Origin of the sequence: Acidithiobacillus ferriphilus (assembly GCF_028215975.1) — a bacterium.
Lineage (GTDB): Bacteria > Pseudomonadota > Gammaproteobacteria > Acidithiobacillales > Acidithiobacillaceae > Acidithiobacillus > Acidithiobacillus ferriphilus.
The window spans coordinates 1650330-1706989 of record NZ_CP116458.1 but is presented as its reverse complement, the minus strand read 5'-3'; the positions used below and the strand labels follow the sequence as shown (position 1 = coordinate 1706989).

The following is a 56660-nucleotide window of genomic DNA, read 5'->3' as shown; positions in this document are numbered from 1 at the left end:
TGCCGCCGAGAAACCAGCGCAGGGCGATGACCCCGGAAACCCGGTCGGCTAACATCCCGCCCAAGGGCCGCAACATGGCACCGGTGAAGGCAAATAGCGCCATCAACATACCCGCCTCGATTTTTGGCAAATGATACAAAGATACCAGCAACAGACTGATGTAGGAGGACATGCCCACGAAACCGCCGAACGTGATGCTGTAGATGAGGATGATGACCCAGGTGTCGCGCTCTCGGAGGGCTAGGCGGTAACGCTGCGGTAGCACCGAACCCGCGAGCAGCACTCCGAAGACTGGCAGCATCAGCAGCGCAGCCTTGCCGTGTAGTCCGAGCCAACCCAGCGGTGTCGCCACCGCCAGAAAGGCCAGTCCGGCCAGTGTTGCTGCAAAACTGGCCAGCGCCTGTCCGACGTGCCCGCTTTTCGGCGCGTTGTCCTTACCCCAGAAGAACATCATTACTCCGGCCAGTGCCAACAGGGGCAAAGCGGCGGCCGTAGCGTGCGCCCAGCCGAACTGGGCGGCCAGCGGCGGAAACAGAAAGCCATCCAGTACCGCGCCAATGTTACCGGCCGCCGCGATCCCCAGGACCGTCCCCTGTACCTTGGCGGGATAATTGCTCCCCGCCATCGGCAGCGCCACCGCAAAACTGGCACCTCCCACACCGAGCAGAATGCCGAGGACAATCAGCAGGGAAAAGCTTGGTGCCAACGGATAAAAAAGCAGGAAAAGCGGCGGAATGGCCGATAGGGCAATGCCGCCCAGTGCTAGCCAGCGCCCGTCCATGGTCTGATAGAGATTACCCATGGCGACGCGTAGAATCGCTGCCGCCAGTACCGGGACGGCGACTAGAAAACCCTGTTCCGCAGGGGTGAGTCCCAAGGTCTTGATCATGTACGGCGCGAGGGGACCGTAGAGCAGCCAAACCGTAAAACCAGTATCGAAATAGAGAAAGCTGGCAACCAGCGCCCGCCAGTTGCCGGTGCGCAGCAGCGTCAAAAGTTCTTTCATCATGACCTCCTTGAAGGCAGAGTGCTGGACATGAAAAAAGGCGCTCCTGGCTGGTGGGCCAGGAACGCCTTCGTTCCAAAACGCTGTCCGTCGGTGAACAGTGCTTGTGGGTCTTTAAGCAGTTATCATGCCATTATTTGTATAGTGCCGCCGAACGTGCCGGCGCCGTGCCGTCGTGCGGCATATTCATAGGCTTTTCTGTCAAAGGACCACAAGAATGCGGGGGGTGCGAAGCTCTCCGGGAGGCGCGTGCGATGGGCAATACCAGTGCGGATGCACCAAAATTTCGCGTTATCATGGTGCAAGCGGCTTTACGGCAACACGCCGCTCCCATCAAAAATGCGGCTGGCACCCATGCGGATCGTGCCCCCCTGATCATCCGCCAGCAACCAGGGCTGCGCTTCGCCGCCCCAGGCGACGAAATCCTCTTTCGGCACGGGAATCCGCAGGGCATGCGCCGCCTGCCGGTATTCGACGCTGCGATACACCCGCGGAATGAGTATCGCGGCATCCGCGCCCGCCGGCCATTGACCCACTGCCTGCATCTGCCGCACCAGCCAGTGCGCATGGGAATGCCAGGGAAAATTCGCTGAATAGCGCGTAAACACATGGAAATCCTCCCGTTGCGGTAAGCCCGGCACCGAGCCGGTCAGTGCCAGTGCGACGACTTCAGCAGGCACATCAATGGCCGCCGCCACCCAAGGTGCTGCCTCCAGCCGATGCTGTGGATCATCCAGCCAGTGCCCTGCCGCCAGAACTGCGCGAATCAGGGCCTGATGTACCCCAGGCTGCGCCAAGGCCCAGTCCTCGCGCACGGCGAGCACCTTTTCCATCATGTTGTTCCAGAGAGCGTAACTGCTGACGATGGGCATTCCCACTCCCTCCACCGCGGCCAGAGTTCCCCAGGGCTCACCAACACAGTAGCCATCGATCTCGCCGGCGCGCAGCGCCTCCACCATGTAGCGCGGTGGCACCACGCTGATCTGCACCTGCGTCGCCGGATCAATGCCCGCCGCCTGTAGCCAGTGGCGCAGTTGATAATGATGGTTGGATACCGGCGATACCACCGCGAAGCATAGTTTGGTGGCAGGATATGCCTGAATGACCTGGTGCAAAGCGGTGGCCGCCAACAGGGGCTGGTCTCCGCCTGTCAGACCTACATCCGTCAAACGTTGGTGCAGCGCGCTGCTCACAGTGATCGCGTTGCCGTTCAAGGACAGTGTCAACGCCGTTATCACCGGTATTCGCGGTGAGGCGATGCCCAGTGTCGCCGCCAGCGGCAGCGGTGCCAGGGCATGCGCTGCCACCAGATCACCGAAAAGTAGATGGTCACGCAAACTCGCCCAGGACGGTTCCCGCTGTAAGTCCACCTGCAGACCCTGTTCGGCAAAGAAGCCGCCCTCGCGGGCTACAATCAGCGGTGCGCTATCGACCAGAGCTACATAGCCAATGCTGAGAGAGTGTTCATGCGCCATGATAGATTCTCCAAAATAAGCGACGCCTATAAAAAATCCTCGCGGCCTAGAATCAGGTAGCGAGGACGTCGTTGTCCAGAACGTTTTAGTCAAGGCAATAAATACGCCAACCGTTTCACTCGCGCCGCCAGCTGGAATTTCATCTGCGTAGTTCCTGACATCGGTCATGGTGGTTGACGTCGAACAAGTGGCAAGAGATGCTGATCTTTCTGCCCGTCCCATATTCTGGAGAAAGTGCTGCCCATGGAGAACAACAAGGAGGCGTTGCTCCCCCGCCTACGGCAAACCCCGCTCTTTGCCGCCTGGCCAGAGGATGTCATCGCGCCGCTGCTGGCGCAGTCCCGACCGCTGACTCTGGAGTCAGGGGATATCCTCTTTGCCGAGGGGTCGTCAGCCCGATCCTTCTATTTCCTGGCATCGGGGCGAATTGATCTGATTGCGGCGGCGGCGACCGGGCAGGAGAAAATTGTCGAAATCATCCAGCCCGATGACCTTTTCGCCGAGGCGGTGGCCTTTCTCGGTGGCCGTTATCCGGTGACGGCGCAGGCCGATGTTGCGACCACGGTGCTGGAGATTCCACTGGACCTCTTCGTCGAGAGCCTGGAGCAACGGCCATTGTTGATGCGCCAGATGCTGGCACGCCTCAGTATGCGCCTACATTTTCTGGTCAAGGAACTGCGTCATCTGAGTGTGGAATCGGCGGAGCAGCGGCTAGTGAGTTATCTGCTGGATCTGTGCCCGATGCTAAATGGTCCCGCGGCCTTCGAACTCCCTGCCAGGAAAGCGGCGGTGGCGGCGCGTTTGGGTCTGGCGCCGGAAACCCTGTCGCGGGTGTTGACCCGCATACGTAAGGCCGGACTCATAGAAGTGGAACGCCGGATGATTATTATCCCCGACCCGCCTGCTCTACGGCGCTGGGCCGAAGGGCATTGATCCGCGCGATCCGCGTCAAGGACTGGGCTGCTGCACGCTTTTACAATAATCGTGCGACTTGGTTAGGGTCGTTTGCAGCAAACAGCCGAAAAGTGTGGGTGCGCAGCCTTTGGGCGAGCTGGCCGCTTAGGCACTGCCGGAATCTGACCCCGCGAATGCCCGTAAAAAATCGCGGAGCACCAACGCACCGTTGTGCTCTTGGTCGTGGGCAGCGTAAAGCAGGATAACAGGTGCCCCGGCGGCTTCGGCCAGCAGCGTCAGAGCGGCTTCTTTCCGTGTGGCCAGTTCCGCCAGGTAGCGGCTGCGGAATTCGTTCCAGCGCTCGGGATCGTGGGCGAACCACTGGCGCAGGGCGGTGCTGGGGGTGAGGTCTTTGGGCCAGGCGTCCAGCGAGAGGTCGGCCTTGCGCACGCCACGAGGCCAGAGGCGCTCAGCCAGTACGTGGTAGCCCATGGGAAGGGGACGTACATATACGCGCCACGTCGTGATTTCAATGTGCTGAGCGCGGTCCGAAGTCATTTTATGTCCTTGCTCGCTTATTTAGGTTATCGTCCTTTTGCAGGCGGAGCGCAGAAGATGAAAATAATCCAGCCCCGTATACTTTAATGCCCTCACTCAGAGCAGCGCATACACTGCACATCGTAACGCTTTATCCAGGCTTCCAGTGCTTCAATAGCTTCGGGTCCGGTTTTAACATTATCCAATGCATGTTGCGGATCATCGGGTTTTATCCGGGCGATCCAGGCGTCGCTATAGGGGGCAACATTAATCAAGTGCGAATCTTCTAGCAGCGCTTCATTGCGGGCTATGACTTCACCGGCAAATGGTACTGGTACGCCGCCAGCCCATTTACCACTTTCCAGTGTGGCTACATGCCGTCCGGCATCCAGATGGGTGCCGATTTTTTTAATTCTGGCCTTTTGTAAACGCCCCGACATGGTTTGGGCGGGATCCGTGATCCCAATAGTCAGGGTGCCATCATCTTCTGGGCGCAGCCATACATAGTCGAGATCGTAAAACAGATCCTCAGGCAATTCACAGCCGTGATATTCACTCATGATGGCGTCTCCGCTTCACAGGCCAGAATGTGTTTACCCGCTGCTTCACCACGATCCGGTAAGGCGGCTGCGAGATAGGGATAGAGTTCCGTCTCTTCCTTGGCATCGTGTTGTTTGAGGATGGTTTGCACAGTGCTCAGCAGATCGTCGAAGCTTTCCGCGTCCTGATCCTGGATGGCTTCAGCCATTTCCTCAAAAAATATCCGCAAATCCTGATGGCCCTTACGTAGCAACGCGGTCAGTGGGTGATCGTCACCACCCTCCTTACGCTCGAAGGCTGGGAAAAGCGTGCTTTCTTCCACCATCATATGGCCATCGACAAGCCCGTGGCGGAATACCTCCAGTAAATGGACCGCCTCCTGCCATGCTCCAGTCGAAACAGCGTGCGCGCTCTGTTCCAATAGCTGATCCAGGCGTTCATGGTCGTGTTGCATGATTTGGTCTATATCGGCCATAACGTTCTCCATGGTGTGGGAAATGATGTTGGGCGGCGTGAGCCGTGCTAATATTTGAACGTGTACCCACAATGCTAGACTAGTATCCTTAGATAAGGCGAAATATGAAAGTACAAATACTGGTTTCAAAATGGTGTCCTGTTTGCCCCCAAGCAGAAAAGGTTTGGAAAGAAGCATCCCAGAAAATGCCTATGGAGCTGGAGGTGCTGGATGTCGCTGATCGTGAAGGGCGCGAAATAGTCAGCAACCTGCGTATTAAGACCGTTCCGGCCATCGTGGTGGATGGCGCCCTAAAGACGGTAGGTGCGCAGCCTTTGGGCGAAGTGCTGAAGATGCTCGGCGCATCATAAACGCGGTATCGTAGAACACTATCCATTAGGCGCAAAAGCATCGAAGTGAATATGGTCATGCTGCACTTCATGAGAGAGTAGCAGATCGATGGCGGCTTCTATCATGCCAGGGCCACCGCAGAGATATACTTCATGATCCTTCCAGTGACCGCTGGCGGCAACAGTGGGCAGGAGTCGGTGGGCGCCGGTCCAGGAAGTGTCTTGCGTATCAGAAAGTGTCGGTGTGATGGTGATATGCGGATATTGTTGTGACCATTTGGCCAGTTCTTCCAGATGATAAAAATCGGTCTGTTTCCTGGCCCCGTAAAAAAGATGGATTGGCCGGGTTCGGCCTAAAGCGATGCTTTCATGAATAATGGCCTCAATGGGAGACAGACCGGTTCCGGCGGCAATGCAAAGCATACCTCGGTCATTATCGGAATGCAGGGTAAATTCGCCTTGTGCACTACCTAGCATTAATTGATCGCCGATTTTTGCCTCGTGAAAAAGCCACTGACTAAATATGCCGCCGGGTAATTCACGGATATGAAATACCAGTGTTCCGGTGGAGTCCGGCGGCGTCGCCATGGAATAAGAACGCCACTGATCCGGATGCCCCGGTATCGCGATGCGGGCATATTGCCCGGTTCGGTAGGGATAAGGCCGTTCCGGCCGCAGCCGCAACTCCAGTACATTCCAGGCCAGTGGCGTGAGCCGGGTAATCGCGGCCGTCCAGGTGTCTTTCGGAACCACCTCGGCACGCAAGCGCAGGTCACTGCGTGGATACAGTTTACAGAGAATGGCCATGCCGGCGGCGCGTTCCGTAGGTGGGAGCAGCAGTGGCATAAAAGGCCCTTGTTCGCTGTCGCCGGACAAAATGGTGCCTTTGCAATCACCACAGGAACCACTGGCGCAACCATGTTTAATGGGAATTCCGTGCTGTTTCGCCGCTTCGACAATATTTTGGCCGGCATCCGCCATAAAGCGGATGCCGGATGGTTCCAGACAGATTTCATATTTCATAACAGGCATACCTCAAAATAATGGCGTACCTGAGCAACCGGTACGCCAATGGCAAGGTGTCGATCAGACGGCGGCAGGTACGTCGTCGATGGTCACCGGGACGAAGCGGGAAGGGGCCATGGCCTCGTAGGCCGCCTCAATGCAAACGCTGGCGGCCAGGTTATAAGCCTCAATCCAGGATTCCGCCATTTCCTGTGTCCAGGCCGCACCCAGGAAATGCTTCAGGGTATTGAGCAGGCTTTTGCCGACGATGGGGTAATGTTCCGGACGGGTATCGTATTTAATGTGCCCGATACCGAGTTCTTTCAAATAAGGAACCAGCACTTCCATGGTGTCGATATTGGTGGCGATCAGAATGACAGAATTGAATAGACGTATCCGTTGCTCCGTCATGTCCCCCGGAAACATTTTCCGCACTTCCGGGTAATGGGTGAACATATAGTCATAAAAATGCGCGGCAACCGGAACGCCTAAGTCCTTAACCGCCGCGCCGCTGGATTTGATGAGTTGGATATTGATAGCCATCTGTTGTTGCTCCTTCTGGTTGAACCATGGATTTAACTTTAGTAAAACGCCGTTCGTTTTGTGAGTATGGCCGGTTGCCTGTGCGCATTCCTTGACTTCGGTCAAGTTTGGCTTGCGTCAGCGCCGACCCGCGCGTTCTATCGCGAAGGGTGGCGGTGGCGCGTTGCGGTAATGTCGTAACTCATTTTCGTATTATAGAAGCCTGGTATCCTCGATCTGGTGTGGCGGTGAGCGCTGGTATCGGGGCGGTCATATGGAGGGAAGATGTCATGGGTGCTTGCATTTGCTATTTTCCAGAAGACACTGTGATAATACGGCCCGTTAAAATATAGGTCAAATTGGAAATTTATAACTAACCTATAGGGAATATCAGATATATGGATACTGAGCTTTTGCTGACTTTTCTGACGGTGGCCCGCTCCGGGGGGATCAGCGCTGCGGCCAGGGCACTGCATCGCAGTCAGCCGACGGTGACGGAACGTTTACAGAAACTCACCCAGCACGTGGGGGAACCACTCACCATGCGCAGTGGCCGCGGTATTCGCCTCACGCCGGCCGGGGAGGCGTTGCTTGCCACCGCGCAGCGGCTACGCGATGTGGTCGACGAATTTGACGACATTGTGTTGCGCCGACAGCGCTTGCAAAACGGGGTGTTGCGCATTGCCGCGACCAATACGGTGGCCAATTATTTCCTGCCGCAACGTTTGGTGGCCTTTCAGCGCCAGTTCCCCGATGTGGAACTCCAACTGCGCGGCGGCGTCATCGACTGGTCAGACATTTCGTTGTCCGACTGGGATTTGTTTTTTCTGGAAGGCGAACCGGATCTGGAAGAGTTACCCTCCTACTATATGGTAACGCCATGGTTACACGATGAAATAATGACGATTTTCCCGGCGGGGCACCCGCTGCTGGCACAAGACGATCTCAGCCTGGAGAGCCTCATGTCCTATCCCATAATCTGGCGGGAACGTGCCTCGGGCATTCGGCGCTCCGTGGAGCAGGTGTTTCGTGAAGCGCGCTTGATGCCCAAACAATCCATCGAAGTGACCGGTGTCGAGGCGGTCGGAGCCGCCGTGGATGCAGGATTGGGTATCGGTTTTGTGACCGCCGCAGCCTTGCGCCGCCGAAAAGACTGGCGCGTCAATGCACGCCGCTTACCGGCACCACACGGCATTCAATGGACGCTGTATATGGCCAGACCGCAGCCCCTTTACCAATCCCATACCATCCAGGCATTTCTGCAATTTCTGGATGCGGATGCAGTGCATACTTCAGACACCGCAGCCGCATTGCCGCGTTAAGCGTCCTGCACTTCTTCCGTCGACGCGGTTACGGGGATCATGGACTCCGCCGCGTCTATTACCCCACGCTCGGCCTCCAGCACATCTCCCTTGGCACGTTCCCGCTCTACCAGGCTGATGATCCGGGCCACCTGTGCGGGTTTTACCGCGAGGTACTCGGCTATTGCCTTGATGTCTTCCTTCAGTTGCGTCTGTATGGAGTTGACGCCCTCCCGGCGATTGATGATGTCTTCTATGGCCGCGCGGGCCTTGTGATCCAGTTCCAAAGTAACTCCCTGATTTGCGTGTGTGGTCGATCCTAAAGCCATTTTTGTCTGACGCAGTTTATCACGGTCGCACGGTGAAAGGCTCCGTGGCGGGTCGATTTTGCGCGACGCGCTGGAAGGTGGCCGTTTGCTGCGACTGTTGAAGTACCACAGACTCCATAGCGGACGTGGGGCAGGGCTGATAACCTTTGTCCTGATGTCCTAGCCAGAGGCCAAGCAGTGTGCCAAAGACCAGAATGCCCGCCGTCTTGGGCCACAACTGCGATGCAGAACGATGGGGTGCCATGTGATGCCTCCTTCGGTGATTGCTGTATAAACATACAGTACACGCTGAAGGGGCTCATGGCAAGTGAGGCACCCTGAATCTTATGGGCATATTCGCGACATGCTGATTCACGACAATCAGTTCCCGCAGTCGTCGTCACCTACAGGGATGCAACTATTCGACTTGTTTCTGTTCGTCGATCACGAACTGAGGAGGCAGCACTATATGAAAGCTAAAACGTTCGATAAACAGTTTGATGAGGGTGTTGATATTACCGCTGCTCTGGAGCTATCCAAGGCGAAACGCGTGTTGCAGGAGCAAAAGCGCGTTAATGTCGATTTTCCTACGTGGATGATTGAATCATTAGATCGAGAACGTAGTTGATCCGGATGCCGAGGATCAACAAAACCACTTGGACAAACTCGACAGGGAGACAGGATTTCGTTGAAAGGGCTATTGCGCACCGGATGACAACCAGTTCTCGATCATGACGCCGGGATATTTGGCAAAATCCCTTGTGTTGTTGGTAACGATCGTCACGCCTAGCGCGACGGCATGGGCGGCAATGAGCTTATCCAGCGCATCTCTCTTGCTTTCGCTGGTTGCCTGCCGGATCGGGCCATAGGCAACGCCAGCCAGTGCATCGAAAGTGATCACCGGGATGTCTTCTGTCAGCGCCGCAAGGTTAGCCCGTTCGCGATCAGGATCTGCGGAAACGGCAACGCCATATTCCAGTTCTGCGTAGGTAATAGCCGACATCACTACGTCACCTACATAGCACTGAGCGAAACGTTGAGCGACTTTCTCAGGCTGATGCTTTATCAAGTAAATACACATATTGGTATCGAGCATGTAACGCGGCATCACAGCGTGTCTCTCTCGGTTTGTTCCTGGTCGCCACGACCATCCGCCATAAAGTTGGGGGAGAACCGGGCAAACTTCGACAGCACGCCGGCTAGCGGGCGGTGGGCGGGGCGAATGCGGATTTCGTCGCCTTCCCGCTCGATTTCCACTTCTATGTCGGAGCGCTCATAGGCTAGATCGGCAGGGATTCGCACTGCTTGCGAATTGCCGTTTTTGAAAACGCGAGTGGTGTGCATGGTAGTCTCCAATAAGTATGTACCATGTGTGTACTTTAATCCAGGGCAAGGCCAAAGTAAACACACGAATGTACAAACTGCCGGGCTCATTATAACTACCAGTTCAGACTGTAGACCAATCCCGTCTGTATTGGCTTGGGTTGGGCGGCCTGTTCGGTTCCCCAGGTCTTGACTGAAGCCAGCAGTACATCACCTCTTTTGAGATAGGACAATCCTCCCCTAAAGCCAACTTTGACAGGCATACCCGCCGCCGAGAGGATCCGGTTGGCATAAAAGGCATGGAAGAGCGCCCCCTGTCCGGGATCATAGGAGAATGGTGACCGCCACAACGCCCATGGCTAAGGCGGAGAGTTTGGGCAACCGCATACCAGAATCCTCATGACTGTTTCCTGCTCTGGCATAGCGGGCCGGCAGGGCGATCGGCGGGTGTAGGGGTGGTGGGCGATCGCGATGCGTGACTTCTCTACCAACCTTGCATTTGTGTAGCAAAAATGTACTTTTGGCTCATGAAGATAACTGTCCTCGATTGGGATATCTGGTTCGGCCAAAATGCGTAAATCATGACTGTTCAGCGACAAAAAGGTGTTATCCGAGCGGAAGCGGCTTCGCCCGCGTGAACCTCCGAGCGCGCTACCTGCGTGAGACTGTGTTACCCAGCATCGTCAGGTGCAAATTGTATGGCACGGGAAGCCCTGACACTTCATTCCAAGGGGGCTCTGCCTATCGGTGGCGCATCCTTGAATTCGGACCTTAGTCCCCGCTCCCCAAATCCCACCATGGTGGTCGCTCTTGTTGCGCTGTTGGCCAGAATACAAACAAACACGGACTGGAAAGAATCCCGTGGAGCTTTTCAACGAAACCTCCAATGCTTCTGGCTGTTGCGTGCCAAACAATGGAAAGGCGCGGTTTCCAACTTCCAGCATGCGGCCCACGCCAAGTGAGTTATTGTTTTTTGAGGCGCCATCATGGACGGCGGGGTAGATGGCCATATTGGGCAATGGCGACACATAGAGGAAAAATGACCATAAAACCAAAATCGTTCCACCTATCCATCGAGTCGCATGGCGACCATCGCGAAGATTGTTTTGGTGGTCTGCCGGCAGCGACATGCCAATGATGGTTGCTTCATGAATATTTTTTGCGCGAATCATGCCGGGCAGACGTGTATATCCTTGTCGTATTAGCTGGTTTCCTTTCAAGCGGTTCCCGAAATAACCCAGTAGAGCTTTTGCCATCCAGGCGGAAAAATTGACGGTCATCCATAAGGATGGCAGATGATGGATAGCGGGGAAGTTCTTGTAAGGCATCCACGCGAAAAATGAAAAGGCCGCGATATTCAGGAGAAAAAAGAATATTCCAACACCCCACAATCTTTTGGCGAAGGCCCAAACCCAGGTGAAGAAGAATCCTGGGTAGGAGAATCCGTCCTTGACAGCAACAATATCAGTGTCTTTGCGGTACATCCTATAGATTCTCATGATCTCCCTTTTCGGCACTGCTCAAAGCACCTGCGGGTTTCAGTTGGTGGAGGGCATGCAGGTGGTCGTCCCAACGATGATTCAGAAAATAGATGCTGCGTCCCCGGCAGGGTCCACCATATGTGCCAAGTCGTGAGCCAAGACCGACATAAGGCTGCTAGGCGGGAATCTGTGCCGCCAGCATATAGGCTCCACCGCTCCATGCGCACACCCACAATATGCCGCCGACCGCGCTCCAGATCGCAAAGACCGGAAATCCCATTTCCGCACTGCCGGCGATGTAGCCCTGTAACTGGCGCAGTGGCACGATAAAGCGGCCGATGGCTACGACTGGTGCACCGAAACGATGAAAAAAATGATGGACTCTGTCCACCATGGACGGTTTGATCCAGACGTGGTGACCATACCGCAAAAGCCCCTTGTGCCCGTAACGCGCACCCAAAGCGTAGGCAACGTAGCCACCCAAGACGGCGGCTAGAATGCCCAGCGGAATGACCAGCCAGATCGGAAATACGCCTTTGGCGGCCAGAAACCCGGCGGTTACGATGACGGCCTCCCCGGGTGCGAAAACAATGCCCAGGTTTTCGATGAACAGGATGCCAACCAGGGCCCACAGCCCATAAGTGTGGAGCATGGGCGTTGCCGTGGTAATCAGATAGGTGAAAGTGCTAATGAACCAATGCATCATAAGCCACTGCGTCGCGTCGAACTTCTTCAGTTATGTCGGAGGCAAGCCCGTCAACATGCGGAATGGACCCTTCCTTCATGCCGATACTTAGATTATTTTGGGTGGCGAAGCGTAGCAATTTCGCCCGGTCCGATGGTCGGAATTTCCACCTGTCTTGAAGCATTACGCCTTCAATAACAATGAGCATATCTGGTTTCCCCCTGTTGTGTGATAGTGGACGATCAGGTTTCTGTGCGTGTCTCAGCCTGTTTTATTGTGCCAATTCTTTGAGTGTATAGAGCAGATCCAGAGCCTGCCTGGGGCTGAGTTGGTCCGGTTCCAGCTGACTTAATCGATGCACCGCCGGATGTGGAGCGACCTGGAAGAGGGGCAACTGGGCGGGTACTGTATTGCTGACCGATTGCTGGGCGATGTCTTCCAGTTGAATGAGTCGTTGGCGGGCGCGCCGTACGACTGAATCTGGAACCCCGGCAAGCTTGGCAACCGCCAGTCCGTAGCTCTGGGTGGCCGGACCACCCTCCACCCGATGCAGGAATACGACCTGATCCCCTTGCGTCAAAGCGTCGAGATGGGCGTTACGCAGGCCGGGAAGATCCAATTCCGTCAGTTCAAAATAGTGGGTGGCGAAGAGCGTGCAGGCGCCCCGTTCCACCAGTGCCTCGGCCGTGGCCCAGGCGATGGAGAGGCCATCGTAAGTGGCGGTGCCTCGCCCGATTTCATCCAGAATCACCAGGCTTTGGGCCGTGGCGAGATGGAGGATGCGCGCTGTTTCGCTCATTTCCACCATGAAGGTGGAGCGACCACCAGCCAGATCGTCGGCAGCGCCGATGCGGGTGAAAATCTGGTCGATGGGGCCAATGATGGCTTCGCGGGCAGGTACCCAGCTGCCGATGTGGGCGAGCAGGACGATGAGCGCTGTTTGCCGCATATAGGTGGATTTGCCGCCCATATTGGGACCGGTGATAAGCAGCATCCGCTGCTCTTTATCAAAATCGAGATCGTTGGGCACGAAATTGCTGCCGATCTGGGCTTCTACGACGGGATGGCGGCCGTCGCGGATGTGTAAAAGCGATTCTGTGACGAAATGCGGGGCATACCAGTGCAGGGTGATGGCGCGTTCGGCCAGCGTGCTGAGACCATCCAGTTCGGCGACGGCGGTCATGGCGTCTTGCAGGGCCGGCACTTCGAGGGCTGCCGCTTCCAGGATTCGCATGAAGAGCAGGCGCTCCCGATTCAGGGCCAGGCTCTCTGCCGAGAGAGCCTGATCTTCAATGACTTTCAGGGCGTCATTGATGTAGCGTTCCGCGTTCTTGGTGGTCTGGCGGCGGCGATAGTCGTCAGGAATGGGTCCTTGGTAGCTGCGGCCGATTTCTATGTAAAAGCCATGCACCCGATTGAACTGGATTTTGAGTTGGGCGATGCCGGTGCGCTGGCGTTCCTGCTGCTCCAGATCACGCAGCACCTCCTGCAAATTCTGGCTGAGTTGCTGCAGTCGATCTAACTCGGCATCGTAACCGGCACGAATGTAGCCGCCATCCCGCTGGGTCATGGGCGGGGCATCCACTAAGGACTCTTCCAGCAGCGTGCGGAGAGCGGCAAAGAGCGCTATGCGCTCCTGATAAACAGTCAATGCAGGATGCCCTGTTTCTTCGACGGCGGTGCGCAGCGTGGGTAGCGCCTGCAAGGTGCTGCGAAGTTGGGCGAGATCACGGGGGCTCGCCCTATTCAGGGCGACGCGGGTGAGAATGCGTTCCGCGTCCGCGATACCATGCAAGGCCTTCTGGATGGCGACTGGTCCGCTACCTTGGGTGAGCGCTGCGACGACTTCCTGACGGGCTGCAAGCACGGGTCCCTGGCGTAGTGGTCGCAGAAGCCAGCGACGGAGCAAGCGGGCGCCCATGGCCGTCTGGGTTTTTTGCAACAAAGTGAGCAAAGTGGGACCGTTCCCTTGCAGGCTTTCCACCACTTCCAATGCCCGCAAGGCGGTCGCGTCCAGATAGAGCTCTTCTTCAGTGCGCTCCGGGTGAATTCGCTGAATTTGGGTCAGATTGCTGCGCAGTTGGGTCTCGGCATAACTCAGGAGTGCGGCGGCGGCGCGTAGGGCGAGGGGCCAGTCGTTGCACCCGAAACTCGCCAGTCGTTCCCCAAAATAGCGTTCAAGTACTGCCTCGGTACGCCGCATTTGAAAGCCGGTTTTCTCCAGGAGTTGCAATTTTTGCGGATCGATTCCGACTGGAAGCGACGTATCTTCCGGGGCGATGATTTCTGCGACGGGACGCCGCGCTATGGCATCTGCGATGGCGGTGTCGGCCACCTCACTCACCATGAGGCGTCCTCCGGCGGCATCCAGCCAGGCCAGGCCACAACGCGGACCGTCCGGACAGAGGGCCAGGAGCAGAGGCTCCTGGCCGGCATCCAATAAGGCACCGTCAATGATGGTACCGGGGGTGATGACCCGCACGATGGCGCGTTCCACGGGACCTTTGGCGGTGGCCGGATCGCCAATCTGCTCACCGATGGCCACCCGTTCACCCAGACGCACCAGTTTCGCGAGATAGCCATCTACGCTCTGGACGGGTACCCCCGCCATGGGAATAGCCTGTCCTGCGCTTTGTCCACGGCTGGTGAGGGTGATGCCGAGGAGGCGGGCGGCTTTTTCAGCATCGTCAAAGAATAGCTCATAGAAATCCCCCATGCGATAGAAAAGCAGCGCATCCGGGCATTGTTCCTTCAGCCCGAAATACTGGCGCATCATGGGGGTGTGGTTTTGCAGAGGAGTAGGATCAGTCATGGTTTATCAAACGGGAAAAGGCGATGTCTGACATCCCCGATGGCGATATGGCAAACACTTGCGTGCCATGCGTTCAGAAAAACCGTCCTTCCCAGCGATGCAGGAAGGACGCGGTGATTAATTGCGGTTGCCCCCGAAGATTTCGAGCAATGCCATGAAGAGATTGATGATATCCAGGTAGAGGCCGACGACAAGCAGGACAGGCTCTTGAATGCCGCCGCGAATCATACGCTGGGTGTCAAAAAGGATCAGGCCGCTGAAGACCAGCACCAGTACGCCGGCAATGGCCAGTTGCAATGCGGGGATATGGAGCAGGAAGATGTTCAGCAGAGAGACCACGATGGCCAGCACCAGGCCGGTGATCAGGAAGCCGCCGATGTTGCTGAAATCCCGTCGGGTGGTCAGGGCATACGCGGACAGTCCAACAAACATGGCCGCGGTAGTACCCAAGGCCTCGGCAATGATCGAGGCGCCACCCGGCATTCGCAGATACGTCTCAATGGCCGGGCCCATCATCATGCCCATGCCGCCGGCGAACAGGAAAACCAGGGGAACCGCAAGGGGACTGCGGTGCGCACCGGTGTACTGCACCGCAAAGAGCAGGGCAAAGGAACCGATCATCAGGATGAAGGGATGCTGGTAGGCGAATGCCGAGTGCATGCCATACAGCGAGGCAACGGCAGACACCACGAGGGTGGCGGCGAGCAGTGCATAGGTTTTGCCCATGAGTGCGCCAATGGATCTGCCACGGCCAACTCCTGCCGGATTCATGCTGTCTGGAAACTGGTACGGGTTCTGGTCCTGGTTCATGTTTTGACTCCTGTGAACTAACACGTCGACATGATAACGTAAATTACGTATTTTTACTCTCCCCTGTATGAATGGGGTTGCCAGATGAAAAAAGCAATGTCCGGATAAAGCGGTAGTGTAAACAATGAGCTGTTGTGTTTTTCGCAGGGTTCCATCGAGCATGGGCGCTTGCCCATTGCGAAGCAGGCAATTACCCTGCATTTTTTCGCCGGATCCGGGATGAGGTTTTGTATGCGCGCATTGATTTTTGATACCGAAACGACGGGCCGGGTGGAGCCTGATCTGATTGAGGCGGCCTGGCTGGCGGTGAGCGATCTGAAGACGCTGGCGGTGGAGGAACAGTTTGTGCAGCGTTACCGACCGGCTAAGCCCATTGAGATGGGAGCGATGGCGGTACACCATATTCTCGAGGAAGATCTGTTGGAAAGCCCACCCGCCAGCACCTTTCAGTTGCCTGAAGACACAGGGTATCTGGTTGGTCATAGCATAGATTACGACTGGGGGGTGATCGGTAAGCCCGACGTCAAGCGCATCTGCACTTATGCCATGACCCGCAAGCTCTGGCCAGAGGTGGATAGCCATTCCCAGTCGGCATTGATGTATCACTTCAGCAAGGATAAGCACAAGACCCGGGATAACCTCAAAAACGCTCACTCCGCACTGGCGGACGTGAAGTTTTGCCGGATTCTGTTGAACAAGGTCATTCTCTCGGTGCGACCCCATTCCTGGGAAGATTTATGGGAGTTCAGCGAGCGCGCACGGATTCCCGAGACGATGCCTTTCGGCAAGCACAAGGGTGTGAAAATTGCCGATCTGCCCGATGATTACCGACGCTGGGCCCTCAATAATCTCACCGATATGGACTTCTACCTGCGCAAGGCGCTGGAGGCCTGAGCTTCGGCAACGGCGTTTAACAGCACGGCGCCGATCTCCCCGGCGTCATGGCCCGCGGCGATGAGCCCGTCTTCGTGGCCGGCCATCCGGATGAGCAGGGGTAACCGACCCTGTCCGGCGAGGTGAGATAGGGCCAAGGCCATGGCGGGGGTGCCGTATTCTGCAGCCAGAGGGGTGGCTGGCAACCCCAGAACCGCGGCTTGTTGCCAGAGCAGCGGATCATGAATGTGGAAGACCCAGAGAATTTCCGGATGGGCGTCATAGCAGGCCGCATGGCTGAGGGCTTCTGAGGAGGGTGGCTGTGGTCCCTCGGCCCCGAGTTGGTTGTGGACAATATCCCAGCGGGTGACCTGACAGAAATGGTCGGGTGTTAAAGTGGCGAGGTGACCGGTTTGGGTGGCAGTGATCAGAAAACCGCCGTCGCAACGACAACTCACGTTACCAAAACCGATGCCGCCGTAACGGGCGGGATCAGCACCAATCAGGCCGTGGGCATGTAGTACATCGCGCCAATGGCTGAGCAGGCGCCGGTCTGGACAGTCAATGACAGGACCCGCCTGCCAGTCCAGGTGAAATTTGCTGACGCCTTCCTGAGCCATGTTTATCCTTAGCGTTTAACGAAAATACGTTGCAGCAGACGATACCAGCCGGGTGCCGATTCCAGCATCCGTGCCTTTGAAGCCGGTACACTGCGGGGTGGTAAAGGAACGCCCGGCGGATAAATATCGACCAGGGTTGCGCCCCAACCGCTGCGGTCACTGGCCAGACGAAAATTCCGGACCATGGGCTCGCGGCGGAGCAGCGTGTGGACGGTTTCGCGCAGCACGCCTTTGCCTTTGCCATGGATGATACGAATTTCCGTGAGTTGGGCGGCGCGGCAGGCCCGGAGATATTCGCGCAGCAGGTCGGGTACCTCCTGCGGGCGGAAGGCGTGCAGGTCGAGCACGCCGTCGAGGGGTGTTTGTGCGGGGGGGTGTGTCTCGGTGTCAGAACTTTCCATAGGGCTGCGCTTGCTCTCAGCTCGCCGCATCTGCTGTGGGGCGCCAGTACATCCAGAGGGCCAGAGCCACCAAAATGGCCGGTAGGGTCATAGCCAGCACCGGCATAATCATCAGCAGGAATGCGAAGACCACGGCACCCCCGAGATAAGCGAGCAGAGCGGCCATCTGTTGGCGCAGGGCAAAGGGCAGGGGCCGGTGTTTGTGGATACTTTGAATGAAGACCAGCACGATACTGGTCAGGGTGTTGGTGAAAACCACGGACGGGACCCCGGCGACATCGATCAGTCGTGCCGCCACGCTCTGCATCCCCATGCTCATGGCGGAGAAAAGGATCAATGCATAGAGCGGGATACCCCCCGGCGGAAAGCCCCACCGCAACCAGCAGAGTGCATAAAGCGCTAGGAATACGACTTCCAGACCTAGTATCCGGCGCAGTCCAAAGCGGCGTTCTTTCCAGGGTGCGGCGATGGCCACGCCACTGATGAATCCCAGAAGAGCGGTGAGGGAATGGGTGGCCGAGAGCAGGTGGCCTTGGCCGACGGCGATGCCAAAGAGCGCGAGGTTGCCGGTCATTGCCGAGGTAAACACCATATTCAGCTTGAGGAACGCGACGATGTCTGCCGCGCCAGAAGTGGCCGAGAGCAGGTGCATGGAACGGTCCGGTTTACCCAGTCGCTGGGGTGGTGGATTGGCAGCCATCAGAGCAAGACTCGCTCAATACCTCCCTGGCGAGCGGCGTCGATAAAACCCTGCTGCCACTGTGCGCCGAGGATTTTACGCGCCAGTTCGACGACGATGTAGTCGGTGTCGAGACCCGTGTCTTCGCGATAACGTTCCAGGCCCTGCTGGCAGGCCGGGCAACTCGTGAGTAGTTTGACGTTGCCGTTCTCCGCGCGCTCTTTACCGGTGAGTTGGAGGATGCCCTCCTTGAGTACCTCCTCCTTGCGGAAGCGCAACTGGGTCGCGACGTCCGGGCGGCTGCTGGCCAAGGTACCGGCTTCGCCGCAGCAGCGGGCGGAGTCCAGCACCTGTTGCCCGAGCAACTGTGACGCCACGGCCTGGGGTTTGTGCGTCTTCATGGGGCTGTGGCAGGGATCATGATAGAGATACTGCACGCCCTTTACACCGTCCAGCGCGACACCCCGTTCCATCAGATATTCATGGATATCCAGCAGGCGGCAGCCGGGAAAAATCTGCTGGAACTGGTATTGCAGCAGTTGGTCCATGCAGGTGCCGCAGGACAGGATGACCGTTTTGATATCCAGATAATTCAGGGTGTTGGCGACCCGGTGAAAGAGCACCTGGTTGCGTATCGAAATTTCCTGACCTTTGTCTTCCTGCCCGCCCGCCGTCTGCGGATAGCCGCAGCAGAGATAGCCTGGTGGTAGTACGGTTTGTGCGCCAACATGATGCAACATGGCTAGCGTCGCCAAGCCGATCTCGCCGAAGAGCCGCTCACTGCCGCAACCAGGGAAATAGAACACCGCATCGCTGCCGTCCGTGACCTTGGCGCTGTCGCGGATGATAGGGACCGTCTTGTCGTCGACAATGGCGAGGAGTTGACGCATGGTTTGCGCACCCATCTTGGTGGGCAGGGGTTTGCGCAGGAAGTGGATGACTTCGGTGCGTATCGGCGCTTTACCGGTGGTGGCCGGTGGCGGCCCCTTGGGCAACAGCGGTCTGGCGATTTTGTGGGCCAGGGCTTGTGCCTTGTACGCGGTTTGTAGGACGAACCGCCGCAGAAAGTGGACTTTGCCGGGTTCGGCGGCATTGAGATAGCTCATGGCCAGCCGGGTGCCGAGGTTGAAGGACTTTTCACCGCGCGCCCGGAGAATGTTACGCATGTGAATGGAGACCTTACCGAAGTCGATATCCACCGGGCAGGGCGTCTCGCACTTGTGGCAGGTGGTGCAATGGTCGGCCACATCGTTGAGGGCGGCAAAATGTTGCTGAGAGACGCCGCGCCGGGTCTGCTCCTCATAGAGAAAGGCCTCGATGAGCAGGCCGGTGGCAAGGATCTTGTCGCGCGGTGAGTAGAGCAGATTGGCGCGGGGGATATGGGTCATGCAGACCGGCTTGCACTTGCCGCAGCGCAGACAGTCCTTGATCTCACGATTGAGGGCACCCAGCTCGCTGGCTTCCAGCAACAGCGCTTCCTGTTCCACCAGTTGTAAAGAGGGCGTATAGGCAGTTTCCAGCCCGGAGCCCGCCAGCAGCTTGCCCGGATTGAAGAGGCCGTCCGGGTCCACTTTGGCCTTATAAGCCGCGAAAGCGGCAATTTTTTCCGGTTCCAGCCAGCGCATCTTGGTGATGCCGATGCCGTGTTCGCCTGAGATGACGCCGCCCAGTTTCTGGGCGATGGCCATAATCCGGTCCACCACCCGGTCGGCCTCGTGGAGCATGGCGTAGTCGCTGGAGAACACCGGGATGTTGGTGTGGATGTTGCCATCGCCGGCGTGCATGTGCAGGGCGACAAAAAGACGGGCACGGCGTACTTCTGCATGGATCTCGCGTATCCGCGACCGCACGGCAGCGAATGCATCGCCGGCGAACAGCGCCTCCAGCGGCTTGCCGACGTGCTCCCGGTAACTGACGCGCAGGGCACCGCGCAGCAGGAGACCGGCCAGGGTATCATCGGGATGCACGGCGGACAGCATGTGCGCATCCAGTAGTTCCGGATGCTCCATGGCCAGCATGTCCAGCTTCTCCAGCAGCGATCGCCAGCGCTGACGCGTATTGCTGATCAGTGCCTTGGCGGCGGACTTTTTGGCGTCGACGATGGCCTGATCTTCGCTGCTTTCTTCATAATCCTTGGCTTTGCGGATTTCTGCGAGATCACCGGAGACATATTCCTCCAGTGCGCTGAGGCTGGCCAGTTTACTGCTGATGGACTGCTCGATATTGATACGCTCGACCGCGCGGCTATACTCCGCCAGCCTCTCCAGAGGAATGACCACATCTTCATTGATTTTGAACGCATTGGTATGGGCGGAAATGGCGGCGGTGCGGCTGCGATCAGCCCAGAATCGGCGTCTTGACTCGGGCGTAGTGGCGACAAAGCCCTCACCGCCTCGGGCGTTGGCAATACGTACCACCGCCGCCGCTGCCGCACCCGCTGCATCAGGGTCATCGCTGGCGATATCCGTGAGCAACAGCATCTTCGGACGTTCGTGGCGGGGGGCCTTGTTGCTGTACTTGATGGCTTTGAGATAGCGCTCGTCCAGGTGCTCCAGGCCGGTGAGCAGGACATGCTCCAACCCCTCCACGTAGGATTTCACTTCGATGATGGCTGGTACCGCGGCATCCAGATCGGCGCCATAAAACTCCAGACAGACCGTGCGCACATGAGCTGGCATTTGATGGAGCAAGAAGCGTCCGGAGGTGATAATGCCGTCGCAGCCTTCTTTCTGGATGCCTGGTAGACCGCCGAGAAACTTGTCGGTGACATCCTTGCCCAACCCGGCCTTGCGGAAGCTGGCACCGGGCAGGGTGAGTACTTCCGGCTCTCCGAGCGTTGTATGTCCATCGGCGGCAAAGCGATTCAGGCGAAAACGGACCACCGGCTGATCGTGAATTTTGCCGAGATTATGGTCCAGGCGCTCCACTTCCAGCCAATTTCCATCGGGGGTCACCATGCGCCAGGAGAGCAGGTTGTCGAGCGCCGTACCCCAGAGCACAGCCTTCTTGCCCCCCGCATTCATGGCGATATTCCCGCCGATGGTAGAGGCGTCCATGGATGTGGGATCGACGGCAAAAACGAGGCCTGCCGCATCGGCCGCGTCGGCCACGACCTTGGTGACCACACCTGCACCCGCAAAGATGCTGGGGACAGGGCTGCTCAGGCCCTGCGGCGTGACCATTTCGATCACCGACATTTGTTCCAGCTTTTCGGTATTGATGACAGCGCAGTGGCGACGCAGCGGAATGGCACCGCCGGTATAGCCGGTGCCACCACCGCGCGGGATGATGGATAGCCCAATTTCGCGGCAAACGGCGACCATGCGCTGCACCTCGGACTCGTCGGCGGGATAAAGGACGACGAAGGGTAATTCCACACGCCAGTCGGAGGCGTCAGTGACGTGGGCGACGCGGGCATAGGCGCTGAAGTTGACATTATCTTTGCTGGTGATTTTGAGCAGACGGCGCTCCGCCTTCTTGCGCAGCGCCAGATCTTCATCAAATTGCTGGGTAAAGTTGCGCACCGCGAGGCGAGCGCTCTCCAGCAAGCGGATCACCAGCGGATTGCCTTCAGCGCGATCGGCGATATCGTTCAGGCGATGTGCCAGGGCATCCCAGAGGGCTTGGCGGCGATGCCGATCCTGTGCCAAATCATCCTGGATGTAAGGATTGCGTTGCACCACCCAGAGATCGCCCAGCACTTCAAAGAGCATCCGTGCCGAACGTCCGGTGATCCGTTGTTCGCGCAGATCTTCCAGCAGCCGCCAAGCATCCATCCCGATCAGGCGGCGGACGATCTCGGCGTCTGAGAATGAGGTGTAGTTGTAAGGAATTTCGCGCAGGCGAGTGCTCATCCGGAAATTATAACATTGTCGATGAGCCGGGTCTGCCCCAGTCGTGCAGCCGCGAACCAGCGAGCATCAGGTTGCGGAGTGGTAAGTGCCTGCAAAGATTGGCCATCGCGCAACTCCAGATAGTCCGGCAAAAAACCGGCCTGCTCCAACCTTTCCCAGCCTGCCGCCGCAAGACCAGGCACATCTGCGCCGCTGATACTGCGGCGAGCAAGGTCGAAGAGTGTTGCCGCGAGCAGCGGTGCAACCTGCCGCTCTGCCAGGCTCAGAAAGGTGTTGCGCGAACTGTAGGCGAGCCCGTCGGGCTCTCTCTGTAGGGGCCCCGGCAAGACCTGCACATTGAGGTTCAAGTCAGACACCATCTGCTGAACGATACGCAGTTGTTGATAGTCTTTCTCGCCAAGAACGAGTATTTCTGGTGAGGCCATATGCAGCAGCTTGTTGAGTACGGTGCAGACCCCGACGAAGTGACCGGGACGGCTGGCCCCGCAAAGCACCGTGCTCAAGCTGCGCGGCGGCATAACGACGCTGATATCCTGACGTCCTCGCGGATACATCAATCCGTCATCAGGGGTAAATACGGTCTGGCACCCCGCTTCTTGCAGACGCTGCAAATCCTGATCCAGGGTGCGCGGATAATTCGCAAAGTCCTCCTGGGGTCCGAACTGCAACGGATTGACGTAGATACTGACCAGCACCTGTTCGGCCCGGGTGGCGGCGAGTTTCACCAGCGCGAGATGTCCATCGTGCAGATTGCCCATGGTGGGCACCAGGGCCAGGGTGCCACGCAGATTTTGACGCCATTGGCGCAGGCCGGCGATATCCTTGAATATCGCCATGTCAGCACTTACGACGCGGCGGGAACCCGTTGTTGCCCACGTCCCGCACATACTCGGCGAGGGCATCACGCATGATCTGGCTGCCTTCAATATAACGCCGTGCAAAGGGTGGGCTTTTCGCGCTGATCCCCAGCAGATCGTGCATCACCAGCACCTGGGCATCGGTATCCGGCCCGGCCCCGATGCCGATCGTGGGTATGGCGATATCGCGGGTGATATCCGCCGCCAGCGCATCGGGGATCGCTTCCAAAACGACGAAGCGGGCGCCCGCCTCCGCCAGTGCCCCGGCATCAGCCTGCAAGTGGCGCGCACTATCCGCGTCGGTACCCTGCTGTTGAAAACTGCCCCACTGCCGCACCCGCTGGGGAGTCAGGCCGATATGGGCGCAGATATTGACGCCCCGCTCCGCGCAGAAGGCCACCGTAGGCGCCATCTCCGCACCACCTTCCAGTTTGATGACGTCGGCACCAGCGCGCAGCAGGGTTACCGCCGCATCCCAGGCCTGTTCCGGACCCTTTTCGTAAGTCCCGAAGGGCAGGTCGGCAAATACCAGACAGTCCCCAGCTCCCCGCACCACCATCCGGGTGTGATAGGCCATCTGCTCCAACGTAACGCCGAGGGTGTCGTCGGCACCGGTGACCACCATGCCGAGAGAATCACCTACCAGTACGCCATGCACCCCCGCTGCCGCCGCGCAACAGGCGAGAGGGTAGTCATAGGCCGTAACCACGGCGCGTTTGATGCCGTTTTGCTTGTCCTGCACCCAGCGGGCAATTTTCTTATGCATCTCGCTCCTCGGCCTCTTTCAAGCGATACCTGACTGTGTCGATCAACTGCTCAGTGTGCCGTGGATTGTGGACAAAATCCACCTGCGCCGAGTCGATATTCAGGCAGGGCCAGGAATAGTCCGCCTGCCACGCATGGTAAGTCGTCTGCACCCGCGCCAGATAATCCGCCGTCAGTGCCTGTTCGTAGGCGTCTCCACGGGCCCGGATGCGCTCCAGCAGGATCGGTAGTGGTGCCTCCAGGAAGATCATCAGGTCTGCCGGTGCGGGATGGTAGTCCAGAGCCACGCGCAAGGCGTGGAAAAGACGAAGTTCTTCTGTATCCAGGGTAAGGGGGGTAAAAATTTCGTCTTTGCGCGCACTGTGATCGCTGATGACCCAATGCTGATTGCCGAGATGCTGCCACTGTGTCCGGCGTTGCATTAAAAACTGCAACTCTGTTGCCAGCGCTGCGCCCGGGCCCTGGTAGAAACGGCAGAGAAAGGGGTTTTGGGCGGGTGTTTCGAGAATGAGTCGTCCACCCAAGGCATGGCCCAGTTGCCGTGCCAGACTGGTTTTGCCAGCGCCCATCGGACCTTCAATACTGATGATACGGGGATTGGTCATGCCTGGGCAGAACGAGCGTTGCACGCGGACGTTTCCCAAACGCTGTCAGGAATACAGGTAATGGATTGCCCGGCTACGGCAGGCAGATGATCGGCGATGCATCCGCAGCCAGAAATGATCAATTCCGGATCAAACTCGGCAAGGGGGATAAGCACGAAGGCCCGCTCGTGCAGACGGGGATGGGGCAGGGTGAGCTCCGGATCCGTAGAATGGGTGGTCCCGTAACTCAGCAGGTCGAGGTCCAGCACTCGTGGACCCCAGTAAATTTCATCGGCGCGACGGCGTCCAGCGGTTGCCTCCAGCGTTTGCAGATGGCTGAGGAGGGCGCGGGGTTGCAAAGCGGTTTGCAGGCGGGCGACCGCATTGACGAACGCAGGCTGGGTGATGCCGCCCACAGGTGCTGTCTGGTAGAGACGGGACTGCCACAGGAGGGTACTTTCCGGTACGGCGGCCAGGGCCTCCAGCGCATGTCGCACCTGTGCCACGGGCAGGTCCAGGTTGCTGCCAATACTGATCCAGGCAATTACGGTTGGATGGACGGCAGGATGCCTTGTTTGATAAGCCATTGTCGGGCGGTTTCCTTGTCTTTAATCGCGCCATCCAAGCGGGCATCATGCAGGTGGCGGAGTACCTTACCAAGCTGTGGGCCGGGCGCCAAGCCCATGGCTTGCAGATCCTTGCCATTGAGCGGTGATGTCAGGCCACGTTGTTTCAGCAAGTAGTAGCGACCACTTTTGGTGATGGTATCGGTTTCCGGATACTCTGCAAGTAGCGCCAGTATGCCTGGCAGCGACAGTGATTCCCATAACTGCGCCACTGCACTGGGGTGACTTGCCTTCGCCAGAGCTGCCGGTATTTCTGACAGCCGGTGCAGATCGTTCAGAATATAACGCCCATCGGTCACCGGCCAATAGTGTAAGCGTTTCTCCGCCGCCCAGGGGATATCCCGCCAGAGTATAGTCAGCAAAACGGCCGCGTCGCAAAGTTTCTCGTCAGGGAAGTGGCGGTGAAGCCAGTGGATTTCCTGTTGACCACGACGTATTTTGGCAAGGAGAGACTCCACTTCCAGTGGAGTCGGGCGCAACAGTGGCCATAACTGCCAGGCACCCAGCTCTTCCAGGGCCGCAGGGAGGTCGGTGAGTTCGAGCAGATACTTCAACTCACGCCATAACCGCGCGCCGCTGAGTCGAGCGAAAATATTCCGGGTTAATGCCTCCTCCAGCAGGCCACGCGTGCTGGCTTCCAGTTGGAGTTGGAAACGCACGGCGAAACGGAGTCCTCGCAGGATACGAGTGGGGTCGTCCAGAAAAGAATGGGGATGGAGCACACGCAGCAGACGCCGCTGGAGATCTGTACGGCCTCCGTAGGGGTCCAGAAATTCGCCGAATTTTTCCGGGTCCAGGGAGATGGCCATGGCGTTGATGGTGAAATCACGGCGGATCAAGTCTGCCTGGATGGCAGCAGGTTGCACCTCAGGCAGCGCGGCTGGCGCTGGATAATGTTCTATCCGGCAACGCGCCAGATCCAGCTGGAAGCCATCGGGGTACCGGAGAATAGCGGTGCCAAAATGCGGATGATAGGTGCATTGCGCGCCGGATAGTTCCGCGGAACAAGCCTCGGCGACGGCGCGGACATCACCCTCAATGGCCAGATCGATATCTGGCATGGGGTGGTTTTGCAGAAAATCGCGGACGCAGCCGCCGACAAGATAGGCCGGCGTGCCGAGGTTCGCGGCAATCCTGCCGATGCCGTGCAGGCGCCGGAGCAGCGCGTCTCCCCATTGCTGTTGCAGCATCTGGTGAATTTGTGTGGCGGGTAATGGGTCTGCACTTGGAGTGGTACTCTGTGCATCCAGAGAGCCTTCTCCCATGGGAATGCGGGGATCCGGATTAGCTGTCGGTCTGTCCGTCGTCATGGCTGTCATCCGCGCCGCCCTGACCAGGACGATTACCGCGCCGTCGCCGTCGCCGGGGACGGCGACGTGATGTTGCTGGGAGTGGCCCCAGTGCCGCTTCCTGTCCGGTTTCTTCGAGGCGAGCCCGTTCGATGAGGATACGTCGACCATCATGATCTGCGGTCTGGAATTGTTCCCACCATTCCACCAAGGTAGCCGATATTTCGCCGCTCTGACTGCGCAGACTCAGGAAATCAAAGGCTGCACGAAAGCGCGGATGGGCGAGCAGCGCGTGAGGGCGACGTCCACCGCGCCGCATGAAACGCGCCTGCAAATCCCATATTTCGCGCATAGGCAGAGCGAAGCGACGAGGGACAGAAACACGCCCAACGCATTCCTGCAGCACGTCGCTGGCGGCTTGCTGCAGGGCGACCGTTGCAGGTTTGCCCTGTTGTTCGAGCAACCGGCATTGCTCTTGCAAGGCGGGCCAGAGCAATGCGGCAAAGAGAAATGCGGGGGTTACCGACTTGCCGTCACGTACCCGCGTATCGGTACCCCCCAGCGCGCCTTGCAACAACGTACGTGCCGCGCTGTATTCCGCATGGTCGAGGAGCACGTCCACCTGCGGAAACAAGGCGGCAAATAGCCCCTGCTGGCGCAAGTGTTCGAAACTGGTCTGCGCGTTACCATTCAAAAAAAGTTTTAGCGTTTCTTCAAACAGCCGCGCCGAGGGCACCTCCTGCAGGCGCTCGCGGCAGGCCGCTATGGGCGCCTGGGCGGCTGTATCCATTATGAATCCCAGCTTGGCAGCAAAGCGAACGGCCCGCAGCATCCGCACCGGATCTTCCCGGTAACGCTGCTCTGGATCACCAATGACGCGCAGCCGACCGGCTTGCAAATCTTCCATGCCTGTGGAGAAATCCAGAATGCTGCGGTCAGCGATGTTGTAATAGAGCGCGTTGGCGGTGAAATCCCGGCGCCGGGCATCTTCCTCAAGTGAACCATAGACGTTATCTGCCAATATGCGCCCTGTTTCGCTGCGCTCACTGGCCTCGTCGTTTGCCTTGCCGTTCGCGCCGCCGCGGAAAGTGGCTACCTCGATGATCTCGTGACCAAACTGTACGTGCACCAAGATGAAGCGTCGACCAATGAGGCGGGCGTTGCGCCGAAACAGTTTGCGGACCTGCTCCGGGTGCGCGTCCGTTGCGACGTCGAAATCCTTAGGTTCCCGTCCCAGCAGCAGATCACGGACACTGCCGCCGACCAGATAGGCCTGAAAGCCGGCGCGATGCAGACCATTGAGGACCTGCAAGGCGCCTTCGCTGATCTGCCGCCGCGAAACGTTGTGCTCGTTACGTGGCGTTACCCGTGCACCGGGGATGCCGGGTGATAACGGCGGGGGCGCCGCCACCGTTTCGACGGCAGGATCTGGCAGGTTTAACTGCTTGGTAATAAAGTCTTTTATGGATACCAAGGATTGTCTCTGGGTTGGTGGAACGTAATCTGGGCGACAGTGTACCTGAAAAGTTGTGGAAAAGCAGCGTTTGCCGGGAGGCGCATGTAGCCGGTAATGCCCCATATCCAGAAACAAAAACTACCGAGCCGACCATAAGATTTGATTATGGAAAGTGACGCGATTTATTGCACTGTAATTATTTAGTTGCGGCGTAATTTTGGAAAATAGATGTAATATTGCGTCACGCAAAGTCTATTTATGGCCATCTGCTTGAATCGTGTTGGGTGTATTGACTATTCCCCAAACCTGTTTGACCAGATACACCGGTCTTTGTTTGCTTTCCTCATAGATCCGGCCGAGGTATTCACCGATCACACCTAGGGCCATGAGCTGCACGCCACTCAAGAATAATAAGGTAACCATTATGGATGGATACCCTTTTACCGGATTTCCATATGCAATAGTGCTGATTATCAGCCAGATGGCATAAAGAAAGGCCAGTAACGAAACCAGAAAGCCCAGATAGGCAGCGAGCTGCAGGGGCACCTGGCTAAAAGATGTGATGCCTTCTACGGCAAAATTCCATAGTTGCCAATAATTCCAAGTGGTCCTTCCCGAATGGCGCGGCTCGCGATGGTAATAAATGTTCGTGCTGCGAAAGCCAACCCAGGCAAACAAACCCTTCATGAAGCGCCGACGCTCAGGGAGCGCTTGCAGGGCGTCCAGAACCGAGCGGGAGAGCAGTCGGAAATCACCGGTATCGGGTGGTATCTCCACCTCGCTCATGCGGTTGATAACCCGATAAAAAACATGGGCTGAGGCACGTTTTAACCACGATTCTCCTTTGCGGGAAAGGCGCACGGCGTTAACCACATCAAACCCCTTCCGCCATTGAGCGAGTAGTTCGGGGATCAGTTCGGGGGGGTCTTGCAGGTCAGCATCCAGCGGGATGGCGGCATCGCTCAGAGTGGCGTCGAGCCCCGCGGTAAGCGCCGCCTCTTTTCCGAAATTCCTTGATAAGTCGATAATTTTTATCCGTTGATCCCGGCTGTGCAGGGCGATTAATTGTAGTAGCGTGTCATCGTTGCTGCCGTCATTGACACAAATTATCTCCCAGGGCTCGCTAGTTTGTTCCATGACCGCGCGGATGCGTGTATAGAGCGTTCCTAGATTGCCGGATTCGTTGTGACAGGGGATGATGATGGAAACCGTCATATCAGTTTTAGATTCGAGTTATCGTGGAGTTGACCAGACCGGAAAGCTACAAGACTGGGTCTGCCGCGTCAAACGAGGCTGGAAAAAAGGTGTTTGCTTGGGTATAGTGCGGGATGCCTTTAGCCATGGAGCTGGTAGATCCCAGCCAGCCCCCTCCTTGTTTAGGTGAATCACGATGCAATTGATTGGTGAAGCCCTCACTTTTGACGATATTCTTCTCGTCCCCGCCCATTCGGAAGTGCTCCCCCGGAATGTGCAAATTGCGACCCAGCTCAGTCGCCGCATCAGCCTGAATATTCCACTGCTCTCGGCGGCGATGGATACGGTGACCGAGGCCGCCATGGCCATTGGGATGGCGCAAGAGGGAGGTATCGGCATCATTCACAAGAACATGTCGCCGGACCAGCAGGCCGCACTCGTGCGGCGGGTCAAAAAGTTCGAGTCAGGGATCATCAAAGATCCCATTACCACCCGCGCCGATGTGAGTATCCGCGAGGTATTGCGGATAATGTCCGAGCATGGGATTTCCGGCGTTCCGGTGGTGGATGGCGAGCGCCTGGAGGGTATTGTGACTCACCGTGATCTGCGCTTTGAAACACGCATGGATGCTCCGGTAAGCAGTGTCATGACCCCGCGCGAGCGTCTGGTTACAGTACCGGAAGGCACCAGTCTGGATGCGACGAAGGCCTTGCTGCATCAGTATCGTATCGAAAAAATGCTGGTGGTTAATGAACGCTTTGAGTTGCGCGGGCTAATCACGGTCAAAGACATCCGCAAGGCCATAGAACACCCCCTGGCCTGTCGTGATGGACAAGGTCGCCTACTGGTGGGCGCAGCGGTGGGCGTTGGTGAAGGTACTGACGCGCGGGTACAGGCACTGGCTGAAGCAGGGGTGGATGTCATCATCGTCGATACCGCCCATGGTCACAGTCAGGGAGTGCTGGACCGGGTACGCTGGGTGAAAGATCATTTTCCGGAAGTGGATGTGATTGGCGGCAATATTGCTACCGCGGAAGCGGCATTGGCATTGGTGAAAGCGGGCGCTGACGCCGTCAAGGTAGGTATCGGGCCTGGTTCCATCTGCACCACTCGCATTGTTGCCGGTGTCGGTGTGCCGCAGGTCACGGCTATCAGTAATGTGGCGGACGCGCTGGAGGGTACCGGCGTATCGCTCATTGCCGATGGTGGTATCCGCTTTTCCGGGGACTTCGCCAAGGCTTTGGCAGCGGGGGCGCATACGGTTATGGTGGGCGGTTTGCTGGCGGGCACCGATGAGGCACCGGGGGAAATCGAACTCTACCAGGGCCGCTCCTACAAGGCTTATCGTGGTATGGGATCTTTGGGCGCGATGCAACAGGGTTCTGCCGACCGCTATTTTCAGGATGCCAGCCCGGAAGCGCCGAAGCTGGTGCCGGAAGGGGTGGAGGGCCGGGTTCCCTACAAGGGGCCAGCCGGACAAGTCATTCATCAACTCCTCGGTGGCTTGCGCTCCAGCATGGGTTACTTGGGCGCGGAGGACCTGTCGGCCCTGCGCAGTCGTGCCCGCTTCATCAAAATTACCCAGGCGGGTGTGCGCGAGAGCCATGTTCATGATGTGAATATCACCAAAGAAGCGCCTAATTACCGGGTGGATTGAAGCATGCAAGAACGCATTCTGATTCTCGATTTTGGTTCACAGTTTACCCAGCTTATCGCGCGGCGGGTGCGCGAGGCCCACGTCTATTGTGAAATTCACCCCTATAACATGCCACTGGCAGACATCCAGACCTGGGCGCCTCAGGGGATTATCCTGTCCGGCGGACCGTCCTCGGTGCATGATGCTGATGCACCGACGGTTGAACTGGGCCTATTTGCCTTGGGTCTGCCGATCCTGGGTATTTGTTACGGTCTGCAATTGATGGCGCAGTTGCTGGGTGGACGGGTGGGTAAGGCGGAGCATCGGGAATATGGTCGGGCGCATATCCAGATCAAAGAGGCGGTTGGCCCTTTGCTACCCTTTGGTGCTGCCGGTGACGCCGAAGAGGTTTGGATGAGTCATGGTGACCGGATTGAATCCATGCCCGATGGTTTCCGGGTGCTGGCCAGCAGTGCCAATTCGCCGCTGGCGGCGATCGGTGATCCAGTCCGTCACTTCTACGGCGTGCAGTTCCACCTGGAGGTGGCCCATACACCTCGCGGTGCGGAGATGCTCACCGCCTTTGTGCGTGGCGTTTGCGGATGCGCCGGTGAGTGGACCATGCACTCCTACGTGGATACGGCAGTGGCGACGATCCGCGCCCAGGTGGGCAAGGGTCGGGTTATTGCCGCGCTTTCCGGCGGAGTGGATTCGGCTGTGGCCGCGGTACTCATTCATCGCGCTATCGGCGAGCAGATCACCTGTATTTTTGTGGATAACGGCTTGTTGCGCTTTGGCGAAGCGGAGAAGGTGGCTACTGTATTCCGCAATTATTTCCAGATTCCCCTGCAGGTGATCGACGCTCGCCAACGTTTTCTGGAAGTACTTGCGGATGTTACCGATCCCGAAAAGAAGCGCAAAGCCATCGGTAATTTGTTCATCGAGATTTTTGAGGAAGAGGCGAAGCAGTTGGAAGGTGTCGACTTTTTGGCACAGGGTACCCTGTATCCCGACGTGATCGAGTCCATTTCCTTTAAGGGCCCGAGCGCAACCATTAAGTCCCACCATAACGTGGGTGGCTTGCCGGAGCGTATGCACCTGCAACTGGTCGAGCCTTTGCGTGAGCTGTTCAAGGACGAAGTGCGGGAATTGGGCCGTGAGTTGGGCATGCCCGAAGATGTTGTTCGTCGTCAGCCGTTCCCCGGACCGGGCCTCGCGATTCGTTGTCTGGGAGCGATTGACGAGCCGCGCCTGGAAGTCTTGCGCCGTGCTGACCGGATTGTCATGGAAGAAATCCGTGAGGCGGGATTGTACGACCGCCTCTGGCAGACCTTTGCGGTATTGCTGCCGGTACGTAGCGTGGGCGTGATGGGGGATGCGCGGACCTATGATGAAACCATTGCTTTGCGTGCCGTGGAGTCGGCGGATGGGATGACCGCCGACTGGGCGCATCTACCTTATGGAGTGCTGGGTCGCATTTCCAACCGGATCATCAATGAAGTTGCTGGTGTGAATCGCGTGGTCTACGATATTTCATCAAAACCGCCCGCGACGATCGAGTGGGAGTGAAATAGGGTCTTTCGGGGACTATCGTTACCTATCGAAATTCATACATAACATGTTGATTTTTAAATAAATACGTCGCGATGACTATCGGTAACTATCGCCAGCTAGCGGAGCAAGTTGGCGGTAAGGGTGACGGTAGATCCCAGAGGCCGGATTGGTTTAACCACCACCGACTTCTGGAATCCTTGGGATATATCCCTCCGGCAGAAGCTGAGGCACAATATTACCAGAAACTCGCCCGTCAGGCCGGTAAAGCGGCATGACTTACATTAATCAGCCTCCACCAAACCCGGAGGCGGTTCACCAGCAAATGGTGGAGCCCATAAGCCATCTATCGGTGATGAGGAAAATGATGGCAATATGACTTCTCAACAGAGAAATAACAGCATTCGATATCCGGCGTGAGGGCGCAGACGGATGTGGTGCGCACATGTATAAGGGATGTATGGTTTCGATTCATGTGGGTGGCGAGGACAAGACCGCAGAGATCACTAATTGGTCGATTTGGAGCGATAAGCACGAAGGTCTGCAACTGAAGTGCTCCTATTTGAATAAGGGCAAGGCCGCGTACGCACTCGACGACTGCGTCATCTACCCCACTCGCGAACTGGGCGAGATGTTGTTGACCAAGCCCGGCAGCACGATTGTCACGCCCATCGCCAAGGCGACAATCTACGGCGAGCGGTATGCCGTCGTGCATTATCCGGATGCCGACAAACCCTACGTATTTAAGATGGACGGCATCGGTTTTGCCACGCCGACGACGATGAAGGAAGCGCCGGTCTTCCACTATTTGACTGCCGTGGCCAATGCCCGGCAGGAGTGCGCGGAGTCGAAGACCGACCGCGAAATCGCCGCCAATGTCGTGCGCCAGCTAGGAAGATTGCCCGCCAGTGCCGACACTGCCTTGCAGGCCTATTGCACGGGATGCAACAGCACGCGGGCTCCGGGGCAGGGGTTGATCTATCCGTTTGGGCTGAACGAGAGCCAGCTTGTGGCGGTCGAGCAGGCGTTCCGCGAGCAGGTCAGCGTGATTGAGGGGCCGCCAGGGACCGGCAAGACCCAGACCATCCTCAACATCATCGCTAATATCCTGCTACGTGGACAGACGGTGGCGGTGTTGTCTAACAACAATGCAGCGGTGGAAAACGTCTACGAGAAGCTGGAGAGGTGCGGCCTGAGCTACCTGGTCGCCAAGCTCGGCAACCAGGATAACCGCCAAGACTTTTTCATCGATCCGCCGCCGTGGCCATCCAGCGACCCCGAGCCAGCGCCGACGCTGGAGGAAATCCAGACCCTGCTGGCCCGCTTGAAGCAGCATCTGCACGATCACAACCGGGCGGCGCAATTGCAGCTTCAACTCGACGAGCTGACCATCGAGCGGTGCTATCTCCAGCGATGGCAGGCAGACAACGGTGTGCCGACGGCCGTCTCTCTGGATAGGTACGGGCTGACTCCGCGCAAGACCGTAGACTTGATGGCTTACCTGGCCCATCTGGGTGAGCAGCGTATCCGCCTCAAGGACCGCATCGAACTGCTGTTCAACTTCAGGATTTTCCGCGCCAAGCCGTTCGCCGAGAGCGATGTGCGGCTGTCCATGTTCCATGCCTTGCAGATGCACTACTACGACAGGGCGCTTCGGGGCAAGGAAGTGGAGTTGCAGGCGTGCCGCGAAGCACTGGCGCGCGGGAATTTCACAGCCTTGCTGGATGAATTGAAGACAGCATCGATGCGCCATCTGAAGCAGCACCTACAAAGGTTGCCTCGGCCATCGGACAACTTCGATGCCAAGACGTACCGACAACAGTTCGATGCCTTCTTGAAGCGCTTCCCAATCCTGGGTAGCGGCACGCACTCCATCGTCAATTCGATCGCGCCGGGGGCAATCCTCGACTACGTGATCATCGACGAAGCCTCACTGCAGGACATCGTGCCGGGCATTCTGCCGCTGGGCTGTGCGAAGAACCTGATCGTGGTCGGCGACAACCGCCAGTTGGCGCACATTCCGGTGGTGCTGGGCATGCCGGCACCTGCCGAGGCCTACGATTGCGAGCGCTATAGTCTGCTCGATTCGTGCATTGGCGTATTCAAGGAGGCACTCCCCAGGACCTTGCTGAAAGAGCATTACCGCTGCCACCCCAGGATCATCCAGTTCTGCAACCAGCAGTTCTACGACAATGCGTTGGTGCCGATGACCGAGGACAAGGGCGAGGCGCCGCTACGCCTGGTGGTGACCGCCAAGGGCAACCACGCCCGCCAGAACACCAACCTGCGGGAGTTGGACTCCCTGCTCAAGGTGCTCGACGACGATGGCGATCCCGTCGGGATGGACGGCGACGGCCGTGGTTTCATCGCGCCGTTCCGGGCGCAGGTCACCCTCTCAGGCACGCGCCTGCCGGCAGATTTCGTCAAGGATACCGTGCACAAGTTCCAGGGCCGGGAGTGCGACGAGATCGTCTTCTCCACCGTACTGGACAAGAAGCGCCACAACCAGGAACGCAAGCGACTGCACTTCGTCGATGACCCGCGCATGATCAATGTGGCGGTGTCGCGGGCCAAGCACCGCTTTACCCTGGTGACGGGCGAAGAAGTGTTCGCCGGCAACCACGGGCACATCGCGGCCTTGATGCGCTACATCACCTATTACGCGCAGGACGAGCAGATCGTGCGCGCCCCCGTGGTATCAGCCTTCGACCTACTGTACCGCGAGTACGACCAGTCCCTGGCGCGCTTGAACGCCCGCTTGCGACTCGAGGATTCGCGCTACAAGTCCGAACAGATCGCGGCGCAACTGCTGCGCGAGGCGCTATCCGATCCATCCTGCCAGTCGTTGATGTACCACGGCCAAATCAAGCTGGATCAGATCGCGTCGCCGAGTAACCCGGATTGGACGCCGCGCGAGCGGGCCTTCATGGCGCGTGCCAGTTGCGATTTCGTGATCTATTTCAAGGTAGGCAAGACCCCGCTGGGGGTGATCGAGGTCGATGGCGGCACCCACGACCGACCCGACCAGGCAGCGCGGGACGTCTTGAAGAACGGCATCCTGGCAAAAAGCGGCATTCCCATCCTGCGCTTGTGCACCGTGGAGAGCGGTATCGAGGAGAAAATCACTGGGTTTCTTGCCACATGGGCGCCTACGATGATTAACGCATGATGTTTTTACCTGCACGTGCGACCTTGTCAGTATTTGTGATGGATGTCTGACGCATCCTTCTTTGCAAGGCATGCACCGGCCGCGATATCTGTCCGACCGCCATCATGAAGTACCCATGGAGTCACTTCGCGCTGAGTTCGACCCTGCCAGCCAAGAAATCCAGCAATGCCCGCACCCGCAGCGGCATGTGTCCGCCTTGGCCGACATAGACAGCATGCACTTCCTCCTGGTCGCCAGGATTGCAGTCCTCTAGCACTGTCTGCAAACGGCCAGCGGCGAGGTCTTCGCGCACCTGAAACGCCGCTAGACGCGCCACGCCCAATCCGGCCAGCGCCAGATGGCGCAGCGCCTCACCATCGCTGGCCTGGGCATTGCCCGTGACGGGAAGCACGATGTCCTCGTCACCCTGGCGCAGCGGCCAGCCGGGCTGCGCGCGTGTGTAGTTCGCCCCCAAGCGGTTGTGCGTCAACAGTTCCCGCGGTGTGGCCGGTGTGCCGTGGCGGGCCAGATAACTGGGCGTGGCCACGATCACCATGCGCGTGGCCCCCAGCCTGCGCGCCATCAGGTTCGAGCTTTTCAGCGGGCCAGCGCGTACAGCCACGTCGGTGCGCTGCTGCAGGATGTCGATGACTTCGTCGGTCAGCACGATGTCCAGGGTCACATCGGGATGGTGCTCCAGAAACTCGGACGCCAGTGGTAGTAGGAAGTGGTGCCCGAATGGCACGTTGGCATTCACGCGCAAGCGACCACGCGGCGCGGTGTGCTCGCTGGCGCAGCGTTCGGCTTCTTCCAGGTCGGCCAGGATGCGCACGCCCCGCTCGTAGAACGCACAGCCCTCGGCGGTGAGTTGAAGTTGGCGGGTGGAGCGATTCACCAGCCGCGTCCCCAGGCGTTGTTCCAAGCGTGCGACCAGCTTGCTGACAGCCGAAGGCGTCATGCCGCAGACGCGGGCGGCGGCGGAGAAACCGCCGAGTTCGATCACGCGCACGAAGACTTCCAGTTCGCCGGATCGGTTCACTTCGAGACGGGCCATGACCACCTCCTTGATGAGATGAACTCACAAATGATGTTCCCGTGGACAGTCTATTCCAAATTGGTCTTTAAATTCATAATTTTTCCATTGATCGTCCTTGAATTCACCAAAGGAGAAAAACCATGACATCACTTTCCAGGGCGTCAGCTTCAGCCATGCTGACCTTGGCGGTCACGGCGGGCGCAGCACTGTCCGCTGTACCGGCGATGGCGGCTACGCCGGCCTGGGTTGCCACCTGGCAGGCCAGCCCGCAGCCCACCTGGGGATCGGACTTCCTGTTTCCCACCAATGTCCCGCCGGAACTGCATGACCAGACCGTGCGCCAGGTAGCGCGGATCAGCCTGGGCGGACAACGCCTGCGCATCGTGTTGTCCAACGCCTATGGCCGCGAGCCGGTCGTCGTGGGCAAGACCACGCTCGCCCGGCCGGCAGAGAGCGGTGCCATTGCCGCCAACAGCCTACGTTCTGTGACCTTCGGCGGGAAGGAGATTGCAACGATTCTTCCGGGCGCATCGCTGGTCAGCGACCCCGTGGCCTTGCCGGTACCGGCGCTTGCACGGGTGGCGGTCAGCATCCATCTGCCGAATGCAACGCCCGTGAGCACCTTTCACTGGGATGGCCGCCAGACGGGCTGGATCGCGGCTGGCGAGCAAACTTCGAACGTGGCATGGGCGAAGACCGACGAGGCCAGGCAGAGCACCACGGCCCGCCTGCTGCTGACGGGCATCCAGGTAGAAACCGTACAGGCCACACGGGCAGTCGTCGTGATCGGCGATTCCATCACCGATGGCGCAACCGCCAGCCTCGACACAGACAGCCGCTGGCCGGATTTCCTGGCCGCGCGCCTGGCCCCGCACGGCGTGGCCGTGGTCAATGCGGGCATCTCCGGTGCGCGGCTGTTGTCCGATGGGATGGGTGCCAACGCACTGGCGCGGCTGGAGCGCGACGCGCTGACTCAACCTGGCGTAGAGAGCGTCATCGTGATGCTGGGCATCAACGACATCGCCTGGCTGGGCACGGCGTTCGCACCGAATGCTGCACGCCCGACGCTGGATGCGCTGGCGGCAGGCTACCGGCAGTTGGTCGAACAGGCCCATGCGCACGGCTTGCGTGTGATCGGCACCACGCTGACACCCTTCGCGGGCGCCTTGCGCCAGCAGGTGAATGATTGGATTCGCCACAGCGGCGTATTCGATGCGGTGATCGACTTCGATGCGGCCCTTCGCGATCCCTACCATCCGACCCGGATAGCCGAGCGCTACGACTCCGGCGACCGCCTACATCCAAGCGATGAGGGCAACCGTGCAATGGCCGATGCCGTCGATCTTGATGCGGTTTTGCCAGGATTGCGTGCGGCATCAGACGGTACGCCATCCAAGACCTCACAGGAGCGTTGAAACATGCTGTTCACCCCTTATCGCCTAGGCACGCTGGAATTGCCCAACCGTATCGTCATGCCGCCCATGACCCGCTCGCGGGCGGGAGCCGGCAACGTGCCCACCCCCTTGATGGCGACGTATTACGCCCAACGCGCGTCGGCGGGCCTGATCGTCAGCGAGGGTACGCAGATCAGCCAACAGGGCCAGGGCTATGCCTGGACGCCGGGCATCCACTCGCTCGAGCAGGTCGCGGGCTGGCGCACCGTCACCGACGCCGTACATGCCGCCGAAGGGCGTATCTTCGCGCAGCTCTGGCACGTCGGGCGCGTATCGCATGTGTCTCTGCAACCTGGCAGCGCGGCACCGGTCTCGTCTTCGCCGTTGCTGGCCGATGGCGTCAAGGTATTCATTGACCCCGAGGGCAAAGGGCCGCAAGCAGGCGTTGGTGAAATGGTGCAGCACTCCGCGCCACGTGCCCTGTCCGAAGCGGAAATCTCCCAAGTCGTTCAGGACTTCGCCATCGCGGCGCGCAACGCGCTGGATGCCGGTTTCGATGGCGTGGAACTGCACGGCGCCAATGGCTACCTCATCAACCAGTTCATCGACTCCCGACCGAATACGCGCGCGGACGGTTACGGTGGCTCGCTGCTCAACCGGCTGCGCTTCCTACGCGAAGTGACCGAAGCCGTCGCCGCAGTTACCGGGCCGCAACGGCTTGGCGTGCGGCTGGCGCCGTTGACCACGCTGCAAGGCGCAGTGGACGACACGCCGCAAGCGACCTATCTAGGCGCGGCCAAGGTGAAGGAAGCACTGCGGTTGATCTATCGCGGCACGCTGATCTACGCCGGCAAGTACACGGCCGAGCGCGCCGAAACAGCATTGCGCAACGGCTGGGCCGACCTGATCGGCTTTGGCCGGCCCTTTGTCGCGAACCCCGATCTGCCCAGCCGCCTGCGGCAAGGCTTGCCACTGAATGAACCCGATGGCCGCCACTTCTTCGGCGGTGCGGAAGTCGGCTACACCGACTATCAGTTCACCACGGCAGGAAATAGAACACGATGACCCAGTCCCGGCAGCAGCATCCCGGCATCTGGGCGCTGGCCGTCACGGCATTTGCTATAGGCGTGGCCGAGTTCATCGTGGTCGGCGTGTTACCGGCCATCGCGGCCGATCTGGATGTGCCGCTGGCACAGGTGGGGGGGGGTTAAGTCGGCTTGTATGCGCTGGCACTGGCCATCGGCACGCCGCTGGTGGTGCTCGGGCTGGCTCGATTTCCAGGCAAGCCTGTCCTGCTTGGATTGATCGCTGTTTTCCTGATTGGCAACTTGCTGTCGGCTCTGTCGTACAGCGACGCCATGCTGCTGGCCGGACGCATTGTGACGGCCATTGCGCATGGCAGCTTCTTCGCCATTGGCGCGACGGTGGCTACACGCCTGGCCCCTAAAGGTCAGGCCAGCCGGGCCATTGCGCTGATGTTCGGCGGACTGACACTGGCGATGGTGGTAGGTGTGCCGCTGGGTAGTCTGATCGGCAATGCACTGGGCTGGCAGTTGCCGTTCCTTGCGGTGGCCTTACAGTCGGCATTGGGCTGGGTGGCGATCTTGTGGTGGATGCCAGCCTTACCTTCACAGAAAGACAGCCATGCCGGCATGCAGTTGGCAGCTTTGGCTCGCCCCGAAATCCTGGCGATGATGAGCATCACGATTCTTGGATTCGGTGCCAGCTTTCCAGCCTTGGAACAAGCGCTACACGCCCGACAACCGCAGCGGGACCAATCCCTGATTCACCACAGCGACCGTGGTACGCAATATGTCAGCATCCGCTATACAGAACGGCTTGCCGAGGCTGGCATTGAACCCTCTGTGGGGAGCAAGGGAGATAGCTACGACAACGCCCTGGCAGAAACCATCAATGGACTGTACAAGGCCGAACTGATCCATCGTCGTGCGCCCTGGAAAACCAAAGCGTCCCTGGAACTGGCCACCCTGGAATGGGTGCATTGGTTTAACCATCACCGACTTCTGGAACCCTTGGGATATATCCCTCCGGTAGAAGCTGAGGCACAATATTACCAGAAACTCGCCCGTCAGGCCGGTAAAGCGGCATGACTTACATTAATCAGCCTCCACCAAACCCGGGGCGGTTCAATTCTGGGACGGTGGCAGTCCGAATGACCGTCTGTCCTTAAATGATTTGTGACAGGACTTGATTTTGTGCGGGAATCCCGTATAATACAATCCATGCGCACTGTGATCGAAAACCCCGACATTCCAGAAGCAGGCGGAAAAGCTGTGGTCGGAAGACGAGCGGCTGGTCTTCATCGACTGGATTGCGGCGAATCCGCTAGTCGGGGACGTGATCCCCGGTGCGGATGGAGCACGCAAGGTTCGCTGGGGCCGTGCCGGGTCTGGCAAATCTAGCGGTGTGCGGGTGATCTACTTCAACCTGACAGAGCAGGAAGTGGTGCTGCTGGTAGCTGCGTATGCCAAGGCCGAACGCGCCAATATGCTTCCCGCTGAAATCAAGAAGGTGGTGTGACATGGGCATCAGGAAAATCGACGTTGAGAAGGTGGCAACGGCTATCGAGGCCGATGCCGGTGAAGCTCTGCCCGATCTGCGTCAGGCGCTCGCAGAGGCGAAGGCAGGGATTGGGCGTGTCACCACGCCCGAGCAAATCCTTGTGCGTCAAGCGAGGGAGAAGTCTGGCCTGACGCAAGCCGCATTCGCTGAGCGCATCGAAACCCCCGTGGCGACGCTGCGCGACTGGGAGCAGGGGAGATTTGCGCCGCCGGGTGGGGTGCTGTGCCTGCTTCGGCTTATCATCAAACATCCCGAATTGTCTCAGGAGTTGAGCGTGGCATGAAATTCGCTGGGCATGGTATTTTTCATGGCGTCGTCAGTAAATATTATTGCAACTCATTGTGTTGTAAATGATTTTTATACTCGATGATAATCGAGTGGGAATCGTCACCACTCTCCTCCCTTTGTGTGGCACTTCGCGTGCCTCGATATTATCGTTAATTCCTTTGTATTAGGAGTTAACGGGATAGTCGTGACACTTTTTGTGCTTCTATACTTGGTATATATACATAACTTGTGGTAACATAACGAAGATATTATGTTTTTTTTAAAAATTGGTCGCGGTTCTGCCCTTTAGGAGTGCTCTCGCTAGTATGAAGGATAGCAAAACCATGAAGATTAAATTACCGGAACTGTCCCGGGAATTAGTGCAGTTCAAGGCCCAACGCTGGGTGATTAAAATCGGTAGCAGTTTGCTGACGGATGACGGCAGGGGCCTCAATGTCGACGCCATCCGCAGTTGGGTGCGGCAAATTCTAGCGCTCCGTCGATCCGGTATCGAGGTGGTGCTGGTCTCCTCCGGCTCCGTCAGCGCGGGTGCTCAGCGTTTGGGTTGGACGGAACGCCCGACGACGCTGCAAGCGCGTCAGGCGGCTGCCAGTGTTGGGCAATCGGCATTGATCCATACCTATGAAGAGATGCTGCGGGAAGGGGATAGACCGGGCGAAGTTCCGCTGCATTGTGGACAGGTCTTGCTGACTCATGATGATTTGCGGAGCCGCCGTCGCTATTTGAATGCGCGATCCGCGTTGCGGACGTTGCTGGATATGAATGTGTTGCCCATCATCAACGAAAACGACTCGGTCTCTTATAACGCGATTAATCTGGGAGACAACGATACCCTGGCGGCGGTCGTGAGTAATTTGCTCGATGCGGATCTCTTGGTAATTCTAACGGATCAGGACGGCCTTTTTGACGCCGACCCAAGGTGCTATCCCGATGCCCGGTTGCTGACAGAGGTGAATGCCGGGGCAACCATGCTGGAGCGCATTGCCGGAGGTGGGGGATCAGGTGTCGGTACCGGCGGCATGTTGGCGAAGGTGCGGGCAGCGGCTCGCGCCGCACGTTCCGGCACCTCTACCATTATTGCCAATGGCCGCTGCGAAAATGTGCTGTTGCGCCTGCAACGCGGTGAAGCGATTGGTACGTTTATACATGCACGCCTCCCTACCCTGGCGGCACGCAAGCGTTGGCTGGCCGGGCATTTGCGTGCGCATGGCATATTGCATCTGGATATCGGCGCGGCGCGCGCTTTGTTGCGTGACGGAGGTAGCCTGCTACCCGTCGGGGTCACCGCAATCGAGGGCAAATTTCGCCGCGGGGATCTGGTGCTCTGTAAAGATCCTTTCGGCCATGAAATCGCCCGTGGTCTGGTCAACTGGGATGCCCTGGTGGTCGCCCGCAGCCTCGGGAAAAACAGTAGCGAACTCGCTGATGATCCCGAAGCGGCGGAAGGTGTGCTGATTCATCGCGACAACCTCGTCGTCAACGACCTCCTGTCGGTTGAGCCAAATTCCCTTCCATAGGCAGAATCTGCTTGGGCATAATGTGGACGTCCTGCTGCTGGTGCGCCAGTACCACGTTATGACGGAGCAGGCTTTCCACCACGGAAGCCCGCAGGTCTGTTTGTACATTAAAGCTTTTGTTGCAGTCATCCAGATAAACGCGCAAATAGAATTGCAGCGCATTTTCACTGACGTCCAGCAAGAGTGCGGTGGGAGGAATGCCACGCGGATCATCCTGTAATACATCGGGATGTTTTTGACCTTCCGCTACCAGGATCTCCTTCACCAGGGAGATATCTGCATCGTGGGCAATGTTGAAGGGAATCATGAGGCGCAGCACACTGTTCGTATACATCCAGTTAGTCACCTGACCGGCAATCAATTCAGAATTTGGAACGAAAACCTCGGTGCGATCAAAAGTAAGGATCAGAGTGTAACGGATGCTCATTTTTTGCACATAGCCCTGGGTGGTGCCTACCTGAATCCAGTCACCGACCCGTATGGGACGTTCCAGAAGTAGAATCAGGCCAGAGACAAAGTTATTCACGATATTTTGCAGGCCAAAGCCAATACCCACGGATAATGCGCCAGCGATAATGGCGAAATTGTGCAGTGCCACCCCCGCGGTGGAGAGTGCGATGAGTATGGCGATAATGAATCCGGTATATCTGACGATGGATAATACCGAATGACGGGCCCCACTTTCCATCTGGCCAATAATGCGGGAATGATTGGCCAGATATTGCTGAATCACGGTATTGATGTTGAACAGCAGTATGAGCAGCAGGATGGCGATCGCCCAGCGAAAGGGCTGGATATGAAAATTGCCGATAGCGAAGCCGGTGATAAAGTATTTCCAGAGGAGCGTAAAACCGGCATGCGTCAGGCCCCAGGCATACAGGATGAACGCGGCGATCCCCAGCCACACGAAGCTGTGAGTGATGGTGCTCAACCAGGCGATCCATGGCAGTGGCTGGTCATTTTTAAGTTTCAGGCGGCGGCGCAGGAAACGCTGCCAATGACTGGAGGGTTGTGGCGGTCGAGACCAGAAATCGGTCAGTTCCCAGGAAAAAAAGAGGCCAATGCCAAAGGCGAGCAGAGACATCAGCAAACCAAAGAACAGGTAGTTCGATAGATTGCGATAGCCCAGGATGGTGAATGCCGCGGTGACCGTTAACGCCAGGAGTGTAAGTGCTCTGAGCAATGGGTAAATATGGAAGGGCCCATGCGCACCCGCCCTCCAGATCAGCCAAAATACCGCACCGAGTAGTGTCAGATGATATACGGAGTAAAAGAAGCCCTGGTGCGCCAGAGAGAGTGGGTCGTTGGGAGCTATGACGAGCCAAGCAAGGCCGAATGCGGCCAGAGCGGCAATGGATCGTAACCTGTGCAGCGTGGCACGTAGTGTTTGCGGTGGCCAGTCGAAATGTTGACTGAGCACTCCGGTGGGGCTTAATGCCAGCGCAAGAAACATGGCAGTAAAGGCGTAGCCACCCCATGTGACTAATAAGAGCATGATCAAGGGCGATAAGGTGTTGGTAAGAGCGGTAATCGCCGCGCTGGTGCTTATCCCCGCCAGTAAAGGCACGTAGTGATAGAACTTGTTTTTTGCAACGGGCGGAGGGTGCTGGCGGTGTATTTTTCTCGCCAGTGGCGCTCGAAGAAGCAGTGACAACGCAAGGACAACTACGCCAAGGCCAAAGGATATCTGCAGGCTTCTCTGCGCAAAAATAGATTGGCCATTCTGCATGAGCCAGAATTCCCGCTCACCCACCCAGGTGCTGACCGGGACGGATTGCAGAGCAAGCGCTTGTTGCCAGAGATTGTGATCACGCTGCAACAGCATTGCGGCATGCAGCGCTTCCTGCTTTTGGTGGATTTTCTGGGCCAGATCCGCACTGGCGATTGCGAGAACCTTGCAGGTGGCGAGTTCTCCGCTGAGGTTTTTTTTCTCGCCCTGTAGTTTTAGCCGTAACGTACTGAGATTCTTAGGTTCACCGGCAGTAGCGGATCCCAGTATACCCAGACTTTTATCTATTTGGCTGAGGTTGCCGCTCTTTTCGGTTATGCACTGGTGCGCGTTGTGGCTGAGCGCATCCACGGTTTTCTGCCAGTATATAAGATGTTGTAAGTCAACGTTTTTTGATAAATCCTGGTGTATCGATTGCAGCACCGCACTGGTCTGCGACACCGGTGTGCTGGAGGCGTATGCCAACCGTGGAAAAGTCAGTATGACAAGACATGTACCTAACAAGGATAAATAAGAAAAAATATGCTTTTTCTTGAGAACATTCCAGTTATTGATCCATAAAATGTCCGTCCGATGAATCACATGCCGCTCCTTTGCTGAAGCCATTTATGAAGCCATAAATGGGCATCGGGTTGCGTGGAAGGTCATTCTATCATAGGTGATGCTTGTGTGCTTCTGCATGCAGCTTGTTGTAGTCACGTGGCCACCTTGTTAGGTGATGATTTGCATGATGAAAACAAGAAGAAGAGGGTGTGCCGTCGGCATATGGCGACAGGTTGAAGGGGGGCGTGGTCCCGAGGCCCGACTTTATTTGCGGGGAGTGTCTGATGGAGGATGAATCTGCAAAGCGGCTGCGGCCTTTAATTTAGGTGTTTTGGCTTCCCCGCACGCCGTTGTCGTTGACCCTTCGGTATTTATGGCATGGAAAGTGCCTGAATGTAAGGTGTGTGATCATCATTGTGAGGGATTTGGTCATGAAGAAGCCCATTTACAGTGCTCTGCTTGTGGCGCTGATTGCCGCACCTTTCATCGCTTTGGGAGGTTTTGTGCGGGAGGTGACACCGCTGGATTCAACAACGGCTGTCCCTGCTCGACCGATGGTAACCAGTGGTCAGCGGATGGTTGGTGAGGCGCGGTTGGTGGTGGGGCATGTTGAGCAAGCGCACTGGCTGCTGCTCACCTCGGAGGCGTCCATTCACCCATCTTCATCTGCCCCTCATCATCAGGTGGTGTCTGTGGCGGTATGGTCCCTGTAGGCAGCGGGTGACTGTCCCCTTTTTGATTGAGAAATAATGTGGAGGAAATTATGTCTACTAACACTACTAACAAATGGCGTTTTCTGCTGTCAGCGACAGCATTAGGTGCGGGTATCCTGTTATTGTCGAACCCGGCGTTTGCGGATGGGGATGGCTGGGATGGCCCGGACATGAATTTATCTATCGGTGTCCCTGGCGTTATTTATTCAGCGCCAACTTATTACAGGGCACCGCCAGCTTATTACTATGCACCACCTCCACCCCCGCGCTGGTACCGGCGTCACGAATACCGCTGGCACCGTGAGCATGAGGACCGGGGCTGGGGTGATGATGATTGAGATGAGGTGAGGCGGCGCGCCCGTTGGTAATGCGGTTAATGGACGATGGCGCGCCGTGCGCTACGCGCTAGTAAAGGAAACGCGGCTTTTTGCAGCATGGGAGGTAAGGCGATCGGTTTAAGCAGCATTTTTATCGCCATATCGAAGGGGTAGTGATGACTTATCCAATCGCCCATGCGGCGTCGAAATGCCGAGAAATCCTCTGGAGAGAATTGTTGCCCAGGATTTTTTACTTCAAAAGCGTTTTTGAGGGCAAGATAACTGTCTTCCTGATCTGCCTCGGCTACACGTTTCCAGAGTTCGCGGCCGATGCGCCAGCGTGAATTTTTTTCACGCGCTTGGTATTGCAAAAAAAAGCGGTAGAAATATTTATAGTGGTGGATTTCGTCGGCGCGAATGCGGGCAGCGAGTTGGCGCAGTACGGCCTCCGGACTGGCCGCCTGAATCATCGTATAGAAGCTGGCCGTACCCGTCTCAACGACGCAGCGTGAAGCCATTTCCAAGGCATGTGTGGGTCCTAGTAACTCAGTGCGACAGTAGGGCACATAAGCATCTACAAAGCCCTGATAAGCGCGTTCCCAATCAAAGTCCGGCCATACAGTGAGCACATATTGGCGCAGTGCGTGCCCATGTTGTACCTCTTCGATCTCCCACTCCTGGCGTAACCACGCGGTGGCGTTTACATTTTCCTGATAGTAGTCCACCAGGTTACGGGTGTAGAGATCAGACAGCGTTTCTACGAAGGAAGCACCGGCTAATAGATAAAACCAGTCCATATTGCCGATGATTTTTTCTTTTTCAATAGCCGCGTAAGGGATATCGGCTAGAGACCAGGTCGGACGGACGTCATCTGCGGGCATTGTATCTGCCGCCTCCTTAAAATTCTGGCAGTGGAACTAACGATTGTAGCGCATATCTTGTTGTGCTGCCTCTACGACGACAAAGGCTGATGCCGTCCGTCTGGCGGGGTCGGGTGCGGCTGACGTATCATCTCCAAAGGCAAATTTGGGTCGTTAAGGAAGATGACATGGCGTTGTGTATAGAGCTGCATCCCGTGAATCCACAGCCGCGACTGCTGGTGCAAGCGGTTGAGGTGCTGCGTGCGGGAGGCTTGCTGGTCTATCCTACAGATACTTGTTATGCCTTGGGTTGCATGATTGCGGCGCGGGAGTCGCAGGAGCGGTTGCGGCGCATCCGGCAACTGGACTTGCAGCATGACCTTTCGCTCCTGTTCTCCAGTATTTCCCAATTGGCGGACTATGCCAAGTTGGACGATCGCGCCTACACACTGTTGCGCAAAACCTTGCCCGGACCTTATACCTTCATTCTGCCGGCTACCAAAGATGTACCGCGCCGTCTCGCTGACCCGCGCAAACGCAGTATTGGCGTGCGAATACCCAAAAATCCCTTATGCGAAAATCTCATTACGGATTTGGGGGAGCCATTGATGAGTTCCACCCTGCAACTTCCGGGCGCCAGTGCACCACTGACGGATCCAGACGAAATCTGCGAGGCGTTGGGAAATCAGGTGGACATGGTGCTGCTCTCGGGTGTGGGTGGAGTGCTCTGTTCGACGGTGGTGGATCTTCTGCAATGGCCGCCGCGAGTGCTCCGTGAAGGCTCTGGTGACCCAGGGTTGCTGGGCCTCAGCGTTGCCGTCCAGTGTCCCATGCCGCATTAGGTGGACGGGGCATTACGCTGATATACTGCACCCATGTTTGATGCCGCGCAATTTATCCGAACCCTGGCCATTTGGGCCATCCCCGTGCTCTTCGCCATTACCGTGCATGAGGTAGCCCATGGCTGGGTCGCCTGGAAGCGGGGTGATCCCACCGCTATGCTCATGGGTCGGCTGACCCTGAATCCGATTAAACACATCGATCCTTTTGGAACGATTTTGCTGCCGGGTATATTGCTTCTGTTTCACTCTCCTTTTCTCTTCGGTTACGCCAAACCGGTACCGGTCAATTTTGGCGGACTGAAAGCGCCTAAACGCGATATGGTGTTCGTCGCCATCGCCGGGCCGATCGCTAATTTGTTGATGGCCTTCTTCTGGACGCTGGTGCTGTGGTTGGGTGGACATCTTCCCGGTGTCTTGGCGTATATTGGCGAGCCCATGCAATTGATGGGCGAGGCGGGCATTATGATCAATGTCATTCTGATCATTTTTAATCTGATCCCCATTCCGCCTCTGGACGGTGGCCGGGTGGCAGTGGGGCTCTTGCCGGCATCGGCCAGTATTGCCCTGAGCCGGGTAGAGCCTTACGGGTTCATTATTTTGATTGTGCTGCTGTTTACCGGTGTACTGTGGTCCGTTCTGGGTCCTCTTTTCCTGTTGATGCGCAACTTTTTTCTGACGATCGGCGGTTTGTGATGAGCGAGATTATCGTTTCCGGCATGCGACCGACGGGGCATCTGCATCTGGGGCATTATCACGGCGTACTCAAAAACTGGCTGCGTTTGCAGGACACAGCGGAATGTTATTTTTTTGTTGCCGACTGGCATGCGCTGACCACCCACTATGAAACGACACAAGGAATCAGCGCGGCAGTCTGGGATCTGCTCATCGAATGGCTGGCGGTGGGAGTGGACCCGGACAAGGCCGTGCTCTTTATTCAATCTCACGTGCCACAGCACGCGGAGTTGGCACTTCTGCTGGGGATGCTGACGCCTCTGCCCTGGCTGGAGCGGATGCCGACCTTCAAGGATCAGCAAGAAAAGTTGCGGGAGCGGGATCTCGCTACCTTTGGGTTTCTGGGTTATCCACTGTTGATGACGGCTGACATACTGCTTTATGACGCCCACAAGGTACCGGTGGGGGCGGATCAGGTGGCGCATCTGGAGATCAGCCGGGAGTTGGCGCGGCGTTTCAACAGTTTCTACGGTCGTGATGCCGGCGCCACGGCGCAGGCGGAAAAGGGCCTGCAGGCCATGGGAAAGCGCGCGGCAAAGACGTTTGGCGCCTTACAGCAGCGTTTTCAGCAAAACGGGGATGCGCTGGCGGTGACCGAGGCGGTGGAGTTTCTCGAACAGCAGGCGGGGCTCAGCGCCGGGATGCGCGAACAGCTTCTCGCGCGACTAGAGGGCAAAGGTCGGGAAATTCTTCGTGAGCCGCAAGCGCTGCTGACATCTGCCTCCAAAATGCCCGGGCTCGACGGACAGAAAATGAGCAAGTCCTACGGCAATACCATTCCACTGCGCGCGGCGCCGGAAGTGGTTCAGAAGAAAATCCGTACCATGCCCACCGACCCGGCGCGAGTGTTGCGCACGGATCCGGGTACACCCGAAAAGTGTCCGGTCTGGGCCTTGCACCAAGTCTATTCCGGTCCGGAGACACAGTCCTGGGTACGTGACGGCTGTATCACGGCGGGCATTGGCTGTCTGGATTGTAAACGGCCGCTGATCGAAGCCGTGCTCGCTGAACAGGCCCCGATCCGTGAGCGGGCAGAGTACTGGGCGGCCCGGCCGGAGCAACTGCGGGAGATCGCTCAAGGCGGCGCTCAGCGGGCCCGCCAACGCGCCGAGCAGACGCTGGAGCGGGTGCGTGCGGCCATGGGTTTGGCCCATGAGCGGCGCGATCTCTGAGCCCAGTCCTTCGGCGCCGCCCATGCAGGTCCATGGGCGGCGCCTGGAAGCTCTGCCGGATGGCCTCTTCATCCCACCGGGTGCCTTGGAATTGTTGCTGGAAAGCTTTGCCGGTCCGCTGGAACTGCTGCTCTGGCTGATCCGCCGTAACCGTATGGATATCCGTGATATCCCGGTGGCCGAAGTGACCCGGCAGTATTTGCTCTACCTGCATGAAGCACGTCGCCGCAATCTGGAACTGGCGGCGGAATATCTGCTGATGGCGGCTTGGCTGGCGGAGATCAAGGTCCGCATGCTGCTGCCCGTGCCACCCGCAGCGGATGATGAAGACTGCGATCCCCGTCTGGAACTGGCACGCCGCCTGGAGGCTTTGGCTACAGTGCAAAGGCAAGCGGCGGCGCTCCATACCTTGCCCCAAGCCGGACGGGATTTCTGGTCGGTTTACCCCGCAACTCATTCTGCTTTGCCCTTGGCACCCCCGCTGGTGACCCTCGCCGATGTTGTAAATGCCTGGCAGGCGTTGCTTCTACGCCCGGCGCGCAAGCCACCTCTCGCCCATACCCTGACGAATCAACATATGGGATTACGGCAACGGATGATGGAATTACTGCTGCATTGCCGTCGAGAGCCACGCCCCTGGAGTTTCATCGAGATCTTGCCGCCCGCCGTGGATCGCCTGACTCTCGCCGTGTCACTGTTAGCCCTCTTGGAATTACTCCGACAACAGGCGCTGGCTTTGATAGACGACGAAGAAGGGGGGTGGCAGATTGCGGCGGTGGCCGTCGCCGAAGAACGCAGGGTAATATTCGATGCGTGAGGCACTCCTGGCGTTGTTTCTGTCCAGCGCTGAACCGCTCTCCCGCGAGCAGCTGGCGTCCATCTGTGACGATAATCCTGACTGCGCCGGATGGGAGGCGGAGCTGGATATCCTGCTGGCCGTTGGTGAAGGGGTTTTGCAACTCGTCTGTGTTGCGGGTGGCTATCGCCTGCAGATTCATCCGCGCCACAACGCCATCCTGGCACGTCTTCACGTCGAAGCGCCACGGCCTTTATCCAAGGCGACACTGGAGACCTTGGCCGTGATCGCCTACCAGCAGCCGGTAACGCGACCGGAAATTGAGCACTGGCGGGGAGTGGCCGTGAGTGCACAGATTATGCAGCAGCTTCAGGATCGGGGCTGGATTATGGTCGCCGGGCACCGTGAAACCCCCGGTCGACCCGCACTCTGGGTAACGACGCCCCAATTTCTTGAACATTTTTCTCTGGCCTCGCTGGCCGGGTTGCCAACGATCATAGGGCGAGACCCATCGTAAGGCTTCCTGACCGCTTCACGGTTTCTTGAAAACTACCCCGCCTTGGTGGTTTGCGGGTAGTTTTTGTAGGTGCGAGAGCGCGAACGGGATATGATCCAGGAAGTATTTGTCGCAGCTTGTGTGGGTTTTGGAGAAATATGGACGAAAAATTGCAGAAGGTACTTGCTCGTTTTGGCCTGGGGTCCCGTCGCCTGATGGAGGAATGGATTGCGGCAGGGCGTGTGGTGGTGAATGGGCAGCCCGCCAAACTGGGTGATCGGGTGACGGCACAGGACAAAATTGCCGTTGATGGGGCGGTATTGCGGATTCCCTCCTGGGTGCGTCCACGTCTGCGCGTGCTGCGCTATCACAAGCCGGCCGGGGAACTCACCACCCGCAGTGACCCCGAGGGCCGCCCCACGGTTTTTGATCGCTTGCCGCGGTTGCGCGGTAGTCGTTGGATCACGATCGGGCGTCTCGACTTCAACACCGAGGGTTTGCTGCTGCTAACCAATGATGGTGATCTGGCTAACGCGTTGATGCATCCGCGCGCGGGCATCGAGCGTGAATATGCCGTCAGGGTGATGGGGGTGGTGAGTCCGGAGCAGCAGGCCAGCCTATTGCAAGGCGTACCGCTGGAAGATGGCGAAGCGCGTTTTGCGACCTTGCAAGAGACCGGTGGTGAGGGCCTCAATCGCTGGTATCACGTCACTCTGACCGAGGGGCGTAATCGCGAAGTGCGACGACTCTTCGAGGCCGTTGGCCTGACCGTGAGTCGTCTGATCCGGGTGCGCTACGGGGTGGTGGAAATGCCGCGTTTGCTCAAGACCGGTTACTTTGACGAGTTGTCCGACGAAGAGCGCGAAGCTTTGCTCGCCAGCGTGCAGTGGGTCAACCCCGCGACGCCGCCCTCTGACCAGGCGGAACGGGGGACCGAGGCGCCTGAACCGCGCAAAAATAACAGTCGGCGAGAAGCCCGACAGGGGGCACCGCGAGGCCGAACGGGGCAGGGACGTCGGGTGGTTCGGGGTTAGTTCCTGCTGATGCCGGGGAAAAGAGGTTGGTTAGTCGTATTCGGGGCGCTGGAAGCGGCTTTCGGCCCGCAGGAGTGGTGGCCCGCGCAGTCGCCATTTGAGGTCATGGTGGGTGCAGTTCTGACCCAGAATACCGCCTGGCGCAATGTCGAAAAGGCGATTGCCAACCTGCGGGCGGCCAATGCCCTGAGTGTGACGGCCATCCTGACACTGTCCGAAAGTGACCTGGCTGAACTGCTCCGGCCATCCGGATTTTATCGGATAAAGACCAAACGCCTGCTGGCCTTGTGCCGGTTTCTAAAGGCGCGGGGGGTGGACGCGACGCCGGAACAACTTGCCCAGCAGGTGGCTGGGCCGGAATTGCGTCGAGACTTGCTGGCGGTCCACGGTGTCGGTGAAGAAACGGCGGATTCCATTCTGCTCTATGCCCTGGACCTCCCGGTTATGGTGGTGGATGCTTACACCCGCCGGATTGGAGGTCGCTTGGGTTTGCTGGAGGATCATCTTTCTTATACCGAGGTGCAGGCTGCCATCGAGGCTGAGTTGGAGCCCGGCGACGTGGCGATACGTAATGCGCTGCATGCCTTGCTGGTCTCTTTGGGTAAGGATTACTGCCGGCCTCGCCCGCGCTGCGATACGTGTCCGCTCCATACGCACTGCGCTTATGCGGCAGGACAAGGCCGCCCTCGTCAACCAGAACAGCCATAACATTCATGTGGCTGGGGCTGGGTTTACATCTTTTTGACGAGCTTGATGATGCTCAGGAGGATGACCGCGCCGATGAAAGCCACAGCGATGGCGCCGATAATGCCGGCCCCGAAAAGTCCTGCCAGGCCGAAGAAGATGAGCACGAAGCCGCCGATGAACGCACCGATGATGCCAACGATGATATCTCCGATAATCCCAAAGCCGCGTCCCTTGATCAGCAGTCCTGCCAGCCAGCCCGCAACGCCGCCAATGACGAGGAAGGTGATGATGCTCAGGAGAGTCATAGTGGAGGGTCCTGTTATGAGTTTGGATATTCACCTTAGCAAAGTATGGCGGGGATCTCTACTTCGAAATGTGTCTTGCATAAGTCTGGTAACGAAAATTTGTGGCCGTATTGGCGGCGTAAACTTTATGAAACAGGATGGAGGCTGCACGTCTTTGGTGCAGGTGGGGGTGAGCACCATCCTATTTGTTATCTCCGGCAACCGCATTGCGGAGCATCAGCAAAATGATGCCATCAAAAATCAGATTTACGCCCACAAAGATGCCGACCAGAATAAGCGAGCCCTGCGGCCAGGTAACAAAAAACAGAATGGCTATGGCAATATCGATCACCCCGCTGAAAATAAACCACCCCCGTCCGTGATGGCTGGCGTGGGCGTTAGATTGAGTGAAGTTGCGGTAGGCATCCATGACGAAATAAAGGATGAACATCAGACCGATGGCAGCGATGCCGGCGTTGGGCAGCGCAATCATGACGCCGCCGGTGGCGAACAGAAGCACTGGCTTAAGCCAGTCTGCCAACTGGTGCTGATGCATCTGATAACTGTGGATGAACCAGGTGAACCCGGCCAGAATCAATACGGCTGCCAGTACCCCATCGGTTGCGGCAGACAGAATGACCGGACTTAGTAGTCCAAATATCCCTACTATTATCAGTATCATGGCAATAGGCAGGACGTATTTCCCGAACATCTTGCGTTCAGTCTCGACGATAGTGGGAAGATCGGGAATCTGATTATTCATGAAGTTATCCTCTCAGCGATACCAGAGTATCTCGGTACTTTCCATGGGAACCATGCATCCTTCGCGATGCGGGATGATCCTTGGCGTGAAACTTTCGACCGCGCTATGGGCCGGAACTGTACAGGTGTAATTGTAGCTGTTGATGGCCCCGGTTAAGGCATCTCCGCGCGTCATTGCATAGATTTCAGGATTTTGTTCTCCGTCGCCACTGGCAAAGAGCTGTACTGCCACAGCGTCGGCGTCGAGATCGTCGAGATACACATGCACCTGGAAATGATGTCCGCCCGGGTCACTCTGTACATCCAACTCGCCGAAATGCAAGCTTTGCCAGTGTTGACGGATATCATGTTGCCATTGGCAGATGCCTTCAACGATGGCGCGTTCACTGCGCGCGCTGAGCAGGCGCGCGGCTGGTGCATAGAGGGTCGACACGTATTCCTGCAACATCCGGTTGCTGCTGAATCGCGGGGTCAGGCGACTCATGCTCTCGCGGATTTTGGCGACCCAACCGCAGGGGCAACCGTTGGCATCGCGCTGCTGGTAGAAGAGGGGCACGACTTCTTCTTCCAGCAGGCGGTAGAGTTGTTGCGCTTCCTGCTGATCCCATTTCAGGTCGGCATCGTGCTCCTGACGGTCACCCAAGGCCCAGCCGGTCTCCGGGTCATAGGCTTCGGCCCACCAGCCATCCAGTTCCGAGAGGTTGAGACCGCCGTTGACCAGTACTTTCATGCCACTGGTGCCGCTGGCTTCCCAGGGGCGGCGGGGGGTATTGATCCACAAATCGACCCCCTGCACCAGATGTTCGGCTACCAGCATGTCATAGTCGGCGATGAAGACCATGCGTCCGGTCAGGTCGGGGTGTTGCTGAAGAAACTGGGTCCACTGCTGGATCATGACCTTACCGACATCATCCTTGGGATGGGCCTTGCCAGCGATCAGTAATTGTACGGGGTAGTGCGGGTTGTTCAGCAGACGGTAGAGGCGATCCGGATCGTTCAACAACATATTGGGGCGCTTATAGGCGGTAAAGCGGCGGGCGAAACCGATGGTCAGGGTATTGGGGTCGAGCGCCGTTTGGGCGTTTTCACAATCCTGATCGGGGGCGTGCGCTGCTGCCAGTTGTTTTTGCAGACGCCGTCGGGCGAAGAGGATTACCCGCTGGCGCGCGGTGCTGCGCAGTTGCCAGAGATCATCATCGGAGGTCTGGCGAAAGTCGGCTTCGATATCCTTTAAATCTCCCAGCCAGCGTGCCTTGCCGCAGTGGTTAGTCCATAAGGCGTCGGCTTCAGCGGAATCCCAGGAGGGCATATGCACGCCATTGGTGACATGAATGACGGGAACCTCGTCCTCGGGCCAGCGGGGAAACAAGGATTGAAACAAATGACGACTGACGGCCCCATGCAGGCGACTGACGCCATTGACGATCAGGCTGCCGTGAATGGCGAGCCACGCCATATTGAAGGGTTCATGCGTGTCTTCGGGATTTTCCCGACCGAGAGCAAGGATCGTCTCCACGTCTACGCCAAAGGCCCCGGGGGCGCCAGCGATGTAACGCGTCAGCAGTTCCGGCGGAAAGCGATCGAAACCAGCGGAGACAGGGGTATGGGTGGTGAAGATGTTGCCGGCGCGGGTGGCGGTGAGTGCACAGGGGAAGCTGGTACCATGATCCTGCATGTGACTGTAGGCACGAGCGAGAATGGCCAAAGCGGCGTGCCCTTCATTGAGGTGACAGATATCCGGCTGAATACCCAAGCGGCGTAGTAGCATCCAGCCGCCGATACCCAGACAGATTTCCTGCTGCAAGCGGTTCTCGGGGCCGCCACCGTAGAGTTCGGCGGTGATACCGCGATCGGCAGGGGCATTGAGGGGGTCGTTGCTGTCGAGCAGATAGAGGGTGACGCGCCCCACTTGTGCCTGCCAGGCGCGAAGGATGACGGTGCGGCCCGGGAATGGCAATTCCAGACGGAGCCACTCGCCTTCGGCATCGCGTACCGGAGTGACCGGCATCTGAGTGGGATCATTGTAGGGATAGAGTTCGATCTGGCGACCGCAATCGTCAAGACTCTGACGAAAATAACCCTGCTGCCAGAGCAGGCCGATACCGAGCAAGGGGATGCCGAGATCACTGGCGGTTTTCAGGCAGTCACCGGCAAGGATACCAAGGCCACCCGAGTAGATGGGCAGGGACTCGGAGAGGCCAAACTCCATGCTGAAATAAGCCACCTGGCTGAAGGGCGGGTGGGGATAGGTTTCGCTGAACCAGCCTTTCTGGGTGAGGTGTTCATGATGTTTGCCGACGAAGGTGTCTAGCTTCGCGATAAAATCTTTATCTTGGGCCAGGTGCTGGAGCGTGTCGCCGCTAATATTTTGCAGAATTAGCCAGGGATTGCGAGTTTGCTCCCAGAGTTCTGGCGCGATCTGCTGCCAGAGTGTGTCGGTGGCGTGGCTCCAGGACCAGCGCAGGTCGATGGCGAGTTCGCCGAGGCCGCTCAGTGATTCCGGGAGTTGGGGGAGCAGGTGATAAGGGGCGATGATCACAAAGGTCTCCGATTCATTGGGCTGTGCGGTTGGCAGAGACGAGGTTTGGGCTGTCCCTGCCGGTGCTGTAGTCGTCGAGGTTTTGAATCGTGGTGTTCGCGATGGTCTTCATGGCCTCACGGGTGAAAAAGGCCTGATGGCCCGTGATGACGACATTGGGAAAAGTGAGCAGCCGCTCGAAGCTGTCGTCGCAGATGATGTCGTCGCAGTGATTCTTGAAGTACAGATCAGCCTCCTCTTCATAGACATCCAGACCGATTGCACCCAGGTGGCGGCTTTTGAGTGCAGCTATGAGTGCCGTTGTATCGATGAGCGGGCCACGGCTGGTATTGATGAGCATGGCCCCTTCTGGCATCAGGGCGAAGCGTTCCGCATTCATGAGGTGCCGGGTTTCCGGAAAAAGCGGAACGTGGAGACTGACGATCTGGCTTTTGGCGAGCAACGTTTCCAGCGATACATAAGCAACTCCCAGTTCCTGACAGGCGGGGTTGAGGACGGTGTCGTAGCCCAACAAGTGACAGCCCATGCCATGTAGAATCCGTGCGAGTGCCGTGCCAATTTTGCCGGTACCGACAATGCCCACCGTCTTGCCGTGCATGTCAAAGCCCAGCAAGCCATCGAGGAGAAGGTTGCCGTCGCGTACCCGGTTATAGGCCTTATGCAGATGCCGGTTCAGGGTCAGCATGAGACCGACCGCGTATTCGGCGACTGCGTAGGGAGAATAATCCCGCACCCGCATGACGGTAACGCCATGCTTTCCCGCGGCAGAGATATCGACATGGTTGAATCCGGTGCTGCGCAATACCAGCAGCTTTGTCCCGAGACGCGCTATGGTTTCCAGGGTTTTTGCGTCCAACGTATCATCGACAAACAGGCAGAGGGCGGGATAGCCCTGGGCAATGAAGGCGGTATCGGCATTTAATGCCGTCTCGACGAAGACCAACTCGTGGCGCCCGTCGTTGGCAGCGCTGAGGAACTGTTGATCATAGGGGCGAGCACTCGTGACTAAGCAACGCATGATTTCTCTCCTTTGGATGCAGTTGGAGCGGTGCCCAGCTCTGCAGTACGCAGCAACTGGTTGTGTGCTGGCCACCCGCTTGTTTTCGGCGCATCGGACGCCGGACCGATGGTGCAGACAATTTTGCGGCGCCGCGTCGGTGGTTTCATCATGCGTTTGGATTCAGCAGTTTGACCGCTTCATCGACACCCTGATTGTGGACGACAATGGCGTGGATGGCTTTGCAGAAGTTGACGGCATCGGGCTGGCTGCGCTGATGGACATTCCGGCCGGTGGCGCAGC

At 57.8% G+C, this 56660-nt stretch carries 56 protein-coding genes and 2 pseudogenes (2 of these 58 cut by a window edge); 24 read left to right on the top strand and 34 right to left on the bottom strand.

Features of this window, described 5'->3' with window-relative positions:
* A protein-coding gene (locus tag PJU76_RS08675; RefSeq protein WP_226817479.1) for an MFS transporter crosses the window boundary here: on the bottom strand, positions 1–1009 show its 5' portion. The gene continues 398 nt to the left of window position 1, outside the view; 1009 of the gene's 1407 nt are visible here — the first part of the coding sequence; its start codon is at positions 1007–1009; its stop codon lies off the left edge, out of view.
* A 308-nt stretch (positions 1010–1317) separates the two neighbouring features.
* The gene (locus PJU76_RS08670) at positions 1318–2481 is read right to left on the bottom strand and encodes a CmpA/NrtA family ABC transporter substrate-binding protein (RefSeq protein WP_271779199.1); all 1164 of its coding nucleotides are present in this window, start codon (positions 2479–2481) and stop codon (positions 1318–1320) included.
* 243 nt (positions 2482–2724) lie between these two features.
* Between PJU76_RS08670 and PJU76_RS08665 the strand changes: the two genes are divergently transcribed.
* A complete protein-coding gene (locus tag PJU76_RS08665; RefSeq protein WP_215859783.1) occupies positions 2725–3414 on the top strand; it encodes a Crp/Fnr family transcriptional regulator in 690 nt (229 codons plus the stop codon).
* Between the two features lie 126 nt (positions 3415–3540).
* On the opposite strand, the gene PJU76_RS08660 is transcribed toward PJU76_RS08665, so the two are convergent.
* The 3 genes from PJU76_RS08660 to PJU76_RS08650 form a co-directional block, all read right to left on the bottom strand.
* Entirely contained in the window at positions 3541–3933 is a 393-nt protein-coding gene (locus PJU76_RS08660; RefSeq protein WP_271779198.1) for a DUF488 domain-containing protein, read from the bottom strand.
* A 92-nt stretch (positions 3934–4025) separates the two neighbouring features.
* The gene (locus PJU76_RS08655) at positions 4026–4472 is read right to left on the bottom strand and encodes a glycine cleavage system protein H (RefSeq protein WP_271779197.1); all 447 of its coding nucleotides are present in this window, start codon (positions 4470–4472) and stop codon (positions 4026–4028) included.
* Positions 4469–4927: a hemerythrin domain-containing protein gene (locus tag PJU76_RS08650; RefSeq protein ID WP_271779196.1), complete on the bottom strand. Its 459-nt coding sequence runs from the start codon at positions 4925–4927 to the stop codon at positions 4469–4471. Before PJU76_RS08650 ends, PJU76_RS08655 begins: the two co-directional genes overlap by 4 nt.
* Before the next feature lie 104 nt (positions 4928–5031).
* Between PJU76_RS08650 and PJU76_RS08645 the strand changes: the two genes are divergently transcribed.
* Positions 5032–5277, top strand: coding sequence for a thioredoxin family protein (locus PJU76_RS08645; protein ID WP_215849168.1), 246 nt, complete (start codon positions 5032–5034; stop codon positions 5275–5277).
* An 18-nt stretch (positions 5278–5295) separates the two neighbouring features.
* Here PJU76_RS08645 and PJU76_RS08640 read toward each other — a convergent pair whose 3' ends face one another.
* Both PJU76_RS08640 and PJU76_RS08635 read right to left on the bottom strand, forming a co-directional pair.
* On the bottom strand, positions 5296–6279 hold the full coding sequence (locus PJU76_RS08640) for a 2Fe-2S iron-sulfur cluster-binding protein (protein WP_271779195.1): 984 nt from the start codon (positions 6277–6279) through the stop codon (positions 5296–5298).
* A gap of 63 nt (positions 6280–6342) precedes the next feature.
* Positions 6343–6804: a globin domain-containing protein gene (locus PJU76_RS08635; RefSeq protein WP_271779194.1), complete on the bottom strand. Its 462-nt coding sequence runs from the start codon at positions 6802–6804 to the stop codon at positions 6343–6345.
* Positions 6805–7181: 377 nt separating this feature from the next.
* Here PJU76_RS08635 and PJU76_RS08630 point away from each other — a divergent pair, with 377 nt between their 5' ends.
* Positions 7182–8105, top strand: a complete 924-nt coding sequence (locus PJU76_RS08630) for a LysR family transcriptional regulator (RefSeq protein ID WP_271779193.1) — start codon at positions 7182–7184, stop codon at positions 8103–8105.
* On the opposite strand, the gene PJU76_RS08625 is transcribed toward PJU76_RS08630, so the two are convergent.
* Positions 8102–8371, bottom strand: a complete 270-nt coding sequence (locus PJU76_RS08625; protein WP_271779192.1) for a hypothetical protein — start codon at positions 8369–8371, stop codon at positions 8102–8104. The genes PJU76_RS08630 and PJU76_RS08625 overlap by 4 nt on opposite strands.
* A 61-nt stretch (positions 8372–8432) precedes the next feature.
* Positions 8433–8657 (bottom strand): hypothetical protein, encoded by a 225-nt coding sequence (locus PJU76_RS08620; protein ID WP_271779191.1) that lies wholly within the window; start codon positions 8655–8657, stop codon positions 8433–8435.
* Positions 8658–8861: 204 nt separating this feature from the next.
* On the opposite strand from PJU76_RS08620, the gene brnA reads away from it, so the two are divergent.
* Positions 8862–9020 (top strand): type II toxin-antitoxin system BrnA family antitoxin, encoded by a 159-nt coding sequence (gene brnA / locus PJU76_RS08615; protein WP_215849165.1) that lies wholly within the window; start codon positions 8862–8864, stop codon positions 9018–9020.
* 69 nt (positions 9021–9089) lie between these two features.
* Here the strand turns inward: brnA and PJU76_RS08610 are convergent, their stop codons facing one another.
* The 6 genes from PJU76_RS08610 to PJU76_RS08585 form a co-directional block, all read right to left on the bottom strand.
* Entirely contained in the window at positions 9090–9488 is a 399-nt protein-coding gene (locus PJU76_RS08610; RefSeq protein WP_271781003.1) for a type II toxin-antitoxin system VapC family toxin, read from the bottom strand.
* 11 nt (positions 9489–9499) lie between these two features.
* Positions 9500–9736, bottom strand: coding sequence for an antitoxin (locus tag PJU76_RS08605; RefSeq protein WP_064218244.1), 237 nt, complete (start codon positions 9734–9736; stop codon positions 9500–9502).
* Between the two features lie 662 nt (positions 9737–10398).
* A complete protein-coding gene (locus PJU76_RS08600; protein ID WP_271779190.1) occupies positions 10399–11199 on the bottom strand; it encodes a DUF2628 domain-containing protein in 801 nt (266 codons plus the stop codon).
* Positions 11200–11371: 172 nt separating this feature from the next.
* Complete coding sequence (locus PJU76_RS08595) at positions 11372–11902, bottom strand: DedA family protein (RefSeq protein WP_271779189.1); 531 nt, start codon at positions 11900–11902, stop codon at positions 11372–11374.
* 250 nt (positions 11903–12152) lie between these two features.
* Entirely contained in the window at positions 12153–14693 is a 2541-nt protein-coding gene (mutS, locus tag PJU76_RS08590; protein ID WP_271779188.1) for a DNA mismatch repair protein MutS, read from the bottom strand.
* A gap of 117 nt (positions 14694–14810) precedes the next feature.
* Positions 14811–15503 (bottom strand): Bax inhibitor-1/YccA family protein, encoded by a 693-nt coding sequence (locus tag PJU76_RS08585; protein WP_271779187.1) that lies wholly within the window; start codon positions 15501–15503, stop codon positions 14811–14813.
* A gap of 231 nt (positions 15504–15734) precedes the next feature.
* Here PJU76_RS08585 and PJU76_RS08580 point away from each other — a divergent pair, with 231 nt between their 5' ends.
* On the top strand, positions 15735–16397 hold the full coding sequence (locus PJU76_RS08580) for a putative quorum-sensing-regulated virulence factor (RefSeq protein WP_271779186.1): 663 nt from the start codon (positions 15735–15737) through the stop codon (positions 16395–16397).
* On the opposite strand, the gene PJU76_RS08575 is transcribed toward PJU76_RS08580, so the two are convergent.
* The 11 genes from PJU76_RS08575 to PJU76_RS08525 all read right to left on the bottom strand — a co-directional run bounded on the left by PJU76_RS08575 (position 16370) and on the right by PJU76_RS08525 (position 28722).
* On the bottom strand, positions 16370–16996 hold the full coding sequence (locus tag PJU76_RS08575) for a class II aldolase/adducin family protein (protein ID WP_271779185.1): 627 nt from the start codon (positions 16994–16996) through the stop codon (positions 16370–16372). The two genes, PJU76_RS08580 and PJU76_RS08575, sit on opposite strands and share 28 nt — an antisense overlap.
* A gap of 8 nt (positions 16997–17004) precedes the next feature.
* Positions 17005–17397, bottom strand: a complete 393-nt coding sequence (locus PJU76_RS08570; RefSeq protein ID WP_271779184.1) for a Smr/MutS family protein — start codon at positions 17395–17397, stop codon at positions 17005–17007.
* A 16-nt stretch (positions 17398–17413) separates the two neighbouring features.
* Positions 17414–18097 (bottom strand): YoaK family protein, encoded by a 684-nt coding sequence (locus PJU76_RS08565; protein ID WP_271779183.1) that lies wholly within the window; start codon positions 18095–18097, stop codon positions 17414–17416.
* Complete coding sequence (locus PJU76_RS08560; protein WP_271779182.1) at positions 18097–21930, bottom strand: DUF3683 domain-containing protein; 3834 nt, start codon at positions 21928–21930, stop codon at positions 18097–18099. Before PJU76_RS08560 ends, PJU76_RS08565 begins: the two co-directional genes overlap by 1 nt.
* Positions 21927–22766 carry a pantoate--beta-alanine ligase gene (gene panC, locus PJU76_RS08555; protein WP_271779181.1) on the bottom strand — a complete coding sequence of 280 codons (840 nt, stop codon included), beginning with the start codon at positions 22764–22766 and terminating at the stop codon, positions 21927–21929. The genes PJU76_RS08560 and panC overlap by 4 nt, the downstream gene beginning before the upstream one ends.
* Position 22767: 1 nt before the next feature.
* Positions 22768–23553 carry a 3-methyl-2-oxobutanoate hydroxymethyltransferase gene (gene panB, locus PJU76_RS08550; protein ID WP_271779180.1) on the bottom strand — a complete coding sequence of 262 codons (786 nt, stop codon included), beginning with the start codon at positions 23551–23553 and terminating at the stop codon, positions 22768–22770.
* Positions 23546–24181 (bottom strand): deoxynucleoside kinase, encoded by a 636-nt coding sequence (locus tag PJU76_RS08545; protein ID WP_271779179.1) that lies wholly within the window; start codon positions 24179–24181, stop codon positions 23546–23548. The genes panB and PJU76_RS08545 overlap by 8 nt, the downstream gene beginning before the upstream one ends.
* The gene (gene folK, locus PJU76_RS08540; protein ID WP_064218233.1) at positions 24154–24723 is read right to left on the bottom strand and encodes a 2-amino-4-hydroxy-6-hydroxymethyldihydropteridine diphosphokinase; all 570 of its coding nucleotides are present in this window, start codon (positions 24721–24723) and stop codon (positions 24154–24156) included. Before folK ends, PJU76_RS08545 begins: the two co-directional genes overlap by 28 nt.
* Positions 24681–26072 carry a CCA tRNA nucleotidyltransferase gene (locus PJU76_RS08535; protein ID WP_271779178.1) on the bottom strand — a complete coding sequence of 464 codons (1392 nt, stop codon included), beginning with the start codon at positions 26070–26072 and terminating at the stop codon, positions 24681–24683. Before PJU76_RS08535 ends, folK begins: the two co-directional genes overlap by 43 nt.
* Entirely contained in the window at positions 26047–27525 is a 1479-nt protein-coding gene (gene pcnB / locus PJU76_RS08530; protein ID WP_271779177.1) for a polynucleotide adenylyltransferase PcnB, read from the bottom strand. Before pcnB ends, PJU76_RS08535 begins: the two co-directional genes overlap by 26 nt.
* A 234-nt stretch (positions 27526–27759) precedes the next feature.
* Positions 27760–28722 (bottom strand): glycosyltransferase family 2 protein, encoded by a 963-nt coding sequence (locus tag PJU76_RS08525; protein WP_271779176.1) that lies wholly within the window; start codon positions 28720–28722, stop codon positions 27760–27762.
* Between the two features lie 175 nt (positions 28723–28897).
* Here PJU76_RS08525 and guaB point away from each other — a divergent pair, with 175 nt between their 5' ends.
* The 3 genes from guaB (at position 28898) to PJU76_RS08510 (ending at position 35057) form a co-directional block, all read left to right on the top strand.
* On the top strand, positions 28898–30358 hold the full coding sequence (guaB, locus tag PJU76_RS08520; protein WP_064218230.1) for an IMP dehydrogenase: 1461 nt from the start codon (positions 28898–28900) through the stop codon (positions 30356–30358).
* Positions 30359–30361: 3 nt separating this feature from the next.
* Entirely contained in the window at positions 30362–31906 is a 1545-nt protein-coding gene (gene guaA / locus PJU76_RS08515; protein ID WP_271779175.1) for a glutamine-hydrolyzing GMP synthase, read from the top strand.
* Positions 31907–32348: 442 nt separating this feature from the next.
* On the top strand, positions 32349–35057 hold the full coding sequence (locus PJU76_RS08510) for an AAA domain-containing protein (protein ID WP_271779174.1): 2709 nt from the start codon (positions 32349–32351) through the stop codon (positions 35055–35057).
* A 121-nt stretch (positions 35058–35178) separates the two neighbouring features.
* Here PJU76_RS08510 and PJU76_RS08505 read toward each other — a convergent pair whose 3' ends face one another.
* The gene (locus PJU76_RS08505) at positions 35179–36090 is read right to left on the bottom strand and encodes a LysR family transcriptional regulator (protein ID WP_271779173.1); all 912 of its coding nucleotides are present in this window, start codon (positions 36088–36090) and stop codon (positions 35179–35181) included.
* 122 nt (positions 36091–36212) lie between these two features.
* Between PJU76_RS08505 and PJU76_RS08500 the strand changes: the two genes are divergently transcribed.
* The 7 genes and pseudogenes from PJU76_RS08500 (at position 36213) to proB (ending at position 41854) form a co-directional block, all read left to right on the top strand.
* On the top strand, positions 36213–37487 hold the full coding sequence (locus tag PJU76_RS08500; RefSeq protein WP_271779172.1) for an SGNH/GDSL hydrolase family protein: 1275 nt from the start codon (positions 36213–36215) through the stop codon (positions 37485–37487).
* Between the two features lie 3 nt (positions 37488–37490).
* Positions 37491–38531 carry an alkene reductase gene (locus PJU76_RS08495; protein ID WP_271779171.1) on the top strand — a complete coding sequence of 347 codons (1041 nt, stop codon included), beginning with the start codon at positions 37491–37493 and terminating at the stop codon, positions 38529–38531.
* The gene (locus PJU76_RS08490) at positions 38528–38677 is read left to right on the top strand and encodes a hypothetical protein (protein WP_271779170.1); all 150 of its coding nucleotides are present in this window, start codon (positions 38528–38530) and stop codon (positions 38675–38677) included. Before PJU76_RS08495 ends, PJU76_RS08490 begins: the two co-directional genes overlap by 4 nt.
* Positions 38678–38683: 6 nt before the next feature.
* Positions 38684–39184 (top strand): annotated as a pseudogene (locus PJU76_RS08485) (MFS transporter); the annotation flags it as partial.
* 15 nt (positions 39185–39199) lie between these two features.
* Positions 39200–39577, top strand: a pseudogene (locus PJU76_RS08480) (integrase core domain-containing protein); the annotation flags it as partial.
* A gap of 431 nt (positions 39578–40008) precedes the next feature.
* The gene (locus tag PJU76_RS08475; RefSeq protein ID WP_271779169.1) at positions 40009–40332 is read left to right on the top strand and encodes a helix-turn-helix domain-containing protein; all 324 of its coding nucleotides are present in this window, start codon (positions 40009–40011) and stop codon (positions 40330–40332) included.
* 328 nt (positions 40333–40660) lie between these two features.
* Entirely contained in the window at positions 40661–41854 is a 1194-nt protein-coding gene (proB, locus tag PJU76_RS08470) for a glutamate 5-kinase (protein ID WP_271779168.1), read from the top strand.
* Here the strand turns inward: proB and PJU76_RS08465 are convergent.
* The gene (locus PJU76_RS08465) at positions 41814–43934 is read right to left on the bottom strand and encodes a mechanosensitive ion channel family protein (protein WP_271779167.1); all 2121 of its coding nucleotides are present in this window, start codon (positions 43932–43934) and stop codon (positions 41814–41816) included. The genes proB and PJU76_RS08465 overlap by 41 nt on opposite strands.
* A 623-nt stretch (positions 43935–44557) precedes the next feature.
* Here PJU76_RS08465 and PJU76_RS08460 point away from each other — a divergent pair.
* Positions 44558–44839, top strand: coding sequence for a hypothetical protein (locus PJU76_RS08460; RefSeq protein WP_271779166.1), 282 nt, complete (start codon positions 44558–44560; stop codon positions 44837–44839).
* A 50-nt stretch (positions 44840–44889) separates the two neighbouring features.
* A complete protein-coding gene (locus PJU76_RS08455; protein WP_271779165.1) occupies positions 44890–45177 on the top strand; it encodes a hypothetical protein in 288 nt (95 codons plus the stop codon).
* Between the two features lie 35 nt (positions 45178–45212).
* On the opposite strand, the gene PJU76_RS08450 is transcribed toward PJU76_RS08455, so the two are convergent.
* Positions 45213–46037, bottom strand: coding sequence for a ferritin-like domain-containing protein (locus tag PJU76_RS08450; RefSeq protein WP_271779164.1), 825 nt, complete (start codon positions 46035–46037; stop codon positions 45213–45215).
* A gap of 167 nt (positions 46038–46204) precedes the next feature.
* Here PJU76_RS08450 and PJU76_RS08445 point away from each other — a divergent pair, with 167 nt between their 5' ends.
* The 7 genes from PJU76_RS08445 (at position 46205) to PJU76_RS08415 (ending at position 51796) form a co-directional block, all read left to right on the top strand.
* A complete protein-coding gene (locus PJU76_RS08445; RefSeq protein ID WP_271779163.1) occupies positions 46205–46858 on the top strand; it encodes an L-threonylcarbamoyladenylate synthase in 654 nt (217 codons plus the stop codon).
* A 33-nt stretch (positions 46859–46891) separates the two neighbouring features.
* Entirely contained in the window at positions 46892–47551 is a 660-nt protein-coding gene (locus PJU76_RS08440; protein WP_064218224.1) for a site-2 protease family protein, read from the top strand.
* Positions 47551–48762 (top strand): tryptophan--tRNA ligase, encoded by a 1212-nt coding sequence (locus tag PJU76_RS08435; protein WP_271779162.1) that lies wholly within the window; start codon positions 47551–47553, stop codon positions 48760–48762. The genes PJU76_RS08440 and PJU76_RS08435 overlap by 1 nt, the downstream gene beginning before the upstream one ends.
* Positions 48743–49579, top strand: coding sequence for a segregation and condensation protein A (locus PJU76_RS08430; RefSeq protein ID WP_271779161.1), 837 nt, complete (start codon positions 48743–48745; stop codon positions 49577–49579). The genes PJU76_RS08435 and PJU76_RS08430 overlap by 20 nt, the downstream gene beginning before the upstream one ends.
* Positions 49572–50075, top strand: a complete 504-nt coding sequence (scpB, locus tag PJU76_RS08425; protein ID WP_271779160.1) for an SMC-Scp complex subunit ScpB — start codon at positions 49572–49574, stop codon at positions 50073–50075. The genes PJU76_RS08430 and scpB overlap by 8 nt, the downstream gene beginning before the upstream one ends.
* A gap of 137 nt (positions 50076–50212) precedes the next feature.
* Positions 50213–51088 (top strand): 23S rRNA pseudouridine(2605) synthase RluB, encoded by an 876-nt coding sequence (rluB, locus tag PJU76_RS08420; protein WP_271779159.1) that lies wholly within the window; start codon positions 50213–50215, stop codon positions 51086–51088.
* Between the two features lie 9 nt (positions 51089–51097).
* On the top strand, positions 51098–51796 hold the full coding sequence (locus PJU76_RS08415; RefSeq protein WP_271779158.1) for an endonuclease III domain-containing protein: 699 nt from the start codon (positions 51098–51100) through the stop codon (positions 51794–51796).
* A gap of 23 nt (positions 51797–51819) precedes the next feature.
* On the opposite strand, the gene PJU76_RS08410 is transcribed toward PJU76_RS08415, so the two are convergent.
* The 5 genes from PJU76_RS08410 to PJU76_RS08390 all read right to left on the bottom strand — a co-directional run.
* Positions 51820–52080, bottom strand: coding sequence for a GlsB/YeaQ/YmgE family stress response membrane protein (locus tag PJU76_RS08410; protein WP_271779157.1), 261 nt, complete (start codon positions 52078–52080; stop codon positions 51820–51822).
* Positions 52081–52261: 181 nt separating this feature from the next.
* Positions 52262–52822 (bottom strand): HdeD family acid-resistance protein, encoded by a 561-nt coding sequence (locus PJU76_RS08405; RefSeq protein ID WP_271779156.1) that lies wholly within the window; start codon positions 52820–52822, stop codon positions 52262–52264.
* A gap of 12 nt (positions 52823–52834) precedes the next feature.
* A complete protein-coding gene (gene glgP, locus PJU76_RS08400; protein ID WP_271779155.1) occupies positions 52835–55360 on the bottom strand; it encodes an alpha-glucan family phosphorylase in 2526 nt (841 codons plus the stop codon).
* 13 nt (positions 55361–55373) lie between these two features.
* Positions 55374–56378 (bottom strand): 2-hydroxyacid dehydrogenase, encoded by a 1005-nt coding sequence (locus tag PJU76_RS08395; protein ID WP_271779154.1) that lies wholly within the window; start codon positions 56376–56378, stop codon positions 55374–55376.
* A gap of 148 nt (positions 56379–56526) precedes the next feature.
* Positions 56527–56660, bottom strand: the 3' end of a protein-coding gene (locus PJU76_RS08390) for a beta/alpha barrel domain-containing protein (protein WP_271779153.1). The gene runs 787 nt beyond the window's last position; only the last 134 of its 921 coding nucleotides appear in the window; its start codon lies off the right edge, out of view; it ends in the stop codon at positions 56527–56529.

Coding starts and splice junctions, on each gene's coding strand:
- PJU76_RS08440 (WP_064218224.1), top strand. CDS start 46,892: ATGTTTGATGCCGCGCAATTTATCCGAACCCTGGCCATTTGGGCCATC.
- PJU76_RS08435 (WP_271779162.1), top strand. CDS start 47,551: ATGAGCGAGATTATCGTTTCCGGCATGCGACCGACGGGGCATCTGCAT.
- PJU76_RS08495 (WP_271779171.1), top strand. CDS start 37,491: ATGCTGTTCACCCCTTATCGCCTAGGCACGCTGGAATTGCCCAACCGT.
- PJU76_RS08455 (WP_271779165.1), top strand. CDS start 44,890: ATGTCTACTAACACTACTAACAAATGGCGTTTTCTGCTGTCAGCGACA.
- PJU76_RS08525 (WP_271779176.1), bottom strand. CDS start 28,722: ATGACGGTTTCCATCATCATCCCCTGTCACAACGAATCCGGCAATCTA.
- PJU76_RS08405 (WP_271779156.1), bottom strand. CDS start 52,822: ATGAATAATCAGATTCCCGATCTTCCCACTATCGTCGAGACTGAACGC.
- PJU76_RS08650 (WP_271779196.1), bottom strand. CDS start 4,927: ATGGCCGATATAGACCAAATCATGCAACACGACCATGAACGCCTGGAT.
- PJU76_RS08630 (WP_271779193.1), top strand. CDS start 7,182: ATGGATACTGAGCTTTTGCTGACTTTTCTGACGGTGGCCCGCTCCGGG.
- rluB (WP_271779159.1), top strand. CDS start 50,213: ATGGACGAAAAATTGCAGAAGGTACTTGCTCGTTTTGGCCTGGGGTCC.
- guaB (WP_064218230.1), top strand. CDS start 28,898: ATGCAATTGATTGGTGAAGCCCTCACTTTTGACGATATTCTTCTCGTC.
- PJU76_RS08600 (WP_271779190.1), bottom strand. CDS start 11,199: ATGTACCGCAAAGACACTGATATTGTTGCTGTCAAGGACGGATTCTCC.
- PJU76_RS08475 (WP_271779169.1), top strand. CDS start 40,009: ATGGGCATCAGGAAAATCGACGTTGAGAAGGTGGCAACGGCTATCGAG.
- scpB (WP_271779160.1), top strand. CDS start 49,572: ATGCGTGAGGCACTCCTGGCGTTGTTTCTGTCCAGCGCTGAACCGCTC.
- PJU76_RS08410 (WP_271779157.1), bottom strand. CDS start 52,080: ATGACTCTCCTGAGCATCATCACCTTCCTCGTCATTGGCGGCGTTGCG.
- PJU76_RS08505 (WP_271779173.1), bottom strand. CDS start 36,090: ATGGCCCGTCTCGAAGTGAACCGATCCGGCGAACTGGAAGTCTTCGTG.
- PJU76_RS08535 (WP_271779178.1), bottom strand. CDS start 26,072: ATGACGACGGACAGACCGACAGCTAATCCGGATCCCCGCATTCCCATG.
- PJU76_RS08415 (WP_271779158.1), top strand. CDS start 51,098: ATGCCGGGGAAAAGAGGTTGGTTAGTCGTATTCGGGGCGCTGGAAGCG.
- PJU76_RS08610 (WP_271781003.1), bottom strand. CDS start 9,488: ATGCTCGATACCAATATGTGTATTTACTTGATAAAGCATCAGCCTGAG.
- PJU76_RS08450 (WP_271779164.1), bottom strand. CDS start 46,037: ATGCCCGCAGATGACGTCCGTCCGACCTGGTCTCTAGCCGATATCCCT.
- PJU76_RS08565 (WP_271779183.1), bottom strand. CDS start 18,097: ATGGCTGCCAATCCACCACCCCAGCGACTGGGTAAACCGGACCGTTCC.
- folK (WP_064218233.1), bottom strand. CDS start 24,723: ATGGCTTATCAAACAAGGCATCCTGCCGTCCATCCAACCGTAATTGCC.
- PJU76_RS08445 (WP_271779163.1), top strand. CDS start 46,205: ATGGCGTTGTGTATAGAGCTGCATCCCGTGAATCCACAGCCGCGACTG.
- PJU76_RS08655 (WP_271779197.1), bottom strand. CDS start 4,472: ATGAGTGAATATCACGGCTGTGAATTGCCTGAGGATCTGTTTTACGAT.
- PJU76_RS08500 (WP_271779172.1), top strand. CDS start 36,213: ATGACATCACTTTCCAGGGCGTCAGCTTCAGCCATGCTGACCTTGGCG.
- PJU76_RS08430 (WP_271779161.1), top strand. CDS start 48,743: ATGAGCGGCGCGATCTCTGAGCCCAGTCCTTCGGCGCCGCCCATGCAG.
- PJU76_RS08575 (WP_271779185.1), bottom strand. CDS start 16,996: ATGGCTCAGGAAGGCGTCAGCAAATTTCACCTGGACTGGCAGGCGGGT.
- panC (WP_271779181.1), bottom strand. CDS start 22,766: ATGGCGATATTCAAGGATATCGCCGGCCTGCGCCAATGGCGTCAAAAT.
- PJU76_RS08580 (WP_271779186.1), top strand. CDS start 15,735: ATGCGCGCATTGATTTTTGATACCGAAACGACGGGCCGGGTGGAGCCT.
- PJU76_RS08460 (WP_271779166.1), top strand. CDS start 44,558: ATGAAGAAGCCCATTTACAGTGCTCTGCTTGTGGCGCTGATTGCCGCA.
- PJU76_RS08665 (WP_215859783.1), top strand. CDS start 2,725: ATGGAGAACAACAAGGAGGCGTTGCTCCCCCGCCTACGGCAAACCCCG.
- PJU76_RS08595 (WP_271779189.1), bottom strand. CDS start 11,902: ATGATGCATTGGTTCATTAGCACTTTCACCTATCTGATTACCACGGCA.
- PJU76_RS08640 (WP_271779195.1), bottom strand. CDS start 6,279: ATGAAATATGAAATCTGTCTGGAACCATCCGGCATCCGCTTTATGGCG.
- brnA (WP_215849165.1), top strand. CDS start 8,862: ATGAAAGCTAAAACGTTCGATAAACAGTTTGATGAGGGTGTTGATATT.
- PJU76_RS08570 (WP_271779184.1), bottom strand. CDS start 17,397: ATGGAAAGTTCTGACACCGAGACACACCCCCCCGCACAAACACCCCTC.
- proB (WP_271779168.1), top strand. CDS start 40,661: ATGAAGATTAAATTACCGGAACTGTCCCGGGAATTAGTGCAGTTCAAG.
- PJU76_RS08490 (WP_271779170.1), top strand. CDS start 38,528: ATGACCCAGTCCCGGCAGCAGCATCCCGGCATCTGGGCGCTGGCCGTC.
- panB (WP_271779180.1), bottom strand. CDS start 23,553: ATGCATAAGAAAATTGCCCGCTGGGTGCAGGACAAGCAAAACGGCATC.
- PJU76_RS08645 (WP_215849168.1), top strand. CDS start 5,032: ATGAAAGTACAAATACTGGTTTCAAAATGGTGTCCTGTTTGCCCCCAA.
- PJU76_RS08560 (WP_271779182.1), bottom strand. CDS start 21,930: ATGAGCACTCGCCTGCGCGAAATTCCTTACAACTACACCTCATTCTCA.
- PJU76_RS08635 (WP_271779194.1), bottom strand. CDS start 6,804: ATGGCTATCAATATCCAACTCATCAAATCCAGCGGCGCGGCGGTTAAG.
- PJU76_RS08585 (WP_271779187.1), bottom strand. CDS start 15,503: ATGAACCAGGACCAGAACCCGTACCAGTTTCCAGACAGCATGAATCCG.
- PJU76_RS08605 (WP_064218244.1), bottom strand. CDS start 9,736: ATGCACACCACTCGCGTTTTCAAAAACGGCAATTCGCAAGCAGTGCGA.
- PJU76_RS08510 (WP_271779174.1), top strand. CDS start 32,349: ATGGTTTCGATTCATGTGGGTGGCGAGGACAAGACCGCAGAGATCACT.
- mutS (WP_271779188.1), bottom strand. CDS start 14,693: ATGACTGATCCTACTCCTCTGCAAAACCACACCCCCATGATGCGCCAG.
- PJU76_RS08670 (WP_271779199.1), bottom strand. CDS start 2,481: ATGGCGCATGAACACTCTCTCAGCATTGGCTATGTAGCTCTGGTCGAT.
- PJU76_RS08660 (WP_271779198.1), bottom strand. CDS start 3,933: ATGACTTCGGACCGCGCTCAGCACATTGAAATCACGACGTGGCGCGTA.
- PJU76_RS08620 (WP_271779191.1), bottom strand. CDS start 8,657: ATGGCACCCCATCGTTCTGCATCGCAGTTGTGGCCCAAGACGGCGGGC.
- PJU76_RS08395 (WP_271779154.1), bottom strand. CDS start 56,378: ATGCGTTGCTTAGTCACGAGTGCTCGCCCCTATGATCAACAGTTCCTC.
- guaA (WP_271779175.1), top strand. CDS start 30,362: ATGCAAGAACGCATTCTGATTCTCGATTTTGGTTCACAGTTTACCCAG.